43 protein-coding genes and 1 other RNA gene are annotated in these 57,126 nt (G+C 41.0%); 28 read left to right on the plus strand and 16 right to left on the minus strand.

All coding sequences use genetic code 11. From position 1 onward, the window contains the following. Positions 1–228 precede the first annotated feature (228 nt). Positions 229–990 carry an outer membrane protein assembly factor BamD gene (locus HHO47_RS13805; protein ID WP_169020818.1) on the minus strand — a complete coding sequence of 254 codons (762 nt, stop codon included), beginning with the start codon at positions 988–990 and terminating at the stop codon, positions 229–231. Between the two features lie 141 nt (positions 991–1,131). On the opposite strand from HHO47_RS13805, the gene rluD reads away from it, so the two are divergent. From rluD to clpB, 3 genes are all read left to right on the plus strand, one after another. Continuing rightward, positions 1,132–2,109 (plus strand): 23S rRNA pseudouridine(1911/1915/1917) synthase RluD, encoded by a 978-nt coding sequence (gene rluD / locus HHO47_RS13810; RefSeq protein ID WP_169020819.1) that lies wholly within the window; start codon positions 1,132–1,134, stop codon positions 2,107–2,109. A gap of 9 nt (positions 2,110–2,118) precedes the next feature. Then, positions 2,119–2,844 (plus strand): peptidoglycan editing factor PgeF, encoded by a 726-nt coding sequence (gene pgeF, locus HHO47_RS13815; RefSeq protein ID WP_169020820.1) that lies wholly within the window; start codon positions 2,119–2,121, stop codon positions 2,842–2,844. Positions 2,845–2,941: 97 nt separating this feature from the next. Next, positions 2,942–5,518 carry an ATP-dependent chaperone ClpB gene (clpB, locus tag HHO47_RS13820; protein WP_169020821.1) on the plus strand — a complete coding sequence of 859 codons (2,577 nt, stop codon included), beginning with the start codon at positions 2,942–2,944 and terminating at the stop codon, positions 5,516–5,518. A gap of 143 nt (positions 5,519–5,661) precedes the next feature. On the opposite strand, the gene HHO47_RS13825 is transcribed toward clpB, so the two are convergent. Further along, entirely contained in the window at positions 5,662–7,209 is a 1,548-nt protein-coding gene (locus HHO47_RS13825; RefSeq protein ID WP_169020822.1) for a methyl-accepting chemotaxis protein, read from the minus strand. 486 nt (positions 7,210–7,695) lie between these two features. Here HHO47_RS13825 and gshA point away from each other — a divergent pair, with 486 nt between their 5' ends. Next, positions 7,696–9,273 (plus strand): glutamate--cysteine ligase, encoded by a 1,578-nt coding sequence (gene gshA / locus HHO47_RS13830; protein ID WP_169020823.1) that lies wholly within the window; start codon positions 7,696–7,698, stop codon positions 9,271–9,273. Between the two features lie 141 nt (positions 9,274–9,414). Next, positions 9,415–10,023, plus strand: a complete 609-nt coding sequence (locus HHO47_RS13835) for a hypothetical protein (protein WP_169020824.1) — start codon at positions 9,415–9,417, stop codon at positions 10,021–10,023. Positions 10,024–10,078: 55 nt separating this feature from the next. Here the strand turns inward: HHO47_RS13835 and HHO47_RS13840 are convergent, their stop codons facing one another. The 3 genes from HHO47_RS13840 to HHO47_RS13850 all read right to left on the minus strand — a co-directional run bounded on the left by HHO47_RS13840 (position 10,079) and on the right by HHO47_RS13850 (position 13,180). Continuing rightward, complete coding sequence (locus HHO47_RS13840; RefSeq protein ID WP_169020825.1) at positions 10,079–10,915, minus strand: mechanosensitive ion channel family protein; 837 nt, start codon at positions 10,913–10,915, stop codon at positions 10,079–10,081. A gap of 128 nt (positions 10,916–11,043) precedes the next feature. Continuing rightward, positions 11,044–12,312, minus strand: a complete 1,269-nt coding sequence (locus HHO47_RS13845) for an HlyC/CorC family transporter (RefSeq protein ID WP_169020826.1) — start codon at positions 12,310–12,312, stop codon at positions 11,044–11,046. A 61-nt stretch (positions 12,313–12,373) separates the two neighbouring features. Then, the gene (locus HHO47_RS13850) at positions 12,374–13,180 is read right to left on the minus strand and encodes a cytochrome C assembly family protein (protein WP_169020855.1); all 807 of its coding nucleotides are present in this window, start codon (positions 13,178–13,180) and stop codon (positions 12,374–12,376) included. Between the two features lie 273 nt (positions 13,181–13,453). On the opposite strand from HHO47_RS13850, the gene ffh reads away from it, so the two are divergent. The 6 genes from ffh (at position 13,454) to tyrA (ending at position 18,532) form a co-directional block, all read left to right on the plus strand. Next, on the plus strand, positions 13,454–14,833 hold the full coding sequence (gene ffh, locus HHO47_RS13855) for a signal recognition particle protein (RefSeq protein ID WP_169020827.1): 1,380 nt from the start codon (positions 13,454–13,456) through the stop codon (positions 14,831–14,833). Between the two features lie 260 nt (positions 14,834–15,093). Next, positions 15,094–15,342 (plus strand): 30S ribosomal protein S16, encoded by a 249-nt coding sequence (gene rpsP, locus HHO47_RS13860; RefSeq protein ID WP_016708927.1) that lies wholly within the window; start codon positions 15,094–15,096, stop codon positions 15,340–15,342. Between the two features lie 17 nt (positions 15,343–15,359). Further along, complete coding sequence (gene rimM / locus HHO47_RS13865) at positions 15,360–15,896, plus strand: ribosome maturation factor RimM (RefSeq protein ID WP_169020828.1); 537 nt, start codon at positions 15,360–15,362, stop codon at positions 15,894–15,896. Further along, positions 15,896–16,663: a tRNA (guanosine(37)-N1)-methyltransferase TrmD gene (gene trmD, locus HHO47_RS13870; protein ID WP_087530755.1), complete on the plus strand. Its 768-nt coding sequence runs from the start codon at positions 15,896–15,898 to the stop codon at positions 16,661–16,663. Before rimM ends, trmD begins: the two co-directional genes overlap by 1 nt. A gap of 33 nt (positions 16,664–16,696) precedes the next feature. Beyond that, complete coding sequence (gene rplS / locus HHO47_RS13875) at positions 16,697–17,056, plus strand: 50S ribosomal protein L19 (protein ID WP_002962189.1); 360 nt, start codon at positions 16,697–16,699, stop codon at positions 17,054–17,056. Positions 17,057–17,398: 342 nt separating this feature from the next. Further along, positions 17,399–18,532, plus strand: coding sequence for a bifunctional chorismate mutase/prephenate dehydrogenase (gene tyrA, locus HHO47_RS13880; protein WP_169020829.1), 1,134 nt, complete (start codon positions 17,399–17,401; stop codon positions 18,530–18,532). Positions 18,533–18,602: 70 nt separating this feature from the next. Here the strand turns inward: tyrA and HHO47_RS13885 are convergent, their stop codons facing one another. Further along, positions 18,603–19,760 (minus strand): chorismate mutase, encoded by a 1,158-nt coding sequence (locus tag HHO47_RS13885; protein WP_169020830.1) that lies wholly within the window; start codon positions 19,758–19,760, stop codon positions 18,603–18,605. Positions 19,761–20,119: 359 nt separating this feature from the next. On the opposite strand from HHO47_RS13885, the gene HHO47_RS13890 reads away from it, so the two are divergent. Beyond that, entirely contained in the window at positions 20,120–23,128 is a 3,009-nt protein-coding gene (locus HHO47_RS13890) for an EAL domain-containing protein (RefSeq protein ID WP_169020831.1), read from the plus strand. A gap of 70 nt (positions 23,129–23,198) precedes the next feature. Here HHO47_RS13890 and HHO47_RS13895 read toward each other — a convergent pair whose 3' ends face one another. After that, complete coding sequence (locus HHO47_RS13895; RefSeq protein ID WP_169020832.1) at positions 23,199–24,401, minus strand: aromatic amino acid transport family protein; 1,203 nt, start codon at positions 24,399–24,401, stop codon at positions 23,199–23,201. A gap of 386 nt (positions 24,402–24,787) precedes the next feature. Here HHO47_RS13895 and HHO47_RS13900 point away from each other — a divergent pair, with 386 nt between their 5' ends. Continuing rightward, positions 24,788–25,690, plus strand: coding sequence for an EamA family transporter (locus HHO47_RS13900; protein ID WP_169020833.1), 903 nt, complete (start codon positions 24,788–24,790; stop codon positions 25,688–25,690). 31 nt (positions 25,691–25,721) lie between these two features. On the opposite strand, the gene HHO47_RS13905 is transcribed toward HHO47_RS13900, so the two are convergent. After that, positions 25,722–26,600 (minus strand): flagellar protein MotY, encoded by an 879-nt coding sequence (locus HHO47_RS13905; RefSeq protein WP_169020834.1) that lies wholly within the window; start codon positions 26,598–26,600, stop codon positions 25,722–25,724. 229 nt (positions 26,601–26,829) lie between these two features. Between HHO47_RS13905 and rnt the strand changes: the two genes are divergently transcribed. The 10 genes from rnt (at position 26,830) to HHO47_RS13955 (ending at position 35,310) form a co-directional block, all read left to right on the plus strand. Continuing rightward, positions 26,830–27,525: a ribonuclease T gene (gene rnt / locus HHO47_RS13910; protein ID WP_169020835.1), complete on the plus strand. Its 696-nt coding sequence runs from the start codon at positions 26,830–26,832 to the stop codon at positions 27,523–27,525. A 195-nt stretch (positions 27,526–27,720) separates the two neighbouring features. Beyond that, positions 27,721–28,077: a transfer-messenger RNA gene (gene ssrA, locus HHO47_RS13915) on the plus strand. A gap of 164 nt (positions 28,078–28,241) precedes the next feature. Continuing rightward, positions 28,242–29,489 carry an integrase domain-containing protein gene (locus HHO47_RS13920; RefSeq protein ID WP_169020836.1) on the plus strand — a complete coding sequence of 416 codons (1,248 nt, stop codon included), beginning with the start codon at positions 28,242–28,244 and terminating at the stop codon, positions 29,487–29,489. 15 nt (positions 29,490–29,504) lie between these two features. Next, entirely contained in the window at positions 29,505–29,933 is a 429-nt protein-coding gene (locus tag HHO47_RS13925; RefSeq protein ID WP_169020837.1) for a hypothetical protein, read from the plus strand. 93 nt (positions 29,934–30,026) lie between these two features. Continuing rightward, positions 30,027–30,722 carry a hypothetical protein gene (locus HHO47_RS13930; protein WP_169020838.1) on the plus strand — a complete coding sequence of 232 codons (696 nt, stop codon included), beginning with the start codon at positions 30,027–30,029 and terminating at the stop codon, positions 30,720–30,722. 94 nt (positions 30,723–30,816) lie between these two features. Next, on the plus strand, positions 30,817–31,074 hold the full coding sequence (locus tag HHO47_RS13935) for a helix-turn-helix transcriptional regulator (RefSeq protein WP_029774097.1): 258 nt from the start codon (positions 30,817–30,819) through the stop codon (positions 31,072–31,074). Between the two features lie 8 nt (positions 31,075–31,082). Continuing rightward, on the plus strand, positions 31,083–31,409 hold the full coding sequence (locus HHO47_RS13940) for a hypothetical protein (RefSeq protein WP_169020839.1): 327 nt from the start codon (positions 31,083–31,085) through the stop codon (positions 31,407–31,409). Positions 31,410–31,439: 30 nt separating this feature from the next. Further along, positions 31,440–34,322, plus strand: a complete 2,883-nt coding sequence (locus tag HHO47_RS13945) for a DUF927 domain-containing protein (RefSeq protein ID WP_169020840.1) — start codon at positions 31,440–31,442, stop codon at positions 34,320–34,322. Continuing rightward, positions 34,315–34,629, plus strand: coding sequence for a hypothetical protein (locus tag HHO47_RS13950; protein WP_029774387.1), 315 nt, complete (start codon positions 34,315–34,317; stop codon positions 34,627–34,629). Before HHO47_RS13945 ends, HHO47_RS13950 begins: the two co-directional genes overlap by 8 nt. Before the next feature lie 141 nt (positions 34,630–34,770). Beyond that, positions 34,771–35,310 carry a recombinase family protein gene (locus HHO47_RS13955; RefSeq protein ID WP_169020841.1) on the plus strand — a complete coding sequence of 180 codons (540 nt, stop codon included), beginning with the start codon at positions 34,771–34,773 and terminating at the stop codon, positions 35,308–35,310. 781 nt (positions 35,311–36,091) lie between these two features. On the opposite strand, the gene HHO47_RS13960 is transcribed toward HHO47_RS13955, so the two are convergent. The 3 genes from HHO47_RS13960 to HHO47_RS13970 all read right to left on the minus strand — a co-directional run bounded on the left by HHO47_RS13960 (position 36,092) and on the right by HHO47_RS13970 (position 39,549). Continuing rightward, entirely contained in the window at positions 36,092–36,868 is a 777-nt protein-coding gene (locus HHO47_RS13960; protein WP_169020842.1) for a hypothetical protein, read from the minus strand. A gap of 389 nt (positions 36,869–37,257) precedes the next feature. Further along, a complete protein-coding gene (locus HHO47_RS13965; RefSeq protein ID WP_169020843.1) occupies positions 37,258–38,706 on the minus strand; it encodes a dihydrolipoyl dehydrogenase in 1,449 nt (482 codons plus the stop codon). Positions 38,707–38,820: 114 nt separating this feature from the next. After that, entirely contained in the window at positions 38,821–39,549 is a 729-nt protein-coding gene (locus tag HHO47_RS13970) for a glutathione peroxidase (protein ID WP_169020844.1), read from the minus strand. A 114-nt stretch (positions 39,550–39,663) separates the two neighbouring features. On the opposite strand from HHO47_RS13970, the gene HHO47_RS13975 reads away from it, so the two are divergent. Next, positions 39,664–40,566, plus strand: coding sequence for a LysR substrate-binding domain-containing protein (locus HHO47_RS13975; protein WP_169020845.1), 903 nt, complete (start codon positions 39,664–39,666; stop codon positions 40,564–40,566). On the opposite strand, the gene HHO47_RS13980 is transcribed toward HHO47_RS13975, so the two are convergent. After that, positions 40,550–41,743, minus strand: a complete 1,194-nt coding sequence (locus HHO47_RS13980) for a flagellar assembly protein FlgT (RefSeq protein ID WP_169020846.1) — start codon at positions 41,741–41,743, stop codon at positions 40,550–40,552. The two genes, HHO47_RS13975 and HHO47_RS13980, sit on opposite strands and share 17 nt — an antisense overlap. 162 nt (positions 41,744–41,905) lie before the next feature. Here HHO47_RS13980 and HHO47_RS13985 point away from each other — a divergent pair, with 162 nt between their 5' ends. The 3 genes from HHO47_RS13985 to HHO47_RS13995 all read left to right on the plus strand — a co-directional run bounded on the left by HHO47_RS13985 (position 41,906) and on the right by HHO47_RS13995 (position 45,542). After that, complete coding sequence (locus tag HHO47_RS13985; RefSeq protein WP_169020847.1) at positions 41,906–42,364, plus strand: LPP20 family lipoprotein; 459 nt, start codon at positions 41,906–41,908, stop codon at positions 42,362–42,364. Between the two features lie 626 nt (positions 42,365–42,990). Then, positions 42,991–43,560, plus strand: a complete 570-nt coding sequence (locus tag HHO47_RS13990; RefSeq protein WP_248291011.1) for a transglutaminase-like cysteine peptidase — start codon at positions 42,991–42,993, stop codon at positions 43,558–43,560. Further along, entirely contained in the window at positions 43,560–45,542 is a 1,983-nt protein-coding gene (locus tag HHO47_RS13995) for a bifunctional diguanylate cyclase/phosphodiesterase (RefSeq protein ID WP_211183727.1), read from the plus strand. Before HHO47_RS13990 ends, HHO47_RS13995 begins: the two co-directional genes overlap by 1 nt. 51 nt (positions 45,543–45,593) lie before the next feature. On the opposite strand, the gene HHO47_RS14000 is transcribed toward HHO47_RS13995, so the two are convergent. Genes HHO47_RS14000 through HHO47_RS14015 form a run of 4 tightly spaced genes read right to left on the minus strand, consistent with a single transcriptional unit; the run spans position 45,594 to position 51,816 of the window. Continuing rightward, positions 45,594–46,181, minus strand: a complete 588-nt coding sequence (locus HHO47_RS14000; RefSeq protein ID WP_169020850.1) for a response regulator transcription factor — start codon at positions 46,179–46,181, stop codon at positions 45,594–45,596. 36 nt (positions 46,182–46,217) lie between these two features. Next, positions 46,218–47,639: an HlyD family type I secretion periplasmic adaptor subunit gene (locus HHO47_RS14005; protein ID WP_169020851.1), complete on the minus strand. Its 1,422-nt coding sequence runs from the start codon at positions 47,637–47,639 to the stop codon at positions 46,218–46,220. Continuing rightward, positions 47,636–49,774, minus strand: a complete 2,139-nt coding sequence (locus HHO47_RS14010; RefSeq protein WP_169020852.1) for a type I secretion system permease/ATPase — start codon at positions 49,772–49,774, stop codon at positions 47,636–47,638. Before HHO47_RS14010 ends, HHO47_RS14005 begins: the two co-directional genes overlap by 4 nt. 41 nt (positions 49,775–49,815) lie before the next feature. After that, on the minus strand, positions 49,816–51,816 hold the full coding sequence (locus HHO47_RS14015; protein ID WP_169020853.1) for a TolC family outer membrane protein: 2,001 nt from the start codon (positions 51,814–51,816) through the stop codon (positions 49,816–49,818). Between the two features lie 229 nt (positions 51,817–52,045). Here HHO47_RS14015 and HHO47_RS14020 point away from each other — a divergent pair. Further along, positions 52,046–57,126: retention module-containing protein (locus tag HHO47_RS14020; protein ID WP_169020854.1), on the plus strand; the 5,081-nt coding region annotated here is incomplete at its 3' end.

A 57,126-nucleotide genomic window follows, 5' to 3' on the forward strand; every position in this document is an offset into this window, starting at 1 on the left:
ATTAGGCTCTCAAAAGAGAGTAATAGATCAAACCTAGGGTTCTGCGTCAAGATTTTATTTACAAAAGTAAATCAAGTGGCTATTTAATGAGCGAGTTTAATTCAAATTAGGGGGGCGGAACAACAGAAATTAGGGGTGCGGAACAACAGTTTAACGTTAAGCACGCAATTTAAAATAATAAAAAAGGCGCTATTTATTAAATAGCGCCTTTTTTATTTATGAGGCGTATTACTTCTTCTCGTTTAATTCACGCGTTAATTTAGCGTGTTTACTTAATTCTGGTAAACCAAGCTTATTGTAGCTTTTTTCCATCATTTCGAGTGCTTCATTTAAATAGCTACTTTGAGAATAATGCTCAACGATGTACTTACCGCGATTTGCTGCAGCTAAGTAAGCTTCACGTTCATAGTAGTAATCAGCAACTTTCAACTCGTAACGTGCCATTTTGTTGAGCAACCAAACTAAACGTCTTTTTGCTTCAGGGGCATAGCCACTGTCAGGGAAGCGATTAACTAAAGTTGATAAATCAGTAAAGGCAACACGGGTACGATTAGCATCTCGGTCAGCCCTATCAACACCAAAATACTCTTGGAATGCGTTTTTATCGGCTTTAATATTTACTAAACCACGCATGTAGTACATATAGTCTAAATCTTTGTGGTTTGGATTTAAGCGAATAAAACGGTCAATTGTTGCAAGCGCTTGTTCAGTATTACCCGCTTGATAATGGGCGTAGACTAAATCCATTTGTACTTGTTTTGACATAGGGCCAAACGGATAGCGTGAATCAATCGCACTTAAAAGCTCAATTGCACGCGCGTATAAACCTGAATCAAGAGTTTGTTTGGCATCATCATACAATGCTTGCGCTGATTTATTAGGAACGCGTTGGATATCTTCTGCATCAGGTGCTGAGGAGCAGGCACCTAAACCAAGCAATGAAACCGTAAAAACAATGGCGAATGCACGTTTCCCTATTCTATTTATCATTTTATTTGTTACCTTCGATGTCTTCGGCTAGGCCAAGTGGGTAAAACCGAGTAAACTATGCTTATTATATAATGCTTTTATTAAAAGCGATTCTAACCCAGTCGAGCGCAGCTTGCACTGGTAAATTGGGTAAAGTTACTAATGTCAGAGCAAATTTCTCTTCAAGCCGAGGTGCCAACTGAGTTAGGCGGTAAACGTCTAGACCAAGTATTGGCACAATTGTTCCCTGATTATTCACGTTCACGGATAAAAACGTGGATTTTGGATGATAAAATCACCGTGGATGGTGAAATCTTAAACACCCCGAGAGAAAAACTCTTTGGCGGTGAAACAGTCAATGTTGAAACCAGCATTGAAGCTCCACGTGAATATCTAGCACAAGATATCAAATTAAACATCGTTTATGAAGACGATGACATTTTAGTTATTAACAAACCTATGGGTTTAGTTGTGCACCCAGGTGCCGGTAACCCCGATGGCACAGTGCTTAATGCATTGTTGCATCACTATCCTGACATCATTAATGTGCCGCGTGCAGGTATTGTGCATCGTTTAGATAAAGACACTACTGGTTTGATGGTGGTAGCTAAAACAATTCAGGCGCAAACACATTTAGTTAAAGCATTACAAAAGCGTGAAAACTTCACGCGTGAATATGAAGCAATTTGTAATGGCACAATGACTGCGGGTGGCATGGTTGAAAAACCAATTGGCCGCCACCTTACGCAGCGTACACACATGGCTGTACATGAGCAGGGCAAACCAGCAATTACGCATTTTCGTGTTGCTGAAAAGTTTCGGGCGCATACGCGATTGCGTCTTCGTTTAGAGACTGGTCGAACTCACCAAATTCGTGTGCATATGGCATTTATCAATCATCCATTAATTGGTGATAAAGCCTATGGCGGTCGTCCACGTCCACCAAAAGGTGCGACCCCTGAGTTGTTTGAAATGTTACGTAGCTTTAACCGCCAAGCATTGCATGCGGTAAAGCTAAGTATCGCACACCCAATTACGGGTGAAATGATGACTTGGCAGGCGCCAATTCCTGATGACATGGTTGCCATGACGCAGGTACTTCGTGAAGACACCAAAGCTAATCCAAATATCGATTTTTAAGTTGCCTTCATGCTTAATCCTAATTGGACAGCGCCAACTAATGTAGGAGCCCTCAGTACAACTCGTCAGGGCGGTGTATCGCATGCGCCTTTTACGAGTTTAAACTTAGGCTTACATGTGGGCGATGATCAGCAAGCGGTATTAACGAATCGCGCACTTTTAGCTACTCAGCTACCGAAAGTACCGGTGTGGCTTAATCAGATCCATAGCAGTGAAGTCGTTGTTGTGGATGAGTATTTTGAGCTACAGGCTAATTATGATGCGGATGCACTGTATACCCGATTAAAAAATCAACCACTGGCAATTATGACCGCAGATTGCTTGCCGGTTTTGCTTACCAGTGAAAGTGGTGATGAGGTGGCTGCTATTCATGGTGGCTGGCGCGGTTTACATGCGGGTATTATCGCTAATACTTTACGTCACTTTAGCTGCCCGCCAGAGAAAATTATAGCATGGCTTGGTCCTGCCATAGGTGCTGCAAAGTTTGAGGTTGGCAGTGAAGTAAAAGCACTGTTCTGTGAGCAATCAGCAACTCATCACACTGCATTTTCAGCGCAAGCGGATGGTAAATATTTAGCGGATATTTATCAGCTTGCAACCACAGAACTTATTAATCTAGGCATAAGAAATATTAGTGGTGGTGAGTACTGTACAGTTAGTAATAGTGAACAATTCTTTTCATATCGTCGAGATGGTCAAACAGGGCGTATGGCTTCTTTGATCTGGCGCAAGTAAGAGTTTATTCTTTGAGTATATTTTCACCTAAGCCTTGATCAAAGTGCCGAGCATACCCATTAATTGAGTAATTAGTTTTTTTAATAGGTAACCCCTTATGCGTTTAGATCGATTTACCAGTAAATTTCAGTCTGCGCTCTCTGACGCTCAGTCATTAGCGCTTGGTCGTGACCATCAATTTATTGAACCGGTACATTTAATGTATTCACTGTTGCAGCAAAGTGGCTCAAGTGTGCGTGCGTTATTAGCCCAAGCCAGCGTGAGTGCCGATGAACTTAATACCAAGTTATCGCAAGAGATGGAAAAACTATTTAAAGTGGAAGGTGTTGGCGGCGACGTGCAGTTGTCAAATAACATGGTTTCACTGATCAACTTATGCGATAAGTACGCACAAAAGCGTAAAGACAAATACATCTCCAGTGAGTTATTTGTATTAGCAGCGTGTGATGACAAAGGGCCATTGGGTGATATCTTTCGCGCTTTAAATATAACCAGCACTAAAATAGAGGCAGCAATACAAGCTATTCGCGGTGGTCAAAAAGTTGATGATCCGAATGCCGAAGATACCCGTCAAGCGCTGAAAAAGTTTACTATCGATTTAACTGAGCGTGCAGAGCAGGGCAAACTTGATCCTGTTATTGGCCGCGATGATGAAATTCGCCGCACAATCCAAGTATTACAACGGCGTACTAAAAATAACCCCGTGTTGATTGGTGAACCCGGTGTCGGTAAAACTGCGATTGCCGAAGGGCTCGCGCAGCGTATTATTAATGGCGAAGTGCCTGAAGGCTTGAAAAACAAACGTGTGTTATCGCTTGACTTAGGAGCCTTGGTGGCCGGTGCAAAATACCGTGGTGAGTTTGAAGAGCGTTTAAAGTCAGTGCTTAATGAATTGGCTAAAGAAGAAGGCCAAGTTATTTTATTTATTGATGAAATTCATACTATGGTGGGCGCTGGTAAATCTGATGGTGCAATGGATGCGGGTAACATGTTAAAGCCTGCACTTGCTCGTGGTGAACTACATTGTGTTGGTGCGACTACTTTGGATGAATACCGTCAATACATAGAAAAAGACGCAGCCCTTGAACGTCGTTTCCAAAAAGTATTGGTTGAAGAGCCTTCAGTAGAAGATACTATTGCAATCTTACGTGGTTTAAAAGAACGTTATGAATTGCATCACAGTGTCGAAATTACTGATCCTGCAATTGTTGCTGCAGCACATTTATCGCATCGCTATATTAGTGACCGCCAACTACCCGATAAAGCCATTGATTTAATTGATGAAGCTGGCTCGTCTATTCGTTTACAGATTGATTCAAAACCTGAATCACTAGATAAATTAGAGCGCCGTATTATCCAGCTAAAACTCGAAGATAATGCACTTGCTAAAGAGAAAGATGACGCCAGTCAAAAGCGTCGCTCTGAGATGCAGGAACTGATCACCGCTCTTGAAGCCCAGTATCGTGAGCTCGATGAAGTATGGACCGCTGAGAAAGCCTCTTTGCAAGGTACTCAAGTAATTAAAGCTGAACTTGAACAAGCGCGATTAGATTTAGATGTTGCTCGCCGTGCCACTGATCTACAACGTATGTCAGAGCTGCAATATGGCCGCATTCCTGAATTGGAACGCAAACTCGACTTAGCTTCACAAGCTGAAATGCAAGAAATGAGCTTACTGAAAAACCAAGTCGGTGAAGATGAAATTGCCGAGATACTTTCACGCTGGACCGGTATTCCTGTATCGCGGATGCTTCAAGGTGAGCGTGAAAAACTGCTGCAAATGGAAGAACATTTACACCATAAAGTAATCGGTCAAGACGAAGCGGTAGTCGCAGTGGCGAATGCGATTCGTCGTTCACGGGCAGGACTTGCAGATCCAAATAGGCCAATCGGTTCGTTTTTATTTTTAGGCCCTACCGGAGTCGGTAAAACTGAGCTGACTAAAGCGTTAGCCGGCTATATGTTTGATACTGAAAGCGCGATGATACGAATTGATATGTCGGAGTTTATGGAAAAACATTCCGTTGCTCGCTTAGTTGGCGCGCCTCCGGGCTATGTTGGTTATGAAGAAGGTGGCTACTTAACAGAAGCCGTTCGTCGCCGTCCATATTCTGTAATTTTGCTTGATGAAATCGAAAAGGCACATCCTGATGTGTTTAATATTTTGCTGCAAGTGTTGGATGATGGTCGTTTAACGGATGGCCAAGGTCGTACTGTCGATTTTAAAAATACGGTGATCATCATGACCTCAAATTTAGGCTCAGATATTATTCAAGAGCAAACAGGTAACAACGATTATGCAGCATTAAAAGAAAAAGTGATGGGCGTTTTGGTTAATGAGTTTAGACCTGAATTTATTAACCGTATTGATGAAACCGTGGTATTCCACCCACTTGCTAATGAACATATCAAAGAGATTGCAGATATTCAGTTAAGCAAGTTACGTGAGCGCCTAACAGGGATGGGTTACTTGTTACAAATAAGTGATGCAGCTCTTGATAGAATCGCAGCCAGTGGTTTTGACCCGGTTTATGGCGCACGACCACTCAAACGGGCTATTCAACATACCATTGAAAACCCATTATCACAGAAGTTACTCGCTGGTGAATATCAAAGTGGAGACATGATAGTAATTGATGCTGACGAAAATGGTTTAGTGTTCTCATCACGCTAACTGATTAACTGATTAACTGATTAACTGATTAACTGATTAACTGAGTTTTAAGGCCAGTGAATATGCTGGCCTTAAACTCGCTGCGAATAAAAAGTTAGAAAGTAAATATTAAAGATAAACTCCTATCATTTAGCCCCACTTAATTAAATTTTAAAAGTAAGTAAGATATCGTTAACTTTACGTGAGCCTTCAATAAGCTGGGCAGCACCTTTAGCGACATTAAAGCTTAACGTTAAGTTCTCGTCACTGTAACCTTTTATTTGTGTAATGTTATCGCTAATATCGAGGCTGACAGTTTGTTGTTGCTCGGCAGCGGCAGATATTTGTGTCGCTAGTTGTGATATTTCACTTATTTGTGAGAAAATGCTATCCAGTTCAGCTTGGGTATGTCCAGTGGTATTGACACATTCATCGGCTTGCGCCTTAGTGTTTTTCATTACCGTAGACCAGCTAAACAGAGTATCTTGAATTTCTTTAATTGAGCTATGAATTTGTGCAGTAGCACGTTGGGTACGAGAAGATAATGCCCGTACTTCATCGGCAACTACTGCAAAGCCTCGGCCATGTTCACCAGCACGCGCGGCTTCAATTGCTGCATTTAATGCCAGTAAATTGGTTTGCTCTGCAATACCTTCGATTTCAGTCATTACTTGACCTATTTTATCCGCCTCGGTTGCAAGGGAGTTAGCGGTACTTGCCGCTTGTCCAACTTGTAAAGCAAGATCAGATACCATGGCACTATTGTCTGCAATATGCAGTTTGATATCAGAGCAACTTTGGTAAGTAATATTTACTTTTTCAGCGGTATCATGAGTGTTGCCCGATATTTCACCTATGGTTGTGCTCATTTGTGACATGGCGGTGGCCATTTGGCCAAGGCGTTGTCCTTGAGCGGCAATGCCTTTTTCAGTGAGTGCTGATTGCTGATCTAGGTTAGCCGCAATACTGGTAAACGTGACAGTCGTATCTTTTACTCGCCCTAATACTGTGCGTAATTTAGCATTAAGCATTTGCTGGTTATATTCACTAATACTAAATGGATGATGGCCAACATAAACATAGCGAGAAATGGAGTCATTTACTGCCTTTAGCTGTTTCAGTGCCGTTGGTGTGACAACTAACTCATCATAATTTAATAGCATAATTAGTAAACTAAATAGCGCGGTTATCAGTGCAACAGCAATAGACACAAAAGCTGCCAATAGTACTAAGCCAAGTAAACCAATAAGGAGGGCTGCACTTTGGCGAACAGTCACCCATTCACGCCAAGACGACAACGATTTACCCGCATTTATTTTAGTGTATAAGCTTTGTGCTCGGTGTTTTAGTTGTTCGCTCGGTTTTGTTCGTACTGATTGATAGCCAACGAGTTGACCATGTTCAAAAATAGGAGTAACAAATGCATCAACCCAATAATAGCGGCCATCCTTGCAGCGATTCTTAACCACCCCGCGCCATGAATGACCTTGTTTGAGTTTCTCCCACATTTCTTTAAATGCCGCTTTGGGCATATCTGGGTGGCGAACAATATTATGATTTTTGCCAATGAGTTCTTCGAGGTTGAAGCCGGCAATGTTGCAAAACTCTTTATTAGCATAGGTGATCACGCCACGTATATCTGTAGTGGAGACGAGCTCCTGGTGATCTGAAAAGGTGACTTCTTCGTTTATTAACTGCTGACCCCGACGCATAGGTAGTCCTTAAACATGCTTTATTATTAGTGATGATTATAAAGTTCATACAAATGTAATGATAGTAGCTTCAGTGATCACAGGAGTAAAATAGCTATTAAATAGCCTTTTAATGATTTAAAACAAAGAAACTTGCAAAAGGTGTGCTGGTAATCATGTAATAGCTGAATATATAAAAAGATATTATTGTCCTAATGTGAGTAATGAGTAAGTGTCAACAATAAGTTGCAGATAACAAGCAAGCATTTATTAGTACCTTGCATTACTGTGGTGTTACTAAAGCAATTGTATATTAGCGCTTACAATGGCAAGATTAGTTAAGATTTGGCTATTAGCTTGGCTGCAGGCAGCAAGTTTTCTTTACAAACATACGGTGACCTTCTTGGAAAATAGTGGAAATTAGCATTATGCCATTATTAAACCTTGAGTATTATCAATTTGCCCCCATTGACTTAGGATTAGGCCACGTGGCTCGAGGAAGCATTTTTGACTACACATGATTTAACTAAAGCGTTAGCAGCGCTAGCCCCAGAACAGCATAAATACGCAATTAAAGGCATTCAACGCGGTATTGAACGAGAAGCGTTGCGGATCAAGCCAAACGGCGTGATTTCACAGCAAGGTCATCCTAAAGGGGTTGGTTGTGCATTAACTAATGGGCATATCACTACTGATTTTTCTGAGTCTTTACTAGAGTTTATAACACCCGTTAGTGAATCTGCTGAGGAAACGTTAAATCAGCTGCAAGACCTACAAAAGTTTACCCTATCGCAGATGGGCGATGAATTATTATGGCCTATCAGTATGCCGTGTTTTATAGAACACCAAGATGACATCGTATTAGCTCAATTTGGTGATTCTAATATTGGACGGATGAAAACCTTGTACCGCGAAGGTCTGAAAAATCGTTATGGCAGCATGATGCAAGCGATTGCCGGTGTGCACTTTAATATATCGTTTCCAGAGTCATTTTGGCAGAGCTTACAAGCGATTAAAGGCGATACTGGCTCATTACAAGAGTTTATTTCGGCCGGTTATTTAGGACTGATCCGTAACTTTAAACGTGAACTGTGGTTGATCAGTTATTTGTTTGGTGCATCACCTGCGTTGTGTAATTCATTTTTACAAGGGCGCAGCACAGATCTTCCTTTTAAAAAGCTTGGTAAAGGCACATTGTATCTAGAAACTGGAACGGCATTACGTTTAGGTAACTTAGGCTACACTAATAGCGCCCAGTCATCGTTAAGAGTGATGTATAACTCACTCGATGAATACGTTGCAGGATTAAAAAGTGCAATTAATTCACCTTCAGATATTTATGGTCAACTTGCCGATTATAGAGATACCCAGCCACAGCAGTTGAATAAAAATGTATTACAGATTGAAAATGAATTTTACTCTCCTATTCGTCCAAAACGTAATGCTAAAAGTGGCGAAACGCCAACTGACGCGCTACTTCGTGGCGGTATTGAGTACATTGAAATTAGAGCTCTAGATGTAAATCCATTTGCAGCAACGGGAATTGATATTGAGCAAATTCATTTCTTAGACGTCTTTTTAACATATTGCTTATTAAAAGATTCACCCACTATGGATTGGGATTCTCAACAACGTAGTACTGAAAACTTAGACACAGTTGTTAGTGATGGCAGAGCTGCGCAGGTAATGCTAAATCGTTCTGGTAGTTCATGTAGTCTAACAACGTGGGGAGCAGAGATATTCGCACAGTTACAACAAGTTGCAGCTTATATGGATAATGCTTACGGCGTTAGCTATTACAGCGAAACGATTACTCGATTAAGCCAATGGATAGCAGATCCTGAATTAACATACTCAGGGCGTTACGTTAGCCAACTGAAAGGGTCTGGTATTGATAATGGTTATTTTGCCTTGTCGTTAGCAGAAAGTTATCAGCAACAACATCAAGATACGCCATATAAAGTGTATTCAGACAGCTATTTAATACAACAAGCAGAGCAATCTGTCATTGCTGAACGTGAGTTGAAAGCCGCTGATAATCAAACATTTAATGCTTTTTTAGATGCTTACTTTACCACTAAGTAAGTTTGCAGCTAAATAAGCGGGCAAAAAAAACGCAGCCTAAGTTGGCTGCGTAAAGGTTCTTCAGGGATAAACAATGCTAAACTTCGCATTCATAAAATAAGACTTATACTTTTATAAAAAGTTCAGCGAGTAACATAAAAAATGAAAAATAGTTTAATTATTTTATCGCTGGGGGCTGCGTTAACTGGTTGCGCAACAGCTCCTCCAAAGCAACCTAATGATATATGTAAAATTTTTGAAGAAAAAAGTGATTGGTATTATGACGCAAAAGATGCCCAAGAAAAATGGGGCTCGCCTAAACATGTGCTAATGAGCATGATGTATCAAGAAAGCTCTTTTAAACACGATGCCGCACCGCCAATGGAATATTTTTTGTGGATTATCCCCACAGGGCGAGCAAGCTCAGCTTATGGTTACTCACAAGCAAAAACCCCAACCTGGTCTGATTATATTCGTGAAACGGGTAATAGCGGCGCCGATCGCGATGATTTTGATGACGCTATCGACTTTATGGGCTGGTTTGTTTATAAAACTCATAAAGTTAATGGCATCTCGAAATGGGACGCCTACGCGCAATACCTAAATTATCACGAAGGCTGGGGGGGTTATAAACGCGGCACTTATAAAAATAAAAGGTGGTTAATGGCGGTGGCTAATAAAGTAAAAAATCGTGCTAGTCGGTATGCGGCGCAACTTAAACGTTGTGAAGATGATTTAGATAAAGGGTGGTTAGAAAGGTTATTTAGCTGATATGACAAGTTTCAAGATTTTAAAAAGCCCGCGCTGCGGGCTTTTGAGCGTTATTTTATTTCCCTGGGAATTGATGAATATGTACATCACGTTGCGGGAATGGAATGGTAATATGTTCTTTGTCGAAGGCGATTTTAACGCGTTCATACAAACCAAAATACACCGGCCAGTAATTTTCAGAGTTTACCCATGCCCAAACCAGCATACCAATATGGCTATCGCCATGTTGACTAACATGAACCACAGGCTGTTTGGCATCGTCTTTAAGTACTAAATCATAACTATTTAGTACATCCATAAGTACTTCTCGTGCTTTAAGCACATCATCACCGTAGCTAATACCAAACTCAATATCGACACGACGTGTAGGCTCTACAAACTTGTTTTTGACGCAGCCGTTAGACAGTGAGCCATTCGGTATAATGATGCGTTCATTGTCGTAAGTGAGTAACACGGTGACAAATATCTGAATTTCAACAACTTTGCCCATATGTCCTTGGGCTTCGATAACATCACCAATTTTGAATGGTTTGAAGAATAAGATCAGCACACCGCCGGCAAAATTAGCAAGGCTGCCTTGTAATGCCATACCGACCGCTAAGCCAGCAGCACCAAGCATTGCAATGAACGAGGTTGTTTCGATCCCGATCATTGATGCGACCGAAATCAGTAATAGTAACTTTAAAATAACAGATAAAAACGATACTAAGAAGTGCGTGAGTCCGGCTTCAAACTTTACCCGTGCCATTGACTTTTCAGCCATATTGGCAACTCGACCAATAAACCACCAACCAATAATTAATACAAATATTGCTAATAAAAATTTTGGACCATAGGTCATCAGCATTTCAATTGCTTTGGTATATAGACTTTCGACAGAGATACTTTCCATTTATTTTTCCATTTAGATCAAGGTATAAATATAATAGCGTAGAATTTAACACTTTATTTGGAAAAATTATAAAAAGCAGAGAGTAGGTGAGAGCAGTAGAGTAACTCGAGGTTACTCTACTTTATCTATTATAGCTTACGTTTATTTACTTGAATGCGTACAAGCTTGATCATATTTTCTTTTACTTCAACTACTTCAATTGGATAACCTGCAATACGTAAGCTTAGGTTAGCATCTGGAATGTCTTCTAAATATTCGACAATTAAGCCACTTAATGTTTTAGGGCCATCAAGAGGAAACTCCCAATCCATTTCTTTATTTAGATCGCGTACGTTAGCACCACCATCAACCAAAAATGAACCATCATCTTGTGACACGACTTCTTCACTCGGAGTACGTGTTTGTGTTGTAGTAAAGTCACCGACTACTTCTTCAAGAATATCTTCAAGAGTTACTAAACCTTGTATATCACCATATTCATCAACCACTAAACCGATACGTTCTTTTGATTGCTGAAACTTAAATAGCTGAGTATTGAGTGATGTCCCTTCAGGGATAAAGTAAATCTCACGAACTGCGCGCAGTAATGATGATTTATCAAATTGCTCTTTAGTTAATAACCGCAGTGCATCTCGTGAGTGAATAAAACCTACCGCATCATCAATTTGGTCGCGATATAAAAGTACTCGCGTGTGTTGTGCATGGGTAAGCTGTTTACTAATAAGTTTCCAGTCATCGTTGATATCAATCGCCACGATTTCGTTACGCGGGATCATAATATCTTCAACAGTGACCTGCTCTAAATCTAAAATGGAGGTCAACATACTTTGGTGACGCGCGGGGATCAGCGCACCAGATTCATTCAGCACGGTTTTTAATTCTTCTTTACTCATGCTGTGCTCATCTATTTGTGCCGCACTAATACCAAATAACCGTAATATCCCATTGGTCATCCAGTTAACAACGACGACAAATGGAAAGAGAATTTTTAGTAATCCCTTGAGTATTATCGAACTCGGAAAGGCAACTCGCTCAGGGTAAAGGGCGGCTAACGTTTTTGGCGTTATTTCGGCAAAAATTAATACCACTAGGGTCAATATACCGGTAGCAATGGCGATACCTAAATCACCGTATAGGCGAATACCTATAATGGTTGCAACCTGTGCTGCAGCAATATTTACCAAGTTATTACCGATAAGGATAAGACCTATCAGTCTATCAGGACGGCTCAACAGTTTGTTGACACGTTTTGCAGCGCGATGGTTTTCTTTAGCGAGGTGGCGTAAGCGGATTCTGTTGATTGACATAATGCCTGTTTCAGAACCAGAAAAGTATGCAGAACAAAGTATGAGTATTCCAAGTATCATAAACAAAACACTTGTAGAGATGCTGTCCAAAGAAGGATCCTTTTTTATTTAACTAATACATATTAAGCGGGAGTGAGCTGCCTGAGTCAAGTTAAAACTTACTCAGGATCACCTCTTGCACAAAACGACTACCAAAATAAGCCAGCGTTAAAACAAAAGCAGCAGCCATGATAGCTAGTACGACCGGTTTGCCACGCCAGCCTTGCTTTAAGTGACCAACTGTTACCGTTGCAAACATAACCCAAGCAATTAATGATAAAACAGTTTTATGAATAAACTCTTTTGCAAACATACCATCAAGGAATATGAATCCAGATAGCAGTGCCAGCGTTAGTAATAAAGTTCCTAATGTCAATAACTGATAAAGCTGGCGTTCCACCACCATTAATGGCGGTAAATGGCTATACACGATCGCTAAGTCTTTTCGCTTTAAGCGTTTATCAATAAAGTAAAACTGTACGCCATATAAAGTGGCAATAATTAATACGCAGTAAGCAAGCAATGAAAGTGAGATATGGGTAACTAACCCAATTTCAACATCAATACTTTGCAATAAAATATGATGTGGAATAAATAAGCTGGCTATTGTGAGTAAAGCGGCAAAGCCATAGACAACAGGCAGTAATAATGTGGCAGGGAACTTTAACGACACCGTGGTGACAGAGACCACAATCACCCAGCAGGTTAACAGCGATACATTAACAATACTTAAATCTTGGCCATCGGCGCGAAACACTGAATTCACGAGCAATAGCATATGTGCTAAAATTGCTACCGTGCTGAGGATAACCGTTAGCTTTTGGCTCGGGCCTTGTTGGTGAAATAACCGAGACAGCACGTGAGACGTCGCTAAGATATAAAATAAACTGGCAATAATAGTTAAACTAATAATCAGCATAGTGCTTGGGTCACTCAATTTGAGTCAAATATTCCTTGTTAGAGTAAAGCCATTGTATTTTATAGCAAGGCAAAAGCATAGACTTTGTAAAAAGAAACTCAAACAGCGCACTTGAACACTGTATTGTACGCCACCATTTACGGTATACTGTTTTTAATTAAAATTTTAATAATACTGATTTTACACAATCAACGTTCTTTAGGCTAAGTATTAAACTTGCACTGATAGCGTTATTAGAGAAATTGGTATATCACGTTTGATCGGAACCTTTACATGTTTGAGAACCTCCAAGAACGATTAGGTAAAACCTTAAAGAATATCCGCGGTCGCGGACGCCTAACAGAAGACAATATCAAAGATACACTACGCGAAGTGCGTATGGCTTTTTTAGAAGCCGACGTCGCTTTACCCGTTGTTCGTGAGTTTGTTAAACAAGTTAAAGAGCGCGCTGTTGGTGTTGAAGTCACCAAAAGCTTAAGCCCGGGTCAAGTTTTCGTAAAAATCGTACGCGAAGAGCTTGAAAAAGCCATGGGTGAAGCGAACGAAGAATTAAGCTTAAATGCCCAACCGCCAGCGGTCGTAATGATGGCAGGTTTACAAGGTGCGGGTAAAACGACCAGTGTTGCTAAGCTTGCCAAATTTTTAAAAGAACGTAAAAAGAAATCAGTATTAGTGGTCAGTGCCGATGTATATCGTCCTGCGGCTATTAAACAGTTGGAAACACTGGCCGATGAAGTTGGGGTTGAGTTTTTCCCAAGTGATATTTCCCAACAGCCGGTTGATATTGCAACGGCGGCTATTTCTCATGCGAAAAAGAAATTTATTGATGTTGTATTAGTCGATACTGCAGGTCGTTTACATGTTGATAGCGACATGATGGATGAAATTAAAGCGCTGTACAGTGCGATTAATCCTATCGAGACTTTATTCGTTGTCGATGCCATGACAGGTCAAGATGCGGCTAATACCGCTAAAGCATTTGATGAAGCATTACCGCTAACAGGTGTAATACTAACCAAAACAGATGGTGATGCGCGTGGTGGTGCAGCTTTATCTATTCGCCACATTACCGGTAAGCCAATTAAGTTTATGGGTGTGGGCGAGCGCACGGATGCACTTGAACCTTTCCATCCTGACCGTATCGCGTCGCGTATATTAGGCATGGGTGACGTACTTTCATTGATCGAAGAAGTCGAAATGAAAGTTGATAAAGAGCAAGCTGCAAAAGTTGCTGAAAAAGTATTTAAAGGTGATGGCTTTACCCTAGATGATTTTGCTGATCAATTAAAGCAAATGAAAAGCATGGGCGGCATGATGTCAATGCTTGATAAGCTACCGGGTATGTCAAACTTACCTGACGCTGTAAAAGGCCAAATGGGTGATAAAACTTTTATGCAAATGGAAGCGATTATTAGTTCAATGACAAAAAAAGAGCGTGCACGTCCAGAGATCATTAAAGGTTCTCGTAAAAAGCGTATTGCAGCAGGGTCTGGTACGCAAGTACAAGAGATCAATAAGCTGTTAAAACAGTTTACGCAGATGCAAAAGATGATGAAAAAAATGAAAGGCAAAGGCGGCATGCAAAAAATGATGCGCGGTATGAAAGGCATGTTACCCCCTGGAATGATGGGCGGTGGTGGTCCTAAATTTTAAGTTTTTTATTATAATTAGTGATATTCACAATATTAGTTAACTAAAAAAGAGGCAAATAGCCTCTTTTTTAGTGGATAAATTATGCATTGAAAGCGCTATATAGTCTGATTTAACGCGTAGATCAGTGTTTAATCAACTTAACGCTCATTTCGCGTCACTTCTTACTTGCATTGTTGCTAAAAACTCGTACAATTCCCCAGCTCCCCATACTGGGGAGTAAATCTTATTAATGAAAACAGTCAATCTATTTAGAGGACGGTATGGTAACTATTCGTTTGCAACGTGGTGGCGCTAAAAAACGCCCTTTCTATCAAATTGTGGTTGCGGATAGCCGTTTCTCGCGTGACGGTCGCTTCATCGAGAAAGTAGGCTTTTTTAACCCAATTGCTAGTGGTCAAGAAGAAAAAGTACGTTTAGATTTATCTCGTGTAGAACACTGGGTAGGTCAGGGCGCATCTCTTTCAGATCGCGTAAGTAAGTTAGTAAAAGACGCTCGTAAAGCGGCTTAATAGGCGTAAGTGTAACCATGAGTCAAGAGAACACCTCATCAATAATTGTCGTAGGAAAGCTCGGTGCCCCATATGGTATAAAGGGCTGGCTTAAGGTACATTCATTTACTGATGATCCCCAAGGGATCTTCGAATTCAGCCCGTGGTTGATAGGGCAGCAAGGTAAATGGCAGACCTTAGAAGTGGTCGACTGGCGTCGCCACAACAAAGGCTTTATCGCTAAATTTGCGCAAGTAAACGACCGAGACGAAGCAATGGCTTATACCCATGCAGAAATCTCAATGGATGCAGCGCAACTACCAGAACTGCCGCAAGGCGAGTTCTATTGGCGAGATCTCATCGGTATGTCGGTTATAACTGATAAAGGTTATAACTTAGGCGTAGTTGATGACCTGATGGAGACAGGCTCAAATGACGTATTAGTTGTGAAAGCAAATAGTAAAGATGCATTTGGCCAAGCGGAGCGTTTAATTCCATTTTTAACTGATTCAGTTATTAAAGAAGTTAAACACGATGCGAGAGAAATTACCGTAGACTGGGATCCTGGCTTTTAATGAGTCAAACGAGTTCGTTGTGGGTAGGGGTTATCAGCCTCTTCCCGGACATGTTTGATGCTATTACACAGCAAGGGGTAACAGGTCGCGCAGTAAAAAGTGGTTTGATCGACTTTAACTGCTGGAATCCGCGAGACTATGCAACTGATAAGCATAGAACAGTGGATGATCGTCCTTACGGGGGCGGACCAGGCATGTTAATGATGGTTGAGCCATTGAAACAAGCCATTCTTGACGCAAAAAAAGCGGCAGGTGATGGCGCAAAAGTAATTTATATGTCCCCGCAAGGGCGCAAATTAGATCAGCAAGGGGCGAGCGAACTCGCAAACTCCGAAAAACTGATTTTAATTGCCGGTCGCTATGAAGGTATAGACGAGAGAATAATAGAGTCATACGTTGACGAAGAATGGTCAATTGGTGATTTTATTTTGAGTGGTGGTGAACTACCTGCCATGACATTAATTGACGCAGTAGCGCGATTAGTGCCAGGTGTGTTAGGGCACAACCAATCAGCAGAGCAAGACTCATTTTCGGATGGCTTGCTAGATTGTCCTCACTATACACGGCCAGAAACATTGGACGACAAACAGGTGCCTGCTGTATTACTCAGTGGCAACCACCAAGAGATAGCTAAATGGCGGCAAATGCAGTCATTAGGCAGAACTTGGTTACGCCGTCCTGACTTGTTGCATAACCTAGCTCTGACTGAGGAGCAAGCGGTATTACTCGCGAAATTTCAGCAAGAGTACCAAAAAGCTTGTGGCTAGAAGACAGTTACACCTAGGAAAGTGAGAAACATAATGGCAAAAGTAAACCAAAATATTATTAAAGCGCTTGAAGATGAGCAGCTTAAAACAGACGTACCTGCATTTGGCCCTGGTGATACAGTGGTTGTACAGGTAAAAGTAAAAGAAGGTGCTAAAGAGCGTCTACAGGCCTTTGAAGGTGTTGTAATCGCTAAGCGTAACCGTGGTCTTCACTCAGCATTCACAGTTCGTAAAATTTCGAACGGTGAAGGTGTTGAGCGTGTATTCCAAACGCACAGCCCTCTTATCGATAGCGTAGCAGTTAAGCGTCGCGGTGCAGTTCGCCGTGCGAAACTTTACTATCTACGTGAGCGTTCTGGTAAATCTGCACGTATTAGAGAAAAACTTAACTAATACGCGCTGTTTAACAACGCAAAAAAACGGGTTGCAGCCTTCGGGTTGCAACCCGTTTTGGTTTTTATAGCAAAAAAGTTGGCGAGGTGAAAGAGTAAAGTTAAAAGATTAAGATCAAGTGATCACCATAGCTTGATTAGAATTTAGCGAGATCCACAAGCAATATCCTAACATTCAGCCACCCTTAAAGCATATGGCTTAGCGCTTAAAGCTTAAACTCTCATTCTTTGCTTATTTAGTCTTTTAACAGCTTGCTGATCCTGTTAGTATTTATCGTATTCATTAGTTTACTTTTGTGTAAATTTAATTGTACAAAGTTGGGGTTTTTAAGGTGGTAGTCGCGTGGCGGATATAAAACAGTTAGATAAGTTAAGAGAGGGGATCGATGAATGCGATGCTCAGTTGGTTGCATTGCTGGCTAGGCGCAATAGTATTACTGAGCAGATAGGCGCAATCAAACAGCAAACGGGTGCGCCACTGCATGCGCCAGATCGTGAAGCTACTTTATTAGCTGCCCGTCGCCAAGAAGCGATCAACCAAGGTGTTAATCCTGAACTAGTAGAAGATATCCTACGCCGGATGATGCGCGAAGCGTACCAAAACCAACAAGCTAAACTTGCGTGTAGTGCACCGCAATTATCACCGATTGTTATTGTGGGTGGACAAGGCGCGATGGGACAGTTGTTTGCTCAGCAATTTATTCGCTCGGGTTATGAAGTCAGGATCCTTGATAAAGATCAGCAAACGAATGCACAAGAAATTTTAAAAGACGCAAAACTCGTAATGGTAAGTGTGCCTATTAATGCACTAGATACTGTAGTCGCTAAATTGCCTAAACTTGATGACGACTGCTTGCTTGTAGATATAACGTCGGTGAAGCAATCACCTATTAAAGCATTAAAGGCGGCGCATAGTGGACCGGTAGTTGGTTTACACCCAATGTTTGGACCTGATATTTCTCACTGGGTAAAACAAACAGTCGTTGTATGTGAGGGACGAGATCACTTAGCTGCTCAAGGTTTATTACAGCAACTACAAGTATGGGGATGCCAGCTAGTTGAACTCGATGCTAAAAAACACGATGAAGCGATGCAAATTATTCAAGTTATGCGCCATTTAACCACTTTTGTATACGGCCAGTTTTTAGCAAAACAAGGTCATACCCTCGAAGAGCTCCGCAGTTGTTCGTCACCGATTTACCAATTAGAGTTGATGATGGTAGGGCGCTTATTCGCACAATCACCAGAGCTTTATTCTGACATCATGCTAGCGCAATTTGATAACGTAGAGCCATTACTTGCACAATACCAAGACACGTTTGCAAGTACCTTGACCAAATTAAAAGTAGGTGATAAGGCCGCTTTAATTGATTCATTTGCGGATGCAAAAGCATATTTTTCAGATGCTACTGCGCATTTCTTAACGCAAAGTCGCAGCCTGTTAAACAAAGCCAATGATGCCAAAGTACTTGATTAATAACCGCTGTGTGAAAAACAGATAATGAAAAAGGGCTAATTTTAGCCCTTTTTTATATTTTACTTAGCGCTTAACTTTCTATACTGACCGCTTGCAGCGATTCACTTTGGTAACAGCCCAGTACGCGTACATATTGAGTGTGTTCTTTTAGCTCTTCTAAGGCTTGTTTAACATGGTTATCAACCAGGTTTGCTTCTAAATCAACATAAAAGACTTCTTCCCACGGGTTACCAGGGACTGGGCGTGATTCTAGTTTTACTAAGTTGATATTATGTTCTTTGAAAATCATCAACGCATCAGCCAAAGAACCTGCTTGTTGCTTGGTTGCCATAATTAAACTGGTTTTAGTCGGGAGCTGTTTTGATACATAAAGAGGCTTACGTGCTACCACAATAAAACGGCTGTGATTTTCACGTTGATTCGCAAGTGCTGATTTAATCACTTCTAAACCCACATTTTTACCCGCTTGAGCTGAACCAATTGCTGCGCTATTAGGGGTATCTAATGCTAATTGCAGAGCGCTTGAGGTTGAATCGCAGGTTTCATGTTGAATATCACCTAAGCCTTGTAAAAAGCGACTACATTGAGCAAATGGTTGCGGGTGAGCAAAAATCTTACTGATCTGACTAAGCTCAGTACCCGCAGTGACCAGTAAGCAATGTTCAACACTGTGGGTTACTTCACCAACGATGGAGACTTGTGCGTGTTGCAGTAAATCAAACACTTCGTTAATACTGCCAGAGCTGGTGTTTTCAATGGGTAATAAGCCAAAATCAGCTTGACCATTTTCAACTTTGCCAGTGATCTGCTCAAAGCTAGAGCAGCCCATTTCAACAAGTTTACCTGGACGACGGCTAAAGTATTTATGACAAGCAAGTTGGCTGTATGAACCCTGACCACCTAAATAAGCAACACGATGGGTTTCACTCATCGCATCTGGGTTTAAGTTCTTCTGTAACATGGCTTGTTGATTAAGTACTGAATCTTCTAAGATTGTTTGGAAAACATTATTCACATAATAAGCGTCCAAACCAAGAGACTTACCATAACCGATGAGTTTCTCTAACAAGGCAAGTTCACGGGCCTCATCACGTATCGGTTTATTATTAGCAATCTTATATTCTACAACGCCGTGGCTAATACGGCGACGTTTTGCTAATAGCACTAATAGATCAGAATCAATTTCATTGATATCGTGTCTAAGCGAATTCAGTACATCATTAGTCATTTTGGGTTCCTCATTCCAAAAAATTACCTTTTGGGTAATAAAAACAAAAAAGCCTCCCAATTGGGAGGCTTTGCTATTCGGTTGATTTAATCTCGCAAACAGATAAGCCTCTTCTATCTAAAGAAGCTAAAAAACGAAAAATGTAATTGCGAAAATATTATATTCATAGGCTTAATGTATGGAGAGTGGGCTATAAAGTCAACACTCTAGCAGGTTTTATCACTATGAATAGCATGTTTATTTTTGTTAAATGATTTTTTCAGGAATATTAACGAAAAATTTATAATTCTAAATCGTGATCTGGTATATTTATTTAGGTGAATTTAAATAAGAATAATTATTAAAAATAAGGTTGTCCTGTGGTGTATAGACGCCCACCATCACGTTTTGGTGTAAATTCGTTAAGTATGAAACTGTCGTTACTAATTTCAGCTATTTGTTTAATTGCTGGGATTTGTGCTGCGGTGTTGATGTTAAAATCAGAAGAAAAACAATTGCTATTTGAAGAACATGAAATTCTCAAACATTCTAGCGAGCGTCTGATACGTCAGTTTAATAACTTGGTGAAAACCAAAATTAATATTGCAGAGCAAGCGAATAACGTCGTCTCTAGCCAATTATTTTATAATTCCTCGCAACTGCTCCGCAGCCAAAGTGCACAGCTTAGTTTTGATCCCGATGGCAGTATTCGTAGCGCTTCTGATGATGGTCTATCCGCGGCTTTTATGCCACAAGATAAGTATTCACCTTTTTATAAAAAACTCATTAATGATTCTGAATCGCTATGGAAAATCGTAGCGCCTACTTTAATCCAAGATTTCTTTAACTTTTATTTAATCACCAAAGATAATTTTATTCGTACTGCGCCACCTAATTGGGCCCTACATGTCGCCGGCTCTCATCAATTCATTGATAATAAAAGCTTTAATTACGCAAAAGAAGCGCTGAATCCAACCCGATCGGCTGTGTGGTCTAAAGCTTATTACGATAAAATTTGGCATAAATGGGTGGTGAGTTTGCTGGTGCCAGTTTATCTTGAAAGTGAATTTTTAGGTGTTACTGGCAGCGATTTAGCACTCGATACGCTTATTTCGCAATTACCGGTCGGTGACAAGGAACAGCATTTATTTGTTTTTGATAGCCAAGGGCAGTTACTTGCTCATCCTGATCTGAATAAAAATATTTATGAAACCTACGGTAAAGCAGGAAAATCATTACGCACTGATGATTTTGTTAATGGTGATCTACAAGAGCTGATCAATCAAACCATTAAAATGCATTTACCTGAATACGCAGACTCTTTTGTACAAGATGGTGAAACGCACATCATTAATATTCGTAAAGTAGATAATTTAGGCTGGTATATAGGTATTTATAAAAAACGTTCATCAGCACTTTCAGCACTTGAAGAGTTAAAAGTGAAGTTTTTTGGGTTGTTTCTTTTATATGCCATTTTAGTCGCACTGTTATTACATCAAGCACTTTACCAACTGGTGTTACGTCGTATTCATTCATTAGTACATGCGGTAACTAGCTTTGGTAAAGGGCACTTACAAATTGAATTTCCAAAAGAGAATAAAGACGAAATTGGTACTTTAAATGGTTCTTTTCACGATATGGCGATTGAAATTCGTAAGCTAATCGATGGTCTAAACCAACGTATTACAGAAAAAGAAATTGCCGAAAAAGCCGCTAATCGATTATCTAAAGCGGTTGCTTTCTCAGGCACTGGCGTGGTGCTCACCGATCAAAACTTCGTCATTGAATACGTCAATCCAAAAATGTTAGAAATGACTGGGTTTGCAGAAACCCACTTTATGCAGTCACCATTATTAAGTATTATCGCCAAAGAAATGGCTATTTTGGTTGATGATATTGATATTGATTTACGCAGGCGAAATTATTGGCGGGGAGATACCTTGATTCAAGGACTAAACAAACCACCAATTTGGGTATCTTTGAGTATTTCACCTATACGTGAAGACAGTGGAGAGCTCAGCAGTTACGTTGCATCCGCTCAAGATATTTCGTTTGTTAAAGAAAGCCAAAGAAAAATGGAACAACTGGCTTACTTTGATACCTTAACTGGGCTGGCTAATCGTACTTTTTTTAGAATGCAATTACGTAAGTCAATGGCCCTTGCTGAGCGTGGCCATTATGCATTTGCATTGTTTTATTTTGATTTAGATGAATTTAAACGTATTAATGACACATTAGGGCATGATGCGGGTGACCAACTTCTGCTAGAAGTTGCGAATAGGTTGAAAAAACGACTACGTACCGAAGATACGATTGCTCGTTTAGGTGGCGATGAATTTGCCGTATTACTCAGTGGGATAGAACACCAAGATCATGCCACGGAAGTGGCTAACACGATTCAAAAAACCCTCAACGAACCTATTATGTTGGGTAATAATGAAGTGATCATCAGTGCCAGTATTGGTATCACTATGGCTCCTTATGATAGCAAAGAAGAAGATCAGCTCCTAAAACATGCTGATTTAGCGATGTATGAAGCAAAAGCAAAAGGACGTAATACCTACCACTTTTATAGTCAGGAGCTTGATGCCGCTGCAAATGAGCGACTGTTTATTGAAAGTGAGCTGCGTTTAGCAATCAAAGCACGGCAATTTGTAATTTATTATCAACCACAAGTAGATAGTCGCACGCAACATGTGGTGGGTTATGAAGTTTTGATCCGCTGGTTCCACCCAACTGAAGGAATGATCCCACCTAACAAGTTTATCCCAATAGCAGAAGCGACCGGGTTAATAGTTGAATTAGGTACTTGGGTGCTACAAGAAGCCTGCGAGTTTGCCGCTCGATTAGCGGTGCAGGGGCGAGAGAATAATATTTCCATTAACCTCTCAGCACGACAGTTCAAAGATGCTAAGTTAGTACCTCTACTAGCATCGATCATAAAAAAAACCAGAGTACCAGCTAAATGCCTGCACCTTGAATTAACCGAAAGCATGTTAATGGGGAATGTAGAGGCGGCGATTGCTCAGTTGCATCAACTTAAAGCACTTGGCGTATCAATCTCTATTGATGACTTTGGTACAGGTTATTCGTCATTGAGTTACTTAAAACGTTTCCCTGTTGATATTTTAAAAGTTGATCACTCGTTTGTTAAAGACATACCGGATGATCCAAATGACATGGAGATCACAGCAGCAATTATAGCTATGGCACAAAAGCTAAAACTGAATGTGGTAGCTGAAGGTGTTGAAACCATAGAGCAAGTAGAGTTTTTACAAAATAATAACTGCTTTATAGTGCAAGGGTATTATTACAGTGAACCGATTGCCGAAAGCGAATTATCAAGCTTGTTTGAAAAGCTCAATGATCGCGCTGGAGTCTATCCATAATATCGCTTTAGTTCATTTTGTATAGCGATAGAAAAGGCACCCTCAGGTGCCTTTTTGTATCAGAGCAAGATCAACCAATTGCGGGGATCAAGCCGGCCATTTGTAATCCCTGAGCGCCAATAATAAGCACACCGCAAAGCGTGGCTACCGCTAAGCCAATGTTACCAGAGCGCACAGTGTAGCCATTATAATCGTTGCTGCTACGCTGCTTATAAACCATCGCAACAGGTAAAAATACAGCCAGTACCACTAAAGCGATAGCCGCATAACCTAAAGCCATAATAAAGCCTTGTGGATAAAATAGCGCAAATCCTAACGGTGGGATAAAAGTGATGAGTGCCGTTTTGATCCTGTCTTTATTGCCATCACCTTTTTTAAATGCATCGGCAAAGAAATCAAACAACCCTAAGCTCACCCCTAAAAATGAGGTTGCTAGCGCTAAATCTGCAAATAGGTTAACTGCAGTGGCAACCGCTGAGTTGTTTGCAATACTGGCAATGCTTGCTACAAAACCTGGTAAACCAGTGCTTTGAAGTAACTCAGCCTGGCTCATCATACCTTGGCTTATTAATTGCCAAAAAATATAAATAACTAAGGGCAGGGCGGCACCGGTGATCATCACCCGGCGCAGTGTTTTAATATCAAGGCCCACATATTTAACGATGGACGGAATAGAGCCATGAAAACCAAACGAGGTGAATACCACCGGAATAGCTGATAAAATAAGCCCTTGTTCAATCGGCATTTCGAGTAAATGTTGACCGTGAACATAAGGTGTTAACATATAAAATAAGCTCGCTAATACCACAATCTTGACGCTAAATAACACTCGGTTTAGTTTATCAACTTTACTGGTGCCTAAAGTAACCACTGTGCCTATGACAACAGCTAAAATGATTGACCCGACTTGTGGAGCGATCTCGAGATTAAAGCCATTGTTTATTTTTTCTTGTAGCTGCGCACCACCGCCTGCAATATAGGCTGCACATAACGCATAGAATAAAAACATCACTGAAAAATTAGCGACGTATTGACCACGCTTACCGAGCCATGACTTTGCTAACGTATTGAGCGTGGCATCACGATCGGCATGTTGGTGTAGTTCAAGCATTAATAACGCGGTATAAGTCATTAACGCCCATGTTGAAATAATTAACGCTAATGCGGTTGTAAAACCCAGCCCAGCAGATGCGATTGGTAGCGCCAACATCCCTGCGCCGATAGTGGTACCTGCAACAATTAACATGCTGCCTATTGTTTTATTTTTAAGCACTTCTTGCCCTTAAAACTTCGTGAGAGGCAGGCAAGATATAACTAGTTGGCACAAACTTAAATAGTTTTGTTATAAATCAAAGAAAATAAATGTAACTTATAATTTACAAGCAAAACGAGTGAATACTGTTTTTGTTATAAAAAACATGCAATGTGTTGACTTTTTGTGCAGGTCTGCTATTTCTATTAATTCATTTTATTATTAAAAACTCTATTTATATGCAACACATAAACCGAGCCCTAACAATGCGCCCATGGCTGAATCTATCAGTTGTGCGTCCATTGCTGCGCTGCGGTTAAGTTGTTTTTTACTAACCGCGATTTCAAAGCGGTTAGTGTTGTATTCCTTCCTCTTTGTTATCGCCGCTTTGCTAAAGGAATCAGCGTGTGAGCGTTAAAGTATCGTATTTTCTTATGGTGTTAATTTGGTCAACCACCCCATTGGGCATTGTGTTCAGTAGTGAGTCAGTTTCTCCAACACTTGCCGTGTTATTACGTATGTCGATAGGTTTAGTGTTGGCTGCACTGGTTGTAGCAATTGCCAATGTTCGTATTCCTTGGCATCGTCGCGCGTGCTTTTTGTATGGTTACTCAAGCATAGGCATTTATGGGGGCATGTTATTAAGTTACATGGCTGCTAAAACAGTTCCTTCAGGGCTTATTTCTTTAATGTTTGGCTTAGCACCTATTTTATCCGGTCTCTTAGCACAGCGGCTCCTAAACGAACCTAAGTTTAGTGTGATAAAGCTAATTGCCTTGGCGTTTGCATTATTGGGGCTATTTCTGGTGAGTGAAAAACACATACAAGGCTCATTAATGCAAATGCAAGGCTTAGCCTACGTATTCATGGCTGTGTGCTTTTTTAGTTTAAGTGGTGTGATGATCAAACGAGTAAAAATTGCTATTCACCCAATGGCAACCACGTTTGGCGCATTAGTATTTGTAACCCCGTTATTTTTTATTACATGGTGGTTGGTCGATGGTGAGCTTAACAGCAATGCATGGAGTGCCAAATCGTTATGGTCAATTGGTTACTTAGGGGTGTTTGGTTCACTCGTTGGTGCATTGGCTTATTTCCATGTGTTACAAAAATTACCGGCAAGTACCGTTGCCTTAACGACCTTGATCACACCCAGTTTTGCAATAGGTTTAGGCGCATGGTTAAATAATGAAACCGTAGATCAGCAACTGTTTATAGGCGCAGGTATTATCTTACTGAGTTTAGCTGTATTTCAGTTTGGCGATAGCTGGTTAAGAAAAAGGGCTAAGTTTACGAAACTTAACCCTTAATTGTGGTGAAAATGTAGCTGCGCATTAATGGCTACATTTTTTCTATTTGGATCACTAAGCGGCGGTTTTTATCGCGGCCCAATATATTATCGTTAGTTGCTATATGGCGTTTTTCACCAAACCCTTCGGTTTCAACTTTGCTCTCATCAATACCTAAGCTCACCATATACTCTTTAATTGCTTGTGCACGTTTTTTTGATAACTCTAAATTATTCCAACGTCCGCCGTAGCTATCTGTATATGAGGCAATCGAAATAGCCGAAATCGTTGTGTCATACTTTAAATACTCAGCAATTTTATCTAAACGTTGTTGAGATGATTTAGTGAGCTTGCTGGTGTTTGGTTGGTAATTCATTACAGTGAACGATATATCCTCAAAGCTGTATGGCAGTAATTCATCGCGGCACCGTAAAAATGCCCAATAGGCTTGTTTAAAATTAATATTAGATAAGCCAACGGCAATTTTATCGGCACTATTTTGCCAGTCTTGGTAATAAAAAGTGGGTTGGTAGCCTTTTTCAAGCTCGGTCAATATTTCCCATGCCGTTTTGTTACCCAGTTCGCCGTCAAATTTTCGTAGTAATTTCATATCAGCAATATCACGAGCGGGTAGACCTGCTCGCCAGGCTGGAGGGACTGCTTTTAAACCCGCAATAGTGTAATTGTCAGGGCGGACAACCATATCCAAGTTAAATAGCAGATCTTTATTTTTGCTCGCTGTAGCGCTGAAAATAGCTTCGCCATAATATGGAACTTCATGATTTAATTGGCATTGTAAGCGAGTTGTTGTTACAACTTGCCATTGTGAGTTATCTGCCGTGGCTGTGTACTGACGCATTGCAGCGCTGGCCGTCTCTGAAAGGCATGCAGTTGCAATGCTTAGACTGATAAACAGCATTGAAAGCTTCATTACGGGGTCTCCAACAATTTATTACGCCAATATCTTGGCAAATTTTGCGTTTACAGAGGCTAACAGTCATTAAGGTGTCGTTAGCTAGCTCTCGTTCTAGCTCTAGCTCTAGTTAAGTAAAGCAAGTTATATGCCTAAATGTAAGTGTTAATTTAATCTGTAAAGCGCTAGCCTAGCCGCCATGATTTTTGACATAATAGCCAGCTTACTCTGGCAAACCAAGAATACTATGGCAAATACTGAACAAACTCTTTTCGCAAAACGCTTTCGTGGCTTTTTCCCAGTGGTTATTGATGTTGAAACTGCAGGTTTTAATAAAGTAACCGACGCACTGTTAGAAATTGCGGTGTCAGTATTAAAAATGGATGATGAAGGCCTACTCAGTATTGATCATACTGTGCATTTTCATGTTGAGCCATTTGAAGGTGCAAACATTGAACAAGCTGCTATTGATTTTAATGGCATTGATCCTTTCTCGCCATTGCGTGGCGCAGTATCAGAAGAGGAAGCGATCAAAGAGATTTGTAAAGTGGTACGTAAAGCGCAAAAAGCAGCGGGTTGCCAACGTTCAGTGGTAGTGGCTCATAATGCGGCGTTCGACCATGGTTTTTTAAATGCTGCGATTGAACGCAATAATATCAAGCGTACGCCATTTCATCCGTTTGTTAGTTTTGACACAACCTCATTAGCGGGTTTGGCACTTGGTCAAACGGTACTTGCTAAAGCATGTCGTGCAGCGGGTATCGAATTTGACAACAAACAAGCGCATTCAGCATTATATGACACTGAGCGCACGGCAGAGTTATATTGCCTAATCGTCAATCGTTGGCAACAGCTGGGTGGTTGGCCTTTAGTCGACACTGCACCAGAGGAAACAGAGCAAAAGACAGCAACCGCAGAGTCGGCTACTAACCTTATTGAATAATGTTATTTTGCGCATAACGCGTTATGCAAATTGCATAATTTTTAATTAACTTAATGTAATCGATAGAATTAACATCAAGTTGTGTATTTAATCTGCAATTACTGCGTGATACAAAATAAAGCATAGAATGCGCTTGAGTATCAGCGCGTTACTCGGTTATACTAGCCACACGCTCTGAATGAGTTTACTAATTCAGGGGCTGATTAGGATTCGACGGAATTCAAGAAGCCCAAGGTGCATGTCGAGGTGCGGTTTGCCTCGTTAAAAAGCCGCAACTTAAAGTAATCGCAAACGACGATAACTACTCTCTAGCAGCTTAGGCTAGCTAGCGCTCCTTCCATGTATTCTTGTGGACTGGATTTTGGAGTGTCACCCTAACACCTGATCGCGACGGAAACCCTGGCCGGGGTTGAAGCGCTAAAACTAAGCGGCCTCGCCTTTATCTATCGTGTTCGTCCGAGATTTAAAGGTTAATTAAATGACGATACTAAACATGTAGTACCGACGGTCGAGGCTTTTCGGACGGGGGTTCAAATCCCCCCAGCTCCACCAATACAAGGTTTCCTAAAGTATCAGGATACCTCAAAAACCCTTTAAAATTAACGTTTTAAAGGGTTTTTTATGTCTGTGAATATCATTCAATATCGTAACATCTCACTTTTATAGTAACATTATATGTAACACTCCAATCAATGTTACTAAACTGGTGTTACATTATGGCTAAAATAGTTAAACCACTGACAAATACAGAGATTTCACAGGCTAAACCTAAAGACAAGGAATATAACTTATCTGATGGTGAAGGGCTGATGTTACGTGTAAAGCCTAACGGCTCTAAAATTTGGTTATTCAACTACACCCACCCTTACACCAAGAAAAGGAAGAATATTAGCTTTGGTGTTTATCCGGATGTCTCTTTAGCTAAGGCAAGAGCTAAACGATTAAGCGCTCGCGAGCAATTAGCCGATAATAGCGACCCTAAAGAAGTTAGAGAGCAAGAGCAATTAGCAGTAGAGCAAGCGCATTCAAATACATTTTATAAAGTATGTTGCGACTGGCATTTAGTGAAGAAAACAAAAGTATCACCAGATTATGCCATTGATATATGGCGTTCTTTAATGCTTCATATATTCCCCAAACTTGGCGAGCGGCCTATAAGCAAAGTGACGGCCACCAGCGTAATAGAAGTTTTAAATCCGATAGCTGCAAAAGGTAACTTGGAAACTGTTAGGCGTTTATGCCAACGAGTTAACGAGGTTATGAGCTTTGCAGTTAACACTGGTCTTATATACAGCAATCCGTTATCTGGTATTAGTGATGCTTTTGAAGCGCCCAAAGCCAAATTAATGGCCACAATAAAGCCCGATGAATTGCCCCAACTAATGAAGAGCCTTAACAATGCTAGTATTAAGCTAGTTACCAGGTGTTTAATTGAATGGCAACTTCACACTATGGTCAGACCTACAGAGGCGGCTGGAGCACGTTGGTCTGAACTTGATTTAAATAATCGTGTTTGGGTAGTTCCTGCGGAACGTATGAAGATGAAACGAGAGCACATAGTTCCTTTATCTGATCAAGCTTTGCAGATACTTGAAACCCTACATCCAATAAGCGGCCATAGAGAATATTTCTTCCCCGCTGATAGAGACCCCCGCAAACATGCCAATAGTCAAAGTGCAAATATGGCATTAAAGCGTATGGGTTATGGCGGGAAATTGGTTTCACATGGTTTGAGGGCTTTGGCTAGCACTGTATTAAATGAGCAAGCATTTGACGCTGATGTTATTGAGGCGGCACTTGCTCATGTCGATAAAAACGAAGTGCGTAGAGCTTACAATAGGGCTGATTATTTGGAACGTAGACGGCATTTAATGCAATGGTGGTCTAGTCATATAGAAGATGCAGCAATCAACAGTATTACTTTAGCTGGTGGCGTTAAAGGGCTTAGGCTTGTAAATGGTTAATATGGAGAATAAGTGATGAACATTAATTTAGATAAAGAAAAAGTATGTGAAGTTATGACGAAGCATAAAGAGGCTAAAGGGGTTCTTTATTGTCTTGAGTTATTAGGGCAGAAGTTTGAACAAGGGGCTTTAAATAGTGCCTATAACTCAGTTTCTCAAGCTTTAAGATATTTAAGTGATAGTAATGCTTTAATTGAGCACTTCACTGAGAATGAACCACAAATAATATCCTTAGCGACATTAACAAAAAGCTATAAAAACGCAGTTTTAGCAAGTGCTGGAGTTGAATATTGTGTAATGGAAATTGGATATGACGAATCTAAATCTTGCGAGCTAAAAATTAATTACACGGATGCGTTATGTGCTGCACACTCAATGTTATTTGACTTAGTTGAGTTGTACGAAAGCATGATAGAGAACCCACCAGCAGCACAAGCAGCTTAACCGAGTTTGCAAAGCCTAGGATAGCTCCCGAAAAGGGCGCACACCCAAGCGCCCCTGGCTTTGTTCTTAATTATTGGGTATCGCGGGGGCGATATGGAAAATACTTGGGGTGAAAGCTCAGGGCAATGGGTTAACTCTTTTAGTTTTCAAGAATCTGATATAAATACTTTAAAGTCATACTTAAAAGGGTTTTTCCGCAATACTATTGGTGAGGAGCATTTCATTTGCTCTTTAGAATCAACCATTACTAAATATTTATTGATAAAAGCTGATCATGATCTTTTAGATAAGCGTAAAGAAACGATTAGTAAATTGAATAAAATAATAAATGGCTTAACTAAGTCTATAAATGCACTACAGTCGCTAGACTCCCATGCACAAGCTATTTATTCTCAGCATTGTTATTTTTCTGAATTTGATTTATCTGGTAGCAAGAATATAAACAGACTAACGAACAATCCTGCTGATGAATTATCAATAATGCTTGAAGCAGCACAGCAACAGCTAAATGATATTCATAAAGACAAATACACAAGAGATAACGCACTATCATTTTTAGTCGAGCATATAATAAAACACTGGCTTAAATACTCGGTTACTACACTGACGATAGACACTCGTAATATGCCTTGGCGAGATGTTACGCGAGGAAAGCGAACCCCAGAAATAGCCTTATGGCAAGTCGTGAAGTTAGCTCTACTCATTATAGGCACTCCCTTACAAGATCCCTCGAATCATATTAAAGATGCTTTAGAGCATTTACAAAGCTTAGATACCAACGGGGGGTAAAGTTAAAATTAATTTGCGAATAAACCCCATTCCCAAGAAAGCAATAATGTACAGAATATCGTGTTATACCCGTTAGACACTAGGAAATAGCACGATGTACACAGAGAAAACAGAATTAAAAATTATACGTAAGCCAGAGGTATTAGCTTTATTTGGTTTGTCGAATGCATCCCTTTATCGTCAAATAACTGCAAATATATTCCCCCCTGCGTTCAGTCTTGGCTGTAGAGCTACGGGCTGGTATGAGCACGAAGTTAAACAGGTTATCGCCGCTCGTGGTGCTGGCAAAACTGACGAGGAAGTAAAAACCTTAGTTAGTGAGCTGGTGGCCGCTCGTAAGTCTGCGGTATAGGTGGCGCTATGAATCATATTCAATTAATCCCACCAGCAAATAAGCCACCAATAAAAGCGCTACTTCTTCACCATTTTTACCAAGGTGGAACGCTCAATAAATTTGAAGCAATAGCGCAGTTTAATTATAGATCTTTAGCCGAGGCTGTCTCAAAATTTAGAGCTATTCACTTTCTTGAATTCTCAAAGCAAAGTGAATTTTCTCGTTGTCAAAATAATATGAAGACTATTTGTCCCCGTTACTGGTTGACGAACAACACAGCAAACTTAGAGGCCGCTTATCACATATTGGTTCATGAATTTGGTTATACCCCAAGTTTTAAACCAGCAGCTTAATACAAACATTAGTTAGGAGCTTTGTTCTGTATGAGCGGCCATAATAAACCAAATATAAACTTCAAGCAGATTAATGATACAGCCCTAGCCAGCTCTGAACATGTAATTGCCAATTGGGTTCCCGATGGTGTTAGAAAGGGGGGCGAATGGGTAGCCTTGAACCCTACGCGGAACGATGGGGCTAAAGGCTCATTCTCAATAAATATAAATACAGGTGTTTGGAAAGACTTTGCTACTAATGACGGTGGGGCTGACCTGATTAGCCTTGTTGCATATGTTGAGAAGTGTAGCCAAGGGGATGCAGCTAAAAGCCTAAGTAAGTTTTTAGGGATAGCAGATAACACTATAAACACAAATGCGCCAATACAAAGGCAACCTAAACAAGCAAGTAATGCTAATGAATTTAAGCCGAACTTTAACCCACCAGCAAGTGCACAAAGTAAGTGCCCGTTAGAGCATCCTAAAAACGGTAAGCCGTCAAAGTATTGGGATTATCTTTCTACTGATAGCGTATTAGTAATGCGTGTTATGCGGTTTGATTCTAATAAAGCTGGTCACAGGAAAAAAGACTATAGGCCACTAGCATTTGGTTCTATTGGCAGCAGTTCGCAGCGTTGGTACTGGCGTCAATTACCAGACAATAGACCACTGTATAGACTTAACAGCCTTAATACTATTAATGAGGTTGTTATTTGTGAGGGAGAAAAGGCCGCAGATGCAGCCGTGGCATTATTCCCCAATAGCTTTGTTACATGTTGGGCTGGTGGCTCTAAAGCGATCACTAAAACAAATTTTACCCCCTTAAAAGATAAAGCCATTACTTTTTGGCCTGATAACGATGATGCAGGTCAGACAGCTATTAATGGTTTGAAAGGCGAGTTAGATAAGGCCGGTGTTAAATCGTTTAATGTAATTGGGATGGGTTTATTTAAAGACTATAAGCCAGCTCATAACGGCACTTTAGAAAGTGGTGGTAAGTGGCCTGATAAAGCCGATGCATTTGACGCTATTGAGCTAGGTTGGACTCAAGAGCATATTAAAACCGCCTTGGATAAAGGTTTATTACTTACCAGTGAATTACCTGAAAGCAAAGCGGGCGCTGATTCTGTTCCCTTTGGTTATAACATGGATGACCGTGGTATCTGGTACACAGATGATAAAAGTAATAGTAAACGTTTATGCAGCCCAATAGAGTTAATTGCTAGGTCTCGGAGTGGGCTAGGTGATGGGCGTAACTGGGGTATTTTACTGCGTTTTAAAGATTTTGACGGACAGGAAAAGCTTTGGAACATACCAATGCAAGCTTTTGCTACAGATGGCGGCTCAGAAGTTATTAGGGGGCTATTAGAGCGAGGTTTGGATATTAGTTCCCACAGAGATGCAAAAAGAAAGATATTAGAATACTTGCAAGAATATGAAACAAGTAGGCGTATGTCGTTAGTTTATAAAATGGGGTGGCATAACAAGTCATTTGTATTACCTGATAGCGTAATAGGCTCTGATTCTAATGTTATGTATTACAGTGAGCGCCCAGCAATGTGTAAATTGGGTATCAATGGCACATTAGAGTTATGGAAAAGTAATATAAGTAAATATTGCTCTGGTAACCCCTTAGCTTTATTCGCGGTTAGTGCGGCTTTGTCTGCGCCACTGGTTGAGCTTATGGGTTATGAGTCAATGGGTTTTCATTTTTTTGGGGATAGTTCGTGGGGTAAATCTACTTTGTTAAATGTTGCGTGCTCAGTTTTTGGCAACCCTGAAAAATATAAATGTACTTTTAGAGCTACAGATAACGCATTAGAAAGCCTTGCATCATCTCATTCAGATATGTTGCTGGCACTTGATGAAATTAACCAAGTCGATTCAAGGATCATCGGCGATATTATCTATATGTTAGGTAATGGCCAAGGTAAACACAGAGCAAATGAACGTGGCCAAGCAGGAGACTCACAACATAGATGGAAATTGACTTATTTAACTAATGGCGAAAAAACATTAGAACAATACTTGTTAGAAGGGGGTAAAAAAGTCACTGGCGGTATGGAAATGCGCTTTATCGGAATAAAGGCCACTTTTAACGATAGTGAAGCAGATAAGAAAAACAAAGGGATATTTAATGATTGCCATGAGTTCGCTGGTGGTGCTGACTTATCGAATCACTTAAACCGCAACATGAAAAACAACCACGGAACAGCATTTCCTGAATTTATAAAAATGTTGGTTCAACAAGATTTTAAAGAGTTGGTGGCTTGGCTCGTTAAAGAGGTTGATAAGTTTGTTTCATCTAATTTAACCGCTGAGGCTGGTGGTCAAGTTCAACGCGCCGCCGCAAAGTTTGCCTTGGTGGGGTTATCTGGCGAACTAGCAACTAAATGGGGTATCACTGACTGGTCTAAGGGTGAGGCATACGCAGCCGCTAAAGAATGTTTTAACTCATGGCTTAATACTAGAGGCGGTGAGGGGAACATGGAGGACAAGCAGTTATTTGACCATGTTAAGCAGCAATTTGACTTATACGGTGAATCTAAATTTAAACGCTGGGATAAGTCCACTAAAACAATGGCTGACAATCCCAGTACGATAATAGATACCCATGTACCAACGCCCAGTGAGATGTGGGGGTATAGAGAGCACTTAGACAGTAAAAGCCCTCTTGATGGCGATACACAAGACGTTATTTATTATGTTTATCCAACAGCATTTGAAAAGGTTATATGCAAGGGGAATGATCATTTACGTGTTGCTAGGTTGCTCAGAGATAAGGGGGCGCTTGTATTGCGTGATGGTGAACTTAAAGAAAACCGCTTAAAGACGAAAGAAAGAATACCAGGCTCAGGTAAAACCATGCGGCAAATTTACAAAATTAGAGGCAGTGCCTTATTTAATGATAATTCGGAGAAATCACATGACTGAAAGCAAAAACCAAGTTAACAACCACCAGCCCTATAAGCTGGTGGAAAATATTCACTATAACGTTGTTTCTGAAATTGCTGGTACAGGATGGGCTGCAAATTTCACACATACGGCCAAACCGATACCGCTTATTGCGTGGTTAACGGTTAAAACACCATCTAATAGTCAGTATAGTAATGGTTTAAATGGGGTTAAAAAGGTTGGTTTGGTTTGTCTTGATGGTGTGAATGTTGTTCCGTGTGATTTAGTAGATACGTTTGAATGCTATACAAATCATATTCCAACCATTGAGGTTTATGGGGGGTAGCCTGTACTTATTTAAGTATACCCTAAGCGGTACATTTGCAGCGAGTACACTTTTACACTTTAAGTGTACCGTTTAAACCTTGATTTTATATAACGGTACTATATACTCTTAGCATCTTAGAGTTAAAACGGTACAGTTATCATGTCAAAAGTTGGGTATGTTCGAGTTAGTTCAGTTGATCAAAACTTAGATAGACAGTTAAGCGGTCTAAGCTTAGATAAAGTATTCAAGGATAAGTGCTCTGGTAAAGATACCAACAGGGAAGGGTTAGCCTCCATGCTTGAGTATATTCGTGAAGGTGATGAGATTCATGTTCATGATATAAGTCGGTTAGCTCGTAACCTTGAGGACTTACTTACTTTGGTTAAGAGTTTAACGGCGCGAAATATATCAATCTATTTCCACAAAGAAAACTTAACCTTTACTGGTGAAAGCAACCCTATGCAAGATTTAATGCTCAGTATGCTGGGTAGTGTTTACCAGTTTGAACGCTCAATGATTAAAGAGCGCCAATTGGAAGGCGTAGAACAGGCAAAGGCTAAAGGTAAATACAAAGGACGGCCAACAAACATAAGCTTACATGATGAAATAAGAGAACTTAGAGCTGGTGGCTTATCTCTTAGAAAGATAGCAAATCAATGTGATTGTGCGTTATCTACGGTGCAAAGAGCGTTAGCTTAATCAAATTAAATTCCCACTTTATTTAGAGTGGGAATTACTATTCATTGTAGTGGGAACGATTAAGTTATTTAATAACAATGCTTTAGGTTAATCATTCCCACTTTCCCACTATTCCCACCCCCTTTCCCCCTGTCCTGTATCGTAGTGCGGGTTTACTATCAGTAGTAAGGTATCAATGCCAGTCATGGCAAGGGCTACAGGCTCATTAGTTTATTTTGCCAAGGTACTTTAAAAGCTTTTATGTATGCGAGGCAGATGTCGCGAGTTTTTAACAGCTACTATTTTCTATAGGGGGGTTCCGATTCTTATTATTGGCCTGTTATAAGTGGGGGGATAGTAAAAGTCTATTGGGATGCTACGAACACCGCCGCCTTAATGAGATTTTTACGTAAGCTGTGAAATAAAGTAAAAAACCCAATAATGAATAGATATTCATTAACCTAGTTGTTTTATTTGAGCTGTAGTTATTTAGTATTAATTTATTGGTGGTGCTAATAGTATCAAATAGGTTTTATAAATATGCTCTAAATTACCCTTAGCTTAACTGATGGCCGCACTTCAAAACGTAAAACAGAGCGCGAGAACCAGATACCAGCTTTTTACAGTGGGAATAGTGGGAAACTGGGAATTTCATAGGTAACTTATTAATAAATAATAGCCTTATTGATTCCCATTGGTGGGTTTAAACGTTCCCACTGTTTTAATAGTGGGAATACAATAGAAGTAATTTTAAAGCTTATATAATGCGGTTTAGGTGTGTTTATGGTTGTTAGGTGGTGGGTTATTCTTTAATGGTAGAGTTACCATTTTTGTATTTTCCAAACCCAGTGGCCACCATATGCACCAGTTCTGGAACATTGAAGAAATCAAGAAACGGAATATATAGATTATCTTTAGCTGGGTTTAGAACACCGTGGTCATTTCTGTTTTTAAATTTAAAGCCGTGTAAATAGATTTCAATATAGAACCCCTCAATTACAAAGCAGGCTTTGAGTGTTGCATTAACGAATGGAGACCCAGTAATAAAGGGAGTGCAAACCATCTCTTTTAACCCTGCATTACTAAACCCATCTTGACTATAATCTTTAAGCCTAGATATTTTTACTGGTAATCGGTCATATGCCATGTGTCCTTTATTCAAAAGTGCTTGTTGAATTAGTGATTTATGCTTTTCATTAATTTTTATATTTTGGTACGCGTTGTGATTTGATAGGGCTGAACGGTAGTAGATAGATAAAAAATAGAGCATAATTTTATACTGGTTAACATTGGGGAAAGTTAAACAGCTATCTTTTTTGATGTAATTGGTATGATCTCTAAGAGCGTTTAAAGAGTAACGTTCGTACTCATTGTTTAACATAAGCTCACATTCAGAGCATAGCTGATATTCTGCCCAGCTATCACTGCTGTAGTGAATAGGCTTATCACCACTGGTAATTGCAATTGCTTTGCCTGAATTGGCTCTAAATATTTTCTTAAAAATAGAATTACCTATAGCGTGTGATAACTGCAATTCCTTATCTTGTTCACATAATTTGCATATACCTAGTGTGCTCATATCTATTCCCTTAGTGTTAAATGTTTGATTAACTAAACTGATTGTAAACCAATCTTACCACCAGCAATCATACAAAATGAGGTCGTAGGGGGTTAATATATTACTTAAAATAGCTATGAGTATGAGATAAATTCATATTAGGACGGGGGTTCAGTTGCATTTTAAGCAGGATATTGATGTAACACCTAATGTAACAATAGGTGTTTTTTAAAATTTTTAAGTGTATATATAACAATGTGATACATGGTAAATTCAAATCCCCCCAGCCCACCACTTGGTTTTTATTGTTGCTTCAACGCCGCCAAGTCATGGTGGTAGGGTTAACCAATAATAATCAAGGAGACCTAGGCTTCCTTGATTATTATTGGTTATGTTTTCATTCTAGCATCCTAGTTCCCAGGGCCACATTCCATACATTGGTTAATGATATCTGGGCCAAATTTAAGCTTAGCGTTTAAATCGCGCAGTGCGGTACGTAGGCCTTCTTCAATCACAGGATGATAAAATGGCATGTCGAGCATTTGTGGTACAGTCATTTTGTTTTGTACAGCCCATGCCAATAGGTGGGCGATATGCTCAGCTTGTGGACCAATAAACTCAGCACCTAAAAACAAGCCTGTGCCTTGCTCTGCGTATAAACGCATATGGCCTTTGTTTTTCAACATTACGCGGCTGCGGCCTTGGTTTTCAAAGCTCACTTCACCAATTTCAAAACAACCACACTCACCAAAACGAGCCGTTATTTGTTTGTATGTTTCACCTACCATGGCAATTTGTGGGTCGCTAAACACTGCGGCAATGGCTGCGCGGCGCAGGCCATTACGCACATCAGGAAAACGGCCTGCGTTTTGCCCTGCTATTGTGCCTTGATCGCTCGCTTCGTGCAGCAGTGGGATCATATTACTGGCGTCTCCGGCGATAAATATATTGGAGTCGCCACATTGCATAGTGTGTTTATCAGCGATTGGTACGCCGCGTTCATCAAGCTCAATGCCAGTGTTTTCAAGGTCGAGTTTGTCGGTGTTTGGTACGCGGCCTGTCGCGGCAAGTACGTAATCAAATTGCTCTGTTTGTTTTTGTCCGTTTTTGTCAACATAGCTAAGCTGGGCTTTATCGCCTACTTGTTTCATATCAGAGACGTTTGAGTCAGTATCTACAAAAAATTCTTCAGCAAATACAGTATTTGCGTAGTCTTTTATAACAGGGTCGGTAATAGGGCCGATAGCGCCGGCTACACCAAACAGTTTTACTTTTACACCTAAGCGGTGCAGTGCTTGGCCTATTTCAAGGCCAATTACACCAGGACCAAATACAGCGATTGACTCGGGCAAGTCTTGCCAATCGAACACATCATCGTTAATTATTAATCTGTCGCCAAAGTTATTAAATACGCTAGGGTAAGCTGGGCGAGAGCCTGTGGCAATCACAAAGCGTTTTGCTGTAATAATCGTATGGTCGTCAATTTGTACGCGATTAGCATCTAAGAATTTTGCGTAACCACGAATTTTATCTTCGTTAGGTAATTCATCTACGGCTTCTACTACAAAGCCTGCGAAACGATCGCGTTCGTTACGTACTCGTGCCATTACTTCAACGCCATTAATTGTTGGCTTTGAGCTATGCACACCAAAGGCGGGGGCTGCTTCAATTGCATGAGCAGCTTCTGCGGCGGCAATAAGTAGTTTACTTGGCATACAGCCAACACGGGCACAGGTTGTGCCATATGGACCCGCTTCAATCATAAGTACGTTATTAGTGTGTTGTTTTGCATTGCGGTAAGCGCTTAAACCTGCGGTGCCAGCACCTATTACAACAACGTCTGTGTTTAGTTCTTTCATTATGTTGCTCCAGAATACCAATTTTATTAATCAATTGGTGGAAAATAAGTTAATAAAATGAGTATAAAAAAGGGGCTAAAAAGCCCCTGTATTTAATTACGTGGGGTTTAAATATTAAGCAAAATATTTTGCTAAATCGTCAGAGCCACCAATGTGTTTTCCGCCAATAAATACTTGTGGTACGGTTTCACGGCCTGAGATTGCTTTAAGGCTCGTTAATGATGCACCTGCGCCCATGGTGATTTCTTCGTACACTAGGCCTTTTTCTTCAAGTAAAGCTTTTGCTTTAGTACAGAAAGGGCAACCAAGTTTAGTAAAAATGCTCACTGCTTCTGGTTTTACTTGCTTAGGGTTGATGTAATCAAGCATAGTGTCTGCGTCTGATACTTCAAACGGGTCGCCTGGTAAATCTGGCTCGATAAACATTTTCTCAATTACGCCATCTTTAACTAGCATTGAATAGCGCCAGCTGCGTTTGCCAAAACCAAGGTCATTTTTGTCTACTAACATACCCATACCGTCAGTAAATTCACCGTTGCCGTCTGGTAATAAAGTAATGTTTTGTGCTTCTTGGTTTGCAGCCCATGCATTCATTACGAAAGTATCGTTTACTGATACACACACTATGTCGTCAACGCCATTCTGCTTGAGTACTGCAGCTAGTTCGTTATAGCGTGGTAAATGCGTTGATGAACAAGTTGGTGTAAATGCACCTGGTAGTGAAAATACAACAACCGTTTTACCTTTAAAAATGTCGTCTGACGTTACTGATTTCCACTCATCGTTTACGCGAGTTGCAAATGTAACCTGTGGAATTGTTTGACCTTCAATATTCTTTAACATGTTTTTTAGTTCCTCTTGATTTGTTGATAGCCATTATGTCGCAAAATTTATAATAGCTCCAATCGTTTGTTTATATTAGTATGATAGGTATTACCGATTAATTGTGGGTTTGTAGTGAATTTAAAAGATCTTGAATACGTAAAAGCGATTGCGCACTTTAAGCATTTTCGTAAAGCCGCCGCTGCATGTTTTGTCAGTCAACCCACTCTCAGTGGACAGGTTAAAAAACTTGAACAAGAGCTTGGTGTTACTTTATTTGATCGCTCTACTAAGCAGGTTACTTTAACGGCTCAAGGTGAACGTTTGTTGACACAGATCAAAGTGATCTTAGAGCAAACCCAAATATTAAAAGAGCTAGCAGCAACGTCATCGTCGCCACTACAAGGTAAAGTAAGAATAGGCATTATTCCAACGATTGCACCGTATTTATTACCCACCTTACTCACCTCGATGAAAGAAGCATTTGCTGATAGCCAATTTGCTTTTGTTGAGATGCAAACCGCGACTATATTAAGCGCGTTGGATAACGGTGAGTTAGATATTGCAATTTTAGCAGATGTGCCTGAGCTTAAACTTTATCATACAGTTAAGTTATATAAAGAAGATTTTTTGGTGGCAATGTCAGCGCAAAATAGCTTAGCAAAACGCAGTAAAATAGCGTTAGACGAGCTACAAGAGTGTAGTTTATTGATGCTCAGTGATGGTCATTGTTTTAAAGATCAAGCCCAGCAATTTTGTTTTGCCGCTGGGATTGATGTGTCTAATGAGTACCGAGGTAATAGTTTAGAAACCTTATTAGCATTGGTGGCTATGGATGATGGGGTAACCTTTGTGCCTAAGCTTGCGTGCACAAAGCGTGCAGGTATTAGCTATTTGCCAATCTTTCCTACTCAACAGCGAAGTGTGGTGTTGGCCTGTCGTAAACATTACCCGCATTTAGCGGGCATTGAATTACTTGCTAATTGGCTTGTTGGGCATCCAAGCTTACAGCAACAATTAACTAAGGATCTAAACTAGTTAGTTCTACTACATCATTTATTTGAATATTAGGTAACGGCTGTTGGTCAATACTGACGGCAACTGCACTTTGTTGATATACCTGTTCTACTTGTATTTGATTGAGCGTGGTGATCAGCTGTGGCATTTTATTTCCCGCCGCATCCGTTAAATAGTTATGGTGTGCAATATTTAAGCGTTGGCCTTTTTCAATACCATGGGCTTTGCCTAAATTTATAATTAACTTATTGTTTTCGATATGTAGTATTTTACCTTGGGTTTCAAGGCAAGCCATAGCGGCTTGTAAGTCGTAACTAACGGTTTGGTTTATGTCTGCTATATTTTGGCCGTAACCTGAACTCCAAAATTTATCACTAAACACGTCAATAATTGCAGTTTTTTTAAATGGCCAGATAGCTTGGCTACGATAACTTTTTTGCCATAGCCGCTCGTAAGTGGTGCCATCAAACAAGGCAAAATCTATTTTATAGGAACGCTGGTAGGTTTCGTCCTGCCAAAAAGCATAACTGTTATTGAGCTTATCGCTATTTGAGATATCCACAATTTGACTCAACAATACATACTGAGAATTACTGCGGCTCGATATTTCTTCTAATAGGGCATTACTGTAATCGTATTGTTGATTAAAAAATTCGCCAACGCGGATCGGAAAGTTAAAATAGGCAGTTGGTTTAGCATTCATAGCCGATTGATTTAACGTTTTATAGAGTGCTTCGCTGGTGGCTTTATTAATGTCAAATATTTGACCCATCTTCGCTTGCTCGCGATTATTTAATTGGGTTTGGGTGATCGCAACAAATTTAGTAAATTGGTTAGCAGGGCAGTGTTCTTGTTGGGGAAAGATATCCAAGCGCAAAGTAATTGCAAATTGATCGGCTTTACGGTCTTCGCTGATCATCTCTATCTTTTGAATTTCGCCATGGCTGTTTATTTTTAGCAGATCTTGGGTTAACACCCCATCTACTAAGGTTTGCATTGAGCTGACGCGTGCCCCTGAGAACACTAAAGCTTGGGTGATAGCATCTTTTATTGCCGCCGATTTTGCCGCACTCATATCATCATTTTTAATGCTTGCATGGCCGGTTGATTCATACCATTGGGCAACTGTATGGGAGGAAAATAGACTAATACTCAGCCAACAGCTGGCGATTACTACCATTGATAAAACTCGCTTCATTACCCTAACCCCATGAATATACATTTGCTATTAACAGTGACAGAGCAAGGACTGTACCAATTGTTTTGCTAGGTTGCTTTAAAATCGTCATAGTAGTTAATTATGGCATTGATCGTGCTTTGATTTAATGATTAATGACTCTTTTAAAGCGTGAGAGAAGCTATGCGTATTGTGATTTCAATTTGTATATTAGCAAGCTTAGGTTTAGCTGGCTGTAGCAGTATTTTTGATAAACATGTGGAATATAAGTATATTGAGCCAGATAACTATCCAATCCTAAAAGCGGTGGGTTATGCGCCGATCAGTGCGCAACCGGGTGATAACCAATCACAGCGCTCATTAATGGCGATTAAAGCATCAAAACTAGAAGCGTATCGTGAGCTTGCAGAACAAGTATATGGGCAAAAAATTACCGCAGGCACCACAGTACAAGGCAGTATTGCGCAAAACGATCACTTGCAAAGCCAAGTGCAAGGGGTTATTAAAGGCGCACAAGTAATTAAAACCTATGCTGTAGGTGAGACCTATGCCACAGAGTTACAACTTGATATGAAGCGAGTGCATGACTTATACATAGGTGAAATTAAACCACGTGAAGTTAAAAAAGTAACTTATTACTAGGGCGTGTTTATCTTTCGAGGTTAAATTTGCAGCAGTGTGTTTGGTATTCAGGCAAGGCAGAGCCTATGTAGTGTGGTTGTCCCCCATAAATAGGCGATAACGCAGCATTAATGCCAAACACGCGCTGCCCTTTGGGTTCTTCCTAGGGGCGATTAACTCTTTGTTGCCTATATGGATGTAGGTAAGGGGCGTGAGCAGGACGCGGAAGCTTTGCTCGATTTTTACTTAGCCCACTAGGTTACAAATCTCGCGCCGCGATTAAATCGCCCCTAGTTTGAACAAATTTTAATCCTGAAAGGTCAACACGCCCTAGGATCTAATAAATTCGTTGTTATTTATGTAAATAACTAACAAAATACACACTAAAATATCTCACAGTGAATACTTCAGTGCTATGCTTTATTTTATGTTTTTTATTGAATAAAGCTTGTGGCACGCAAAAAAACAACTCAGTTTTTATTAATATACTTATGGTCGCATCAGTGAGAGCTTCACGCTTTGGCTGCGTGCTTTTGCGAAAATTTAGTAACCGCTCGTTACTACATTTTTTGTTGCTTTTAATATTTGTTACCACGTTCGTATGTGCTGATCGCCTTCCTATCCAATTTAATATCTTTCTAGAAAAAATGAACCAACAGTTTGGGCCTGTCCGTGTCGCTGTCGCTCGCAATTGGCAAACAATGTTAGTCCAGTCACAGAATAAAACCGAGCAACAAAAAATTTTAATAGTAAATGACTTTTTTGCTCGCAACTTACGCTATCGTACTGATATCCAGCTTTGGCAACAGAATGACTATTGGGCAACTCCACTGGAAACCTTAGGTAAAGGTTTAGGTGATTGCGAAGATTATGCGATTGCTAAATATATTAGTTTGCGAGTACTAGGTATTGAAGATGATAAGCTACGCTTGATCTACGTTAAGGCACAGATCGGTGGCCCTAATTCTAAACAAGCTCAGGCGCATATGGTGTTAGGATATTTTGTTACTCCTAATGCACAACCGCTGATATTAGATAGTTTAATAACTAAAGTGCTACCTAGCGCTAAACGCACCGATCTAACCCCCGTTTTTAGTTTTAACAGCCAAGGTTTATGGGCGAACAATTCAAACCAAAGTGTTGCTAATCCAACTGCTAGGTTATCGCGCTGGCGACGAATAATTGAACAAACACAACAAGAAGGAATTAGCTGGTGATGTCATTTATGTCCTTATTCAAACGTGAAAGTAAGATCACTTTACGTCAAGAACTATGGTTGGCTATTTTAGTGGTCATAATTATTAGTTTCGTTAGTACAGTGCTCATTAGTACATATTCAGCTAAACAATATTTTTCTTCTCAGTTGTATTTAAAAAATATTGATGATGCTAATGGCTTGGCTTTAATGCTTAGTCAGATGCATAAAGATCATGTTGAATTAGAGCTTCTTATTTCTGCTACTTTTGATACAGGACACTACCAACGTATTGAATTACAAGACCCTGAAGGTGCACCGATCGTAAAACGAGTATTTAATGGTAAGCTTGATAAATCGGTACCAATTTGGTTTCATCATTTTTATCAATTACATGTAATGCCTGGGGTTGCCCAAGTGAGTGATGGCTGGCAGCAGTTCGGAACTTTATATGTAGAAAGCCATAGCCAATATACAGAGCTAGCACTTTGGGAAAATGTAACTCGATTATTCTTGGGGTTTTTTACGGTGGCGATAACCGCCTGTATAGCCAGTGCTTATTTTTTAAGACGAATTTTACGGCCATTAGATGATGTGGTGCGACAAGCCAATGCATTGGGTGATAAACGCTTTATTAAATCTAAAGTGCCCCATACTTATGAATTTGCGCGGTTAGTCAGCTCAATGAATTTATTATCAACACGCTTTAGCCGTATAATTAAAGAAGATAAAAGACGCCTAGAGGAGTTTCGGTTTAAAAGCCAACATGATGAGTTAACGGGATTAGCGAATCGAGAGTATTTTTACGCCACGTTAGAAGCACAGTTACAGCAATCAAAAGAGCATGCTCATGGCGCCTTGTTTTTATTTCGGATTGTAAATCTTGATCAAATTAGTGAACAAGCTAATCGTGTTGAGATGGTGGCTTTTTTACGTCGCTTTACACAAACACTCGTGGCTTTTTTAGAAGCAAATGAAGACCGATTCTCCGAAAGTCATATCGCCCGTTTGTCACATACTGATTTTGCTGTGTTAGTGGCCGACACCGATGATATTGAAAGATTAAGTACTAAAATATTCAAGCAACATCAAGCATTATTAGCTGATTATAGCCAGTTCAACCTAGCAATTACCCATGCCTGTAGCTATATAGAGCGCGAAGATAGCCGTTTTACACTATTAAAACGGGTTGATAACTTATTAAAAGTAGCACTTACGAAACCGCAAATGCAGGCGCAAGTAAACAATAATAAGCAACGTAATGAGTTATTTAGCGATGCTGATAGTTGGCGCGAAGCGATAGAACATGCTTTAGATACCAATGCGCTTGATGTACTGCTTTATCCGGTTAAATCCTTCTCTGGTAAGTTATTGCAAAATCAACTCAGTTTAAGTTTGTTACTCAATGGCGAACTATATCGCAGTGGTTATTATTATCAATGGGCGCAACGGCTAAAACTTCTTGCTCGTTTAGATTGGGGGCAGATCAAGTATTTAGTACAAGTGTTTGAACAGCGGGACGATTTAAACCTTATTTCTGTAGAATTATCGCGAGAAACATTACTCGATGATAGTGCAGTGGCTGCGATACTTACTTATTTATTAGCCTTTCCAAAATTAGCGAAACACATTTGTTTTGATGTGCGTGAAAGTATTGCGGTCTCAGAGTTTACGTTATTTAAGGACTTTTGTATTCAGGCAAAAAGTATGGGCGCTAAAGTGGCGCTGAAAAGAGTGGGTTCTGCGTTTAATAAGATCAAAGAAATTCATGAGTTAGGTCTTGAGATGATTAAAATAGATAGTGTTTATGGACACAACATCAGCTATAGCCAAGACAATCAAACCTTTTTAAGAGGGATCTGCTCGGTTGCTCATTCCATTGGGATCACTGTGATTGCTGAGGGAGTAGAAAGCCCTGAAGATCAGAAGACGCTGCAAGCATTAGGGTTTGACGGCTTTGTATCGCAACCTGTCGATGATAAAGCGAAAGGCGTACAGACATGAAATTACAATTTATGCAGCCGCGATTTTACATCGCGGCAGGAGGTTTAATTTTTAACTGCCTTTAACTGCTAGCATTAGCTGCATACGGTCACGAACTTTGAGCTTATTAAATATTGAGCTCATATGTTCTTTAACTGTACGTTCTGTAATTTTTAATTGTTTTGCTACTACTTTATTACTGGCGCCGGTGACAACAACATCAATTACTTGGCGTTCGCGCTTGGTTAATAGCGATAGGTCACAAGAATGTTGATAATTGATAGGCTGCTTTGAGAGCACCCCAACTAAATTTGATAATAATTGACCCGGCAGCCAAATACCGCCGCTTACCGCTGTTTCAGCCACTTGTTCTATAATTACTTGGTTTGCAAGTGCTTCAACATAACCACGAGCACCCACTTGTAGTGCAGCACAAAGCTCTGCGATGTTTAGCTCTTTAGTCATTACAATCACTGGAATACGTTTTTCACTGTGTTTTTTTACTATGCTAAGCCAGTCAGGGCTGCCCGCTAAGATCCATAAAATGGTGTCTGCGGTTATGTTGTTAGGTTGTTTATTACTTATTTCACACTCAGGGTAGGCTGCTTGCCAATGTGGTGAAATAAGTTCAGCTTCAGTGATAAATACACTTTGACGCATTATAGTTCCATATTAAAAATGTAAGAGTAATATTAATTAACGCTCTGTCATTGCTAATGATGTTGCTCGTAATATAGGTTTAAATAAGTACTCCAACACGGTTTTTTTGCCGGTTATAATATCCACTTGAGTTGTCATTCCCGGAATAATTGTTAGGTTTTCGGCAAAGTGGCTTTTATCCGTTTTCAGCTGTACTAAATAAAAAGTGTTGTCTCGCTCATCAGTAATGGTGTCGGCACTAATTTGTATAACCTCGGCGCTTAGCCCGCCGTAGATAGCAAAGTCGTAGGCACTAAATTTGATCATTGCAGTTTGCCCAGGCCGTAAAAATGCGATGTCTTTGGGAGGGATTTTAGCTTCTACAATCAGTTGGTCATCCAGTGGTATTATTTCAAGCACATCACTGCCTGGTTGTAAAATGCCACCAACGGTATTGACCAATAGACGTTGCACTGTACCATTAACTGGAGAGCGAATTTCAGTTTGGGTGACTTTATCGGCTAAACCAGATTCAGTTTCTTTGATTGCATCTAGGCGCAACCGTGCTTCAGAAAGCTCATTATTCCAGCGGTTTATCATGGATAATTCGACTTCGTTTACTTTATTCTTCGCTTCATTAATAGCAGAAAGGCTACGATTAATAACAGCCTTAGTACGATTTATCTCACCATTTAAATCAACAGCTTGGCGTTCTAAACGAATGATATCGATATCAGATACGGCGCCTGAGTGTAGTAATGGGCGGGTTACCTGTAGTTCGCGGTTTATTAATCGTAAGGCATTGCTATGTTGTTGCAGGGCTGCTTGTGCTTCGATATGATCTTGACGGCGTTGCTCTAATTGGCGTTTATAAATGGCGACTTGTTGTTCAAGCTCTTGGTTATTACTGGTGTAAAGTGCTTGTTCGTGCATCACGACTCCCGGCGCATCAGCGGTGAGTTGAGTATCGAAAATTAACGGTTGTTTTTTAGTCTGAGCTTCAAGACGCGCTACTTTAGCGCTGAGTGACAACACTTTTGACTGGTTTTCTCTAAAGTTCGAAATATACCTTGTAGGGTCTATTTTTATTAATACATCGCCAGCATTGACTATTTGCCCTTCGCGGACATTAATTTGCTCTACCATGCCGCCATCGTAGGATTGGATCAGCTGTAATTTATGTGACGGGATCACTCGACCTTCACCACGAGCAACTTCATCTAGGTTTGCAAATGCAGACCAAATAATCAGTAATACCATACTTAAACAAATTAAATATAGCAGTAACTTGGCACTGGCTGGTTGCTGTTGCATTTTTTCCCATTGCGCATCGACCACCCAATCTTGACTATTAGGTGGGGATAACCAGCCTTTAAATAAGTTATTAAAGATTGATGGCTTTTGTCCTTTACTAGCCTCAATGGCACGACCGACAGACTCAAAAGAGCGTTGCTCTATAGTGATTTTACTTTTACTCATGAGGCACGCTCTACGGCTTGATTATTGAGAGACGCGATAACCTTGGCTTTTGCACCATCGGCGATAATTTTGCCATTATCAATTACGATAATACGATCGACTAACTCGAGTAATGAGGTTCTGTGAGTAACAACAAGTAAGGTTTTATCTTGGCTGTGTTGTTTTAAATTGGCGATGATTTTAGCTTCGCTATTATGATCCAGTGCGGAGGTTGGTTCATCAAGAATGAGTATGGGTGGGTCATTGATCAATGCTCGAGCTATTCCAACTGCTTGGCGTTGCCCGCCAGAAAGTAAGCGGCCTTGTTCGCCAACTTGCAGGTCAAAGCCATCAGGGTGAGAGTTAATTAAGTCGAATAATTGGCTACGTTCGCAAGCACTTATAATTTGTTCGTCTTTGGCATGCCATGCACTTAAAGTGATGTTGTCTTTGAGGGTGCCAAAAAATAGTGAGATAGTTTGCGGAACATAACCAATGTTATGGCGTAATTCTGCGGGATCTATTTGGTGTATATCGGTGTTATCAATTAAAATTGCTCCTGAGTTTGGCTCATGTAGCCCTAGAATTAATTTCTCTAGGGTGCTTTTTCCTGAGCCATTACGCCCTAAAATAGCGACTTTTTCACCTGCTTTAATTTTAAACGAAACTCCAGATAGCGCTTCGTTACTTTCATCTGAATACTTAAAATGCACGTCATGAAACTCTATATCACCACGTAGCACTGGGTGGCTTAACCAATGTTTGCCAGCAGGGCGCTCAACTTCTTTTTCCATGATTTCATTCAGCGAGTGCATGGCAATGGCTGCATGGTGAAATTGTGCCAATACCGCAGCTGATTGACCTATTGGCCCCATAGTACGTGACGATAATAAATAGGCGGCGATCAAGCCTCCTTGGGTTAAATCACCAGTAATAACTAAGTGCACCCCAATAATCATGATTATCACGCCAACACATTGTTGTAACCAAGTTGCAGAGCTTGCTATTGAACCAGAGATCAGCCGGCTCTGTGCATTAACCCGAGCAATATAAATAGTTGACTTTTCCCACGTAGCTTGGGTTTTACATTCACTATGAAAGCTTTTTACGTCTTCGATATTGGTGAGACTCTCAACTAAAATAGCATTACGCATAGAGCTGGCTTTCATAGTTTGCTCTGATAGTGCTTCTAACTTTCGGTGGGCGGCTAAGGCATAACATAGCAATATTATTGCCCCGACTATAATAGGAATACTTAACTCTACGCCAATGATTGCGATGACTGTGAGGTATAAAAATACAAAGGGTAAATCAACCAAAGCGATAAGTGTGATTGAGCTGAAAAAACTGCGTACAGCTTCAAATGATTGAATATTACTGGCGAATGAGCCCGCTGATATAGGTCGGTTTTTTAACTGCATCCCCAGTACTCGCTCCATAATAACTGCGGAAACTTTTACGTCGATACGACTTGCTGCGAGTTCGACAAAATAGCTGCGTACCAACCTTAAAATGAAGTCGGCGGTCAGTGCTATTAATACGCCAATGGCTAACACCCATAGTGTTTCAATAGCTTGATTTGGTACCACTCGATCATACACATTCATAACAAATAATGGCATCGCAATTGAAAGTACGCCTAATGCAATGGCTGAAATAATCACGTCTTTATACAAGGAGCGACATTCTTTTATCACGCCCCAAAACCAACCGTCTTTAGAGAGTTTTTGCAGCACTGGCGAGCGGGCATCAAAGGTGAATTCAGGACGTGTATAAATAATAATATCGGTGGCATTTTTGCTTAGATCTGTAATCTTCAAGGTTACTGCTGAATCGCTAAGTTCAGGATAAATAACTTCTACAGTATGTGACAGCTGATCAAGTGCTGTAATTATACAGGCTTGATTATTTTCTAGTAGTAAAATAGCGGGTAATAATGCCGTGTTGATTTTAACAAGTTGTTTATTTACAACTTTGGTTTTAAAACCAATACGCTTAGCTGCCCTTGAAAAACCAGAAGGAGTAAGGTTTCCTTGCTCAAGGGGGAGCCCATTAAGCAAGGTTCCACGAGAAAATTCACGGTCATGGTAGTGACATAAAATTGCTAAGCAGTCGACTAAAATACCACCATGGCCGATTTCATCATCTATTTCCATATAGCTTCCAATATTACTTTATATTGTTTAATTAGTTCAGGTTAAGAACTTGCCGCAGCAAAGCTATTGCCAGTTTCTGTGTCTGTGATCACCGCTTCAATACGGCGGTTAGCGGCGTTAGCTCGAACAGAGATCTCATTAATTCTTGGTTTATCTACTCCATAACCAAGTGATTTAACCCGTTTAGGCAAAACCCCATATTGTTGAATTAAAATTTCGGCGACTGAGAATGCGCGCTTTTCAGAGAGCTTTTTATTATACGGGGCGGGTCCTTCTAACGATGCATGCCCCTGGATTTCTACATTTTTAGATGGGTGAGATTTTAAAAAGTCAGCAAGACGCGCGATTTCTTGTAAGTACTCAGGGCGCACAACACTGGAATCAGCCACGAACGGAATACCGATCTCAACATTACTAGTATTACTGTTGTATTTAGTGCAGCCTTTTTCATCTACCTCAGTTAAGGTTGGGGTCGAAGGGCAATCATCTTGTTCGTTGGCAACACCATCATTGTCATCATCACTAAAAGTATTGCTATTTAAGCTCGGTGCATTGAGATAACTGGGCATTGCAGTCATGCTCATGTAAGCATTATCTTGCTGGGCTTTTTTTTGCAAAAACGCTTGCCGATTGATTGTTGCTGCAACATCGTATTTAGGGCAGATAAACTCGGCATTATGGGCAATAGCATCATCTGTTAATTCAGTGATTTTCGGGAATTTGTCTGATGTTACATTAAGTGTCGGAAGTAGTTTTCCCATTTCTGCTAGCATCGCTAATATGGCACTTTGGCGTTCATAAAGTGCTACTGTGTAGGAGCGGTTTGATTGGAATGACTCGTTTTCTGCATCTAACACATCTAATAAAGTGCGTTGGCCGATATCGAATTGATCTTTGTAGGCAACTTTTACTTTGTCTGATGAGCGGCGATGTTGGTCAAGGGCTGGTAATTTACTTTCAAGTACTTTGACATTGTTGTAAGCAACTTGCAGATTTTGACGAATTTCGATACAGGATTGATCTCGCTGATATTTTGCAATATTAACTTCTTGATAGGCTTGTTCTAAATTAGCGCTGTCGAGCCCCCCGTTATAGAGGTTATAACGTACATCAATCCCAACCCTGGCTTCAGTACGGGTTTGATTAAAACCAAGTTCATCGCGATCTTGGGAGCCATATCGGGCGGATAAATCAACCTTTGGATGAAAGGCGGATTTCTGCGATTGAGCATTTGCTTGCTGCGCTTCGATATTGTAGAGCGATGCATAAAAATTTGGGCTGTTTTTATAGGCAATATCAAGAGCCTGATTAATCGAAATGGGGATGCTGTCTTCATTTAATTTTGCTGCCACAGTGTCTTGCTGAGGAAGTTCGCCGACTATGCGTAAGTAGCGTGCGCTAACATCATGGAGATTTGCGTATTCAGTCATTACATTTGATTGTGCAAGTGATAGACGGCCGCTGATCTGTTCAAGATCGGCAGCTCTTGCAACTCCAGCACTAACACTTTGCTCAATTTGCTGATAAACCGATTCATGCTCTTGAAGGTTTTTTTGTGCCAGCTCAACTAACGTGGTGAACTTCTGTACATCAAGGTAGGCAACGCTTGCTTGCAGGGCGGTTTGCTCTGCTTGGGAGAGCATTTCAAAATAGCGAATGAGCTGAATTCGCTCAAAGCGTTTAACGGTATTAGATGTTTGGAAACCGTCATAGAGCATTTGTCGTAATGTTAACTCTGCGGTATTTCGATTGTATTCATCTTCTACGCCGTAGTTGCGCTTTTCATAGCCGGCACTGATTGATGCGTCTAGGGTCGGTAAATACCCAGATTGAGCTGCGTCAATGCCATAAACAGAGGCTTTAAATGCATGCCAGGCTTGCTGAACTTCTGGATTGCTAGCAATCGCTTTGTCGGCTACATAAGTTAAAGGCATGAGCGAAGTTTGTTCAGCATGAAGATGGGGGGTAAATCCATTTATAGCTAAAACCAAACCAATTAGAGTTGTTAATCTAGTACCAGTAAAGTTAGTTTTCTTAGCCATTTCGTCCTCTTAGGTCTAAGTTTATGAGCATTTAGGTTAGTTTTAGACAACTAAATCAATTAATGCAAATAGAACTTTGATAGAGCACAAAAATAAATTTATACCAATTTTTAATCTTTTAATACTATTTTAAAAATTCAAAACCTGTACTTTAGTCCAGTATCCTTTTGGCTGTGGTGTTCTAAATTTGAGTAATACAAAGGTATAACTCTTGATTAAAGGCAACAAAATGGACGCAAATCAATTATTGATCATAGACATTCAAGGCTCAGCTGGGATTGTTTTAGAAGATGGTTCAATTAGGGCGTTATCGTTGGGGGATTCGCTGACAGTTGGTGATGTTATTATCACCGCAGAAAACTCCTCGGTAATGATTGATATCAAAGGTATGTCTCTGTCTATTCCTGCTAATCAGCGGGTAAAGATCACCCCCGACCTTGTTGCAGAAACGACCCGAGATAGCTCAGAAACAACAATTTTTGATGCTAGTATTGATGATGCAATTGCCAGTTTAAATCAACCCAATAGTACAGATGAGACATCACCCTCTCCTTTAACTGAAGATGTCAGTGATTTTTTGAGTGCACTTGAAAGTGATGGTGATTTACTGGATACATTAGAAGCCACTGCCGCTGGTGGTAATGCTACAACTGGTTCTGGTGGTGGTACTTCCTTTGTGGAACTTGCACGTATTGCTGAGGGTATTGAGCCAAGTAGTTTATCTTTTGATGATAGTTTTACAGCTAACAATGATGACATTTTTTCTCTTCGTGATACGACCGGTGGGGTGGTGCCCGAAACTACATTAATTGGTAGTCTAGAGTTAAATGACATTGGCTTAATTAATAATCCGCAACCGATTATTTCAGGGACATCGACTAATTTAGAGGGTCAAACTGTATTAATTACAATCACCGATGCTTTGGGTAATGTACAAACGATCGATGTAGTTGTGCAACCTGATGGTACTTTCACCTCACCGGAATTAGAATCATTACCAGATGGACCAATTGTTGTTGAAGTTATAGCCACAGGCCCAGATGGTAATCCAATTTCGGATAATATTGCTGCCGATATTGATACCACAGCACCGCTTGTGGGTATTGATACGCTTGCTGATTCGGCATTGCCAGTGGTAGTAATTACAGGCTCTGTAGTCGGGCTGGTGGCCGGTGATGATGTAACGCTTACGGTGACTGATAGCAGTGGTCAAGTACAAACCTTTGTGACGCAAATTGATGATCAAGGTAATTGGAGTGTCACCACCGCAGCATTGGCTGAAGGCGCTTATGGTGTCCAAGCAAATGCGGTTGATGAAGCTGGTAACCAAGGTAATGCACAAACTACAGCCATTATAGATCTAACCGCACCAGTAATTGTGATTGATGCAATTGCTGATACTAATGATTCAACACCGACACTAACAGGCACTGTGAATGGTGTTGCAGTCGGCACACAAATATCGATTACGATTGTAGCTAGTGACGGCGTTGTACAAGCTTTAACTGCTACGGTTACAGCTGATGGCAATTGGTCTGTAGGGGTTGTTGATACACTGGCTGAAGGTCAATTTACAGTGACAGCAAGCGTCGCTGATAGCGCCGGTAACCAAGCCCAAGATAACGCAGTTGGTGTAATAGATTTAACCAATCCAGTCATTTCGATTGATCAATTGAACGATAGCAATGATCAACAACCGACGATTTCGGGTATTACCCAAGGGTTAGCTGCTGGAAGCCAAGTAATAGTTACCATTGTAGATAGTAACGGTCAGCAACAAACGGTGATCACACAAACAAATGCCAGTGGAGTGTGGAGTATCGCAGTGGCAAGTGTTTTAGCCGAGGGGCCATATTCGGTGACAGCCACAACGCAAGATACAGCAGGAAACACGGCTCAAGATACCGAAACAGGGCTAATTGATTTGACTGCACCGACGATTAATTTAGATCCACCGGCAAACTCGGCTGATGATACGCCGGTTATTTCCGGTCAAGTCAACGGTGTGGCCGTGGGTACTATGGTTACTATTGTAGTAACCGATGCAAATGGTGTGCAACAAACATTAATGACCAGCGTGCTTGCCGATGGAGGTTTTGCTATCGAAGTTGGCAGCGCACTCGCGCAAGGGAGCTACAGCGTTACTGCAACAGTGACAGATAATGCTGGCAATCAAGCTGCAGATACGCAAACCGGTATTATTGATTCGAGTTTACTATCAGTGACCATTGATGTGATTGGAGAAACAAACGACACTACACCAAGCATTTCAGGAACTAGTCTTAATGCTGTTGCGGGTGATACGGTCAGTGTATTGATAACTGGTTTTGATGGTCAAACACAACTATTAACAACACAAGTAGACAATAATGGTGATTGGAGTGTTACACCAACAATTGCATTAGTTGAGGGAGGGGTTAGTGTTACTGCCACATTAACAGACAGCTTAGGCAATATCGTGTCTGATAATGCAACGGGTATAATTGACATTACCGCTCCCATATTAACGATTGATAATTTAGATACAGTTAGCGATAGCACGCCGATCATTAGTGGTCAAACTGATGAACCAGCGGGCAGTGTTGTGAGCTTAGTTGTTACCGATGGTGTAAATTCACAAAACTTAACCGCGATAGTAAATACCGATGGCAGTTGGTCAGTAGAAGTACCTATTGCATTACAAAACGGCACCATTAATGTTGATGCAAGCATAACTGACATTGCAGGTAATCAAGCAACGGCCTCTGATGCCTTTATTTTAAATAGTAACGCACCAAGTATTAGTATCGATACGGTTGCTGATGGCAATGATGTAACACCAACCATTAGTGGTACGTCTGACGCTCCTGACGGCACACTTATCACCGTGGTAATTACTGATAGTAATAATAGCCAAACTCTGAACACAACCGTCATTGCAGGTGTGTGGAGTGTAGATGCAGAAGGTGCGCTTGCCGAAGGGGAATTTACGGTTGATGCAAGTATCACTGTAAATGGCTTAACAAGTGATGCCCAGGCAACGGGGATCATTGACACACTTGCGCCGACTTTTGATATTGATCCGCTTGCTGCAACGAACGATACCACGCCAACCATCACCGGTAGCAGTAATGAAATTGGTGGGCTTGTAAGTATCACTGTGACAGATGTAAACGGTGCGGTTCAAACTTTAACCGCGACGGTATTAGCTGATGGTACGTGGTCGGTTGATGTACCGACGCCGCTGGCAGAGGGCGCATTCCAAGTGGATGCCAGCGTGACCGATGCGGCAGGTAATACCGCCAGCGACACCGAAAATGGCGGAGTGATTGACACTCAAGCGCCAAGCTTTGATATTGATCCGCTTGCTGCAACGAACGACACCACGCCAACCATCACCGGTAGCAGTGATGAAATCGGTGGGCTTGTAAGTATCACTGTGACAGATGCAAACGGTGCGGTGCAAACTTTAACCGCGACGGTATTAGCAGATGGTACGTGGTCGGTGGATGTACCGACGCCGCTGGCAGAGGGTGCATACCAAGTGGATGCCAGCGTGACCGATGCGGCAGGTAATACCGCCAGCGACACCGAAAATGGCGGAGTGATTGACACTCAAGCGCCGACTTTTGATATTGATCTGTTATCTGATAGCAACGACACCACGCCTACCATCACCGGTAGCAGTGATGAAATCGGTGGGCTTGTAAGTATCACAGTGACAGATGCAAACGGTGCAGTGCAAACCTTAACCGCGACGGTATTAGCTGATGGCACGTGGTCGGTTGATGTACCGACGCCGCTGGCTGAAGGCGCATACCAAGTGGATGGCAGCGTCACTGATACGGCAGGTAATACCGCCAGTGACACCGAAAATGGCGGAGTGGTTGACACTCAAGCGCCGACTTTTGATATTGATCCATTATCAGATAGCAACGACACCACGCCAACCATCACCGGTAGCAGTGATGAAATTGGTGGGCTTGTAAGTATCACTGTGACAGGTGCAAACGGTGCGGTGCAAACCTTAACCGCGACGGTATTAGCTGATGGCACGTGGTCGGTTGATGTACTGACGCCGCTGGCAGAGGGTGCATACCAAGTGGATGCCAGCGTGACCGATGCGGCAGGTAATACCGCCAGCGACACCGAAAATGGCGGAGTGATTGACACCCTTGCACCGAGCTTTGATATTGATCCGCTTGCTGCAACGAACGATACCACACCAACCATCACCGGTAGCAGTGATGAAATTGGTGGGCTTGTAAGTATCACTGTGACAGATGCAAACGGTGCGGTGCAAACCTTAACCGCGACGGTATTAGCTGATGGCACGTGGTCGGTTGATGTACCGACGCCGTTGGCAGAGGGTACATACCAAGTGGATGCCAGCGTGACCGATGCGGCAGGTAATACCGCCAGCGACACCGAAAATGGCGGAGTGATTGACACCCTTGCGCCAAGCGTTACCATCGATGCACCCGCATTGACGAATGACAATACGCCAGTGGTAACAGGCACATCGGATCTAGCCAGCAGTGACATTGCGGTTACCTTTACGGATGCCAATGGCAGCCATACAGTGACAGTGCAAACCAATGGCAGTGGTAATTGGAGTGCCGAGGCCACGCAACCGTTAATTGATGGCGCATACACAGTGACTGCTAGTCTCACCGATGCAGCGGGTAACACAGGCAGTGCCAGTGACAACGGCGTGGTGGATACTATTGCGCCAGAGCTTACGTTTGTGCCAACGTTCTTACTAGGGCAACTAGTCTCTCTCAACGGTACTTCTGACTTACCGGCAGGCAGTACGATTACCATCACTGAAAACTTACTGGGCGGCGGTATTGGTGCCACGTATACCACCACCACGGATGCGAATGGTGACTGGACGCTTGTGGGCTTAACCATTCCACTATTAACAGTCGCCTCTGTGACTGCCAGTGCCACTGATGAAGCGGGGAATACACGCACTATTAACTCGACCGACTTTGATAGCACACCACCGACACTGACCGTCAGCGTTGATACACTCAGCAATGACAATACCCCAGCAATAAACGGGACGACGGATGCAGGGCAAGGTGCAGCAGTGACGGTGGTTGTTACCGATAAAGATGGCAACACTGAAACACTCACCGCCACCGTGGATGCCAATGGAAACTGGGCAATTAGCCCGACAACCCCGCTGCCTGATGGCACATTTAGTGTCGATGTCAGTGTTCGCGACAGTGTAGGCAACGAAACCACTGACTCAATTAGTGGTGTGATTGACACCACCGCACCGAGTCTCACTGTACAAGGGGTGGGTGCTGGCAGTGATGTCAC

Origin of the sequence: Pseudoalteromonas arctica, from assembly GCF_012927645.1 — a bacterium.
In the GTDB taxonomy this organism is placed as follows: Bacteria; Pseudomonadota; Gammaproteobacteria; order Enterobacterales; family Alteromonadaceae; genus Pseudoalteromonas; species Pseudoalteromonas arctica_A.

What these genes read in the sequence shown, in the direction of transcription:
- HHO47_RS13995 (WP_211183727.1), top strand. Translation starts at nt 43,560, where the DNA reads ATGTCATTTATGTCCTTATTCAAACGTGAAAGTAAGATCACTTTACGT.
- HHO47_RS13850 (WP_169020855.1), bottom strand. Translation starts at nt 13,180, where the DNA reads ATGCTGATTATTAGTTTAACTATTATTGCCAGTTTATTTTATATCTTA.
- HHO47_RS13935 (WP_029774097.1), top strand. Translation starts at nt 30,817, where the DNA reads ATGTACACAGAGAAAACAGAATTAAAAATTATACGTAAGCCAGAGGTA.
- rluD (WP_169020819.1), top strand. Translation starts at nt 1,132, where the DNA reads ATGTCAGAGCAAATTTCTCTTCAAGCCGAGGTGCCAACTGAGTTAGGC.
- HHO47_RS14015 (WP_169020853.1), bottom strand. Translation starts at nt 51,816, where the DNA reads ATGGCTAAGAAAACTAACTTTACTGGTACTAGATTAACAACTCTAATT.
- HHO47_RS13905 (WP_169020834.1), bottom strand. Translation starts at nt 26,600, where the DNA reads ATGAAGCTTTCAATGCTGTTTATCAGTCTAAGCATTGCAACTGCATGC.
- rplS (WP_002962189.1), top strand. Translation starts at nt 16,697, where the DNA reads ATGGCAAAAGTAAACCAAAATATTATTAAAGCGCTTGAAGATGAGCAG.
- rimM (WP_169020828.1), top strand. Translation starts at nt 15,360, where the DNA reads ATGAGTCAAGAGAACACCTCATCAATAATTGTCGTAGGAAAGCTCGGT.
- clpB (WP_169020821.1), top strand. Translation starts at nt 2,942, where the DNA reads ATGCGTTTAGATCGATTTACCAGTAAATTTCAGTCTGCGCTCTCTGAC.
- ffh (WP_169020827.1), top strand. Translation starts at nt 13,454, where the DNA reads ATGTTTGAGAACCTCCAAGAACGATTAGGTAAAACCTTAAAGAATATC.
- HHO47_RS13970 (WP_169020844.1), bottom strand. Translation starts at nt 39,549, where the DNA reads ATGTTAAAGAATATTGAAGGTCAAACAATTCCACAGGTTACATTTGCA.
- HHO47_RS13980 (WP_169020846.1), bottom strand. Translation starts at nt 41,743, where the DNA reads ATGAAGCGAGTTTTATCAATGGTAGTAATCGCCAGCTGTTGGCTGAGT.
- pgeF (WP_169020820.1), top strand. Translation starts at nt 2,119, where the DNA reads ATGCTTAATCCTAATTGGACAGCGCCAACTAATGTAGGAGCCCTCAGT.
- HHO47_RS13885 (WP_169020830.1), bottom strand. Translation starts at nt 19,760, where the DNA reads ATGACTAATGATGTACTGAATTCGCTTAGACACGATATCAATGAAATT.
- HHO47_RS14010 (WP_169020852.1), bottom strand. Translation starts at nt 49,774, where the DNA reads ATGGAAATAGATGATGAAATCGGCCATGGTGGTATTTTAGTCGACTGC.
- HHO47_RS13950 (WP_029774387.1), top strand. Translation starts at nt 34,315, where the DNA reads ATGACTGAAAGCAAAAACCAAGTTAACAACCACCAGCCCTATAAGCTG.
- rpsP (WP_016708927.1), top strand. Translation starts at nt 15,094, where the DNA reads ATGGTAACTATTCGTTTGCAACGTGGTGGCGCTAAAAAACGCCCTTTC.
- HHO47_RS13825 (WP_169020822.1), bottom strand. Translation starts at nt 7,209, where the DNA reads ATGCGTCGGGGTCAGCAGTTAATAAACGAAGAAGTCACCTTTTCAGAT.
- HHO47_RS13940 (WP_169020839.1), top strand. Translation starts at nt 31,083, where the DNA reads ATGAATCATATTCAATTAATCCCACCAGCAAATAAGCCACCAATAAAA.
- HHO47_RS13920 (WP_169020836.1), top strand. Translation starts at nt 28,242, where the DNA reads ATGGCTAAAATAGTTAAACCACTGACAAATACAGAGATTTCACAGGCT.
- HHO47_RS13985 (WP_169020847.1), top strand. Translation starts at nt 41,906, where the DNA reads ATGCGTATTGTGATTTCAATTTGTATATTAGCAAGCTTAGGTTTAGCT.
- HHO47_RS13965 (WP_169020843.1), bottom strand. Translation starts at nt 38,706, where the DNA reads ATGAAAGAACTAAACACAGACGTTGTTGTAATAGGTGCTGGCACCGCA.
- HHO47_RS13930 (WP_169020838.1), top strand. Translation starts at nt 30,027, where the DNA reads ATGGAAAATACTTGGGGTGAAAGCTCAGGGCAATGGGTTAACTCTTTT.
- HHO47_RS13835 (WP_169020824.1), top strand. Translation starts at nt 9,415, where the DNA reads ATGAAAAATAGTTTAATTATTTTATCGCTGGGGGCTGCGTTAACTGGT.
- HHO47_RS14005 (WP_169020851.1), bottom strand. Translation starts at nt 47,639, where the DNA reads ATGAGTAAAAGTAAAATCACTATAGAGCAACGCTCTTTTGAGTCTGTC.
- HHO47_RS13805 (WP_169020818.1), bottom strand. Translation starts at nt 990, where the DNA reads ATGATAAATAGAATAGGGAAACGTGCATTCGCCATTGTTTTTACGGTT.
- HHO47_RS13990 (WP_248291011.1), top strand. Translation starts at nt 42,991, where the DNA reads ATGAACCAACAGTTTGGGCCTGTCCGTGTCGCTGTCGCTCGCAATTGG.
- HHO47_RS13945 (WP_169020840.1), top strand. Translation starts at nt 31,440, where the DNA reads ATGAGCGGCCATAATAAACCAAATATAAACTTCAAGCAGATTAATGAT.
- HHO47_RS14000 (WP_169020850.1), bottom strand. Translation starts at nt 46,181, where the DNA reads ATGCGTCAAAGTGTATTTATCACTGAAGCTGAACTTATTTCACCACAT.
- rnt (WP_169020835.1), top strand. Translation starts at nt 26,830, where the DNA reads ATGGCAAATACTGAACAAACTCTTTTCGCAAAACGCTTTCGTGGCTTT.
- HHO47_RS13960 (WP_169020842.1), bottom strand. Translation starts at nt 36,868, where the DNA reads ATGAGCACACTAGGTATATGCAAATTATGTGAACAAGATAAGGAATTG.
- HHO47_RS13925 (WP_169020837.1), top strand. Translation starts at nt 29,505, where the DNA reads ATGAACATTAATTTAGATAAAGAAAAAGTATGTGAAGTTATGACGAAG.
- trmD (WP_087530755.1), top strand. Translation starts at nt 15,896, where the DNA reads ATGAGTCAAACGAGTTCGTTGTGGGTAGGGGTTATCAGCCTCTTCCCG.
- HHO47_RS13955 (WP_169020841.1), top strand. Translation starts at nt 34,771, where the DNA reads ATGTCAAAAGTTGGGTATGTTCGAGTTAGTTCAGTTGATCAAAACTTA.
- HHO47_RS13840 (WP_169020825.1), bottom strand. Translation starts at nt 10,915, where the DNA reads ATGGAAAGTATCTCTGTCGAAAGTCTATATACCAAAGCAATTGAAATG.